This window comes from Streptomyces sp. NPDC000345, from assembly GCF_042898825.1.
GTDB lineage: Bacteria > Actinomycetota > Actinomycetes > Streptomycetales > Streptomycetaceae > Streptomyces.
This window is the reverse complement of sequence record NZ_JBIAZE010000001.1, coordinates 620,143-677,813: the sequence shown is the minus strand read 5'-3', so window position 1 is coordinate 677,813 and position 57,671 is coordinate 620,143. Positions and strand designations below refer to the sequence as shown.

The 57,671-nt window shown below is 73.0% G+C and carries 42 protein-coding genes and 1 riboswitch (2 of these 43 only partly in view); of the genes, 25 read left to right on the top strand and 17 right to left on the bottom strand.

Annotated elements, in window-relative coordinates; all coding sequences use genetic code 11:
* Window positions 1-511: the 5' portion of an SDR family NAD(P)-dependent oxidoreductase gene (locus ACFY30_RS03120; protein ID WP_390658194.1), read on the bottom strand. It extends 263 nt beyond the left edge of the window; 511 of the gene's 774 nt are visible here — the first part of the coding sequence; the start codon lies at window positions 509-511; its stop codon lies off the left edge, out of view.
* 96 nt (window positions 512-607) lie between these two features.
* Entirely contained in the window at window positions 608-1,276 is a 669-nt protein-coding gene (locus ACFY30_RS03115) for an MOSC domain-containing protein (RefSeq protein ID WP_390843435.1), read from the bottom strand.
* Between the two features lie 80 nt (window positions 1,277-1,356).
* Between ACFY30_RS03115 and ACFY30_RS03110 the strand changes: the two genes are divergently transcribed.
* Window positions 1,357-2,265 (top strand): LysR family transcriptional regulator, encoded by a 909-nt coding sequence (locus ACFY30_RS03110; RefSeq protein WP_390843434.1) that lies wholly within the window; start codon window positions 1,357-1,359, stop codon window positions 2,263-2,265.
* Window positions 2,266-2,331: 66 nt separating this feature from the next.
* On the opposite strand, the gene ACFY30_RS03105 is transcribed toward ACFY30_RS03110, so the two are convergent.
* Window positions 2,332-2,661 (bottom strand): WhiB family transcriptional regulator, encoded by a 330-nt coding sequence (locus tag ACFY30_RS03105; RefSeq protein ID WP_355705315.1) that lies wholly within the window; start codon window positions 2,659-2,661, stop codon window positions 2,332-2,334.
* Window positions 2,662-3,041: 380 nt separating this feature from the next.
* On the opposite strand from ACFY30_RS03105, the gene ACFY30_RS03100 reads away from it, so the two are divergent.
* The 4 genes from ACFY30_RS03100 to ACFY30_RS03085 all read left to right on the top strand — a co-directional run bounded on the left by ACFY30_RS03100 (window position 3,042) and on the right by ACFY30_RS03085 (window position 7,957).
* A complete protein-coding gene (locus tag ACFY30_RS03100; RefSeq protein ID WP_003948568.1) occupies window positions 3,042-3,653 on the top strand; it encodes a response regulator transcription factor in 612 nt (203 codons plus the stop codon).
* A gap of 817 nt (window positions 3,654-4,470) precedes the next feature.
* Window positions 4,471-5,058: a sigma-70 family RNA polymerase sigma factor gene (locus tag ACFY30_RS03095; protein ID WP_189718553.1), complete on the top strand. Its 588-nt coding sequence runs from the start codon at window positions 4,471-4,473 to the stop codon at window positions 5,056-5,058.
* 165 nt (window positions 5,059-5,223) lie between these two features.
* Window positions 5,224-6,726, top strand: a complete 1,503-nt coding sequence (guaB, locus tag ACFY30_RS03090; RefSeq protein WP_390658198.1) for an IMP dehydrogenase — start codon at window positions 5,224-5,226, stop codon at window positions 6,724-6,726.
* 106 nt (window positions 6,727-6,832) lie between these two features.
* The gene (locus tag ACFY30_RS03085) at window positions 6,833-7,957 is read left to right on the top strand and encodes a GuaB3 family IMP dehydrogenase-related protein (RefSeq protein ID WP_390658199.1); all 1,125 of its coding nucleotides are present in this window, start codon (window positions 6,833-6,835) and stop codon (window positions 7,955-7,957) included.
* Window positions 7,958-8,495: 538 nt separating this feature from the next.
* On the opposite strand, the gene ACFY30_RS03080 is transcribed toward ACFY30_RS03085, so the two are convergent.
* Entirely contained in the window at window positions 8,496-9,704 is a 1,209-nt protein-coding gene (locus ACFY30_RS03080; protein WP_390843433.1) for a nucleotide sugar dehydrogenase, read from the bottom strand.
* A 350-nt stretch (window positions 9,705-10,054) separates the two neighbouring features.
* On the opposite strand from ACFY30_RS03080, the gene ACFY30_RS03075 reads away from it, so the two are divergent.
* The 9 genes from ACFY30_RS03075 to ACFY30_RS03035 all read left to right on the top strand — a co-directional run bounded on the left by ACFY30_RS03075 (window position 10,055) and on the right by ACFY30_RS03035 (window position 28,062).
* Window positions 10,055-11,761, top strand: a complete 1,707-nt coding sequence (locus ACFY30_RS03075) for a glycerol-3-phosphate dehydrogenase/oxidase (protein ID WP_390843432.1) — start codon at window positions 10,055-10,057, stop codon at window positions 11,759-11,761.
* A gap of 326 nt (window positions 11,762-12,087) precedes the next feature.
* A complete protein-coding gene (locus ACFY30_RS03070) occupies window positions 12,088-14,235 on the top strand; it encodes a serine/threonine-protein kinase (RefSeq protein ID WP_390843686.1) in 2,148 nt (715 codons plus the stop codon).
* Window positions 14,236-14,436: 201 nt separating this feature from the next.
* Entirely contained in the window at window positions 14,437-17,445 is a 3,009-nt protein-coding gene (locus ACFY30_RS03065; protein WP_390843431.1) for a protein kinase, read from the top strand.
* Window positions 17,446-17,613: 168 nt separating this feature from the next.
* Entirely contained in the window at window positions 17,614-19,344 is a 1,731-nt protein-coding gene (locus tag ACFY30_RS03060) for a serine/threonine-protein kinase (protein ID WP_390843685.1), read from the top strand.
* A 59-nt stretch (window positions 19,345-19,403) separates the two neighbouring features.
* Complete coding sequence (locus tag ACFY30_RS03055; protein WP_390843430.1) at window positions 19,404-21,056, top strand: protein kinase; 1,653 nt, start codon at window positions 19,404-19,406, stop codon at window positions 21,054-21,056.
* Between the two features lie 51 nt (window positions 21,057-21,107).
* Complete coding sequence (locus tag ACFY30_RS03050) at window positions 21,108-22,742, top strand: serine/threonine-protein kinase (protein ID WP_390843429.1); 1,635 nt, start codon at window positions 21,108-21,110, stop codon at window positions 22,740-22,742.
* Window positions 22,743-22,761: 19 nt separating this feature from the next.
* Window positions 22,762-24,441 carry a serine/threonine-protein kinase gene (locus tag ACFY30_RS03045; protein ID WP_390843428.1) on the top strand — a complete coding sequence of 560 codons (1,680 nt, stop codon included), beginning with the start codon at window positions 22,762-22,764 and terminating at the stop codon, window positions 24,439-24,441.
* A 142-nt stretch (window positions 24,442-24,583) separates the two neighbouring features.
* Complete coding sequence (locus tag ACFY30_RS03040; RefSeq protein ID WP_390843427.1) at window positions 24,584-26,215, top strand: succinic semialdehyde dehydrogenase; 1,632 nt, start codon at window positions 24,584-24,586, stop codon at window positions 26,213-26,215.
* 68 nt (window positions 26,216-26,283) lie between these two features.
* Window positions 26,284-28,062 carry a GMC family oxidoreductase N-terminal domain-containing protein gene (locus ACFY30_RS03035; RefSeq protein WP_390843426.1) on the top strand — a complete coding sequence of 593 codons (1,779 nt, stop codon included), beginning with the start codon at window positions 26,284-26,286 and terminating at the stop codon, window positions 28,060-28,062.
* A 70-nt stretch (window positions 28,063-28,132) separates the two neighbouring features.
* On the opposite strand, the gene ACFY30_RS03030 is transcribed toward ACFY30_RS03035, so the two are convergent.
* Both ACFY30_RS03030 and ACFY30_RS03025 read right to left on the bottom strand, forming a co-directional pair.
* Window positions 28,133-29,194 carry an LPXTG cell wall anchor domain-containing protein gene (locus ACFY30_RS03030; RefSeq protein WP_390843425.1) on the bottom strand — a complete coding sequence of 354 codons (1,062 nt, stop codon included), beginning with the start codon at window positions 29,192-29,194 and terminating at the stop codon, window positions 28,133-28,135.
* A gap of 712 nt (window positions 29,195-29,906) precedes the next feature.
* Window positions 29,907-30,188: a chorismate mutase gene (locus tag ACFY30_RS03025; protein ID WP_390658210.1), complete on the bottom strand. Its 282-nt coding sequence runs from the start codon at window positions 30,186-30,188 to the stop codon at window positions 29,907-29,909.
* 283 nt (window positions 30,189-30,471) lie between these two features.
* Between ACFY30_RS03025 and guaA the strand changes: the two genes are divergently transcribed.
* Window positions 30,472-32,046: a glutamine-hydrolyzing GMP synthase gene (gene guaA / locus ACFY30_RS03020; protein WP_390843424.1), complete on the top strand. Its 1,575-nt coding sequence runs from the start codon at window positions 30,472-30,474 to the stop codon at window positions 32,044-32,046.
* 3 nt (window positions 32,047-32,049) lie between these two features.
* On the opposite strand, the gene ACFY30_RS03015 is transcribed toward guaA, so the two are convergent.
* Window positions 32,050-32,523 (bottom strand): pyridoxamine 5'-phosphate oxidase family protein, encoded by a 474-nt coding sequence (locus tag ACFY30_RS03015; RefSeq protein ID WP_390843423.1) that lies wholly within the window; start codon window positions 32,521-32,523, stop codon window positions 32,050-32,052.
* A 148-nt stretch (window positions 32,524-32,671) separates the two neighbouring features.
* On the opposite strand from ACFY30_RS03015, the gene ACFY30_RS03010 reads away from it, so the two are divergent.
* Entirely contained in the window at window positions 32,672-33,466 is a 795-nt protein-coding gene (locus tag ACFY30_RS03010; protein WP_390843422.1) for a class II aldolase/adducin family protein, read from the top strand.
* A gap of 24 nt (window positions 33,467-33,490) precedes the next feature.
* Here ACFY30_RS03010 and ACFY30_RS03005 read toward each other — a convergent pair whose 3' ends face one another.
* Window positions 33,491-34,372 carry a DUF4429 domain-containing protein gene (locus ACFY30_RS03005; protein WP_390843421.1) on the bottom strand — a complete coding sequence of 294 codons (882 nt, stop codon included), beginning with the start codon at window positions 34,370-34,372 and terminating at the stop codon, window positions 33,491-33,493.
* A gap of 202 nt (window positions 34,373-34,574) precedes the next feature.
* Between ACFY30_RS03005 and ACFY30_RS03000 the strand changes: the two genes are divergently transcribed.
* A complete protein-coding gene (locus ACFY30_RS03000; protein WP_390843420.1) occupies window positions 34,575-35,864 on the top strand; it encodes a hypothetical protein in 1,290 nt (429 codons plus the stop codon).
* 123 nt (window positions 35,865-35,987) lie between these two features.
* The gene (locus tag ACFY30_RS02995; RefSeq protein ID WP_390843419.1) at window positions 35,988-36,518 is read left to right on the top strand and encodes a DoxX family protein; all 531 of its coding nucleotides are present in this window, start codon (window positions 35,988-35,990) and stop codon (window positions 36,516-36,518) included.
* Window positions 36,519-36,524: 6 nt separating this feature from the next.
* Here the strand turns inward: ACFY30_RS02995 and ACFY30_RS02990 are convergent, their stop codons facing one another.
* The gene (locus ACFY30_RS02990; RefSeq protein ID WP_390843418.1) at window positions 36,525-36,770 is read right to left on the bottom strand and encodes a hypothetical protein; all 246 of its coding nucleotides are present in this window, start codon (window positions 36,768-36,770) and stop codon (window positions 36,525-36,527) included.
* The gene (locus tag ACFY30_RS02985) at window positions 36,757-38,376 is read right to left on the bottom strand and encodes a PspC domain-containing protein (protein WP_390843417.1); all 1,620 of its coding nucleotides are present in this window, start codon (window positions 38,374-38,376) and stop codon (window positions 36,757-36,759) included. The genes ACFY30_RS02990 and ACFY30_RS02985 overlap by 14 nt, the downstream gene beginning before the upstream one ends.
* Window positions 38,377-38,519: 143 nt before the next feature.
* Here ACFY30_RS02985 and ACFY30_RS02980 point away from each other — a divergent pair, with 143 nt between their 5' ends.
* Both ACFY30_RS02980 and ACFY30_RS02975 read left to right on the top strand, forming a co-directional pair.
* The gene (locus ACFY30_RS02980; protein WP_390843416.1) at window positions 38,520-39,845 is read left to right on the top strand and encodes a PspC domain-containing protein; all 1,326 of its coding nucleotides are present in this window, start codon (window positions 38,520-38,522) and stop codon (window positions 39,843-39,845) included.
* A complete protein-coding gene (locus ACFY30_RS02975) occupies window positions 39,845-40,591 on the top strand; it encodes a LuxR C-terminal-related transcriptional regulator (protein ID WP_390843415.1) in 747 nt (248 codons plus the stop codon). The genes ACFY30_RS02980 and ACFY30_RS02975 overlap by 1 nt, the downstream gene beginning before the upstream one ends.
* 25 nt (window positions 40,592-40,616) lie before the next feature.
* Here the strand turns inward: ACFY30_RS02975 and ACFY30_RS02970 are convergent, their stop codons facing one another.
* Complete coding sequence (locus tag ACFY30_RS02970) at window positions 40,617-41,690, bottom strand: NlpC/P60 family protein (RefSeq protein ID WP_390843414.1); 1,074 nt, start codon at window positions 41,688-41,690, stop codon at window positions 40,617-40,619.
* A gap of 498 nt (window positions 41,691-42,188) precedes the next feature.
* On the opposite strand from ACFY30_RS02970, the gene ACFY30_RS02965 reads away from it, so the two are divergent.
* On the top strand, window positions 42,189-42,542 hold the full coding sequence (locus tag ACFY30_RS02965; protein ID WP_390843413.1) for a hypothetical protein: 354 nt from the start codon (window positions 42,189-42,191) through the stop codon (window positions 42,540-42,542).
* Here the strand turns inward: ACFY30_RS02965 and ACFY30_RS02960 are convergent.
* Together ACFY30_RS02960 and ACFY30_RS02955 are read right to left on the bottom strand one after the other, a co-directional pair.
* On the bottom strand, window positions 42,520-43,575 hold the full coding sequence (locus ACFY30_RS02960) for a tellurite resistance/C4-dicarboxylate transporter family protein (protein WP_390843412.1): 1,056 nt from the start codon (window positions 43,573-43,575) through the stop codon (window positions 42,520-42,522). The two genes, ACFY30_RS02965 and ACFY30_RS02960, sit on opposite strands and share 23 nt — an antisense overlap.
* A gap of 158 nt (window positions 43,576-43,733) precedes the next feature.
* Window positions 43,734-44,882 (bottom strand): NlpC/P60 family protein, encoded by a 1,149-nt coding sequence (locus tag ACFY30_RS02955; protein ID WP_390843410.1) that lies wholly within the window; start codon window positions 44,880-44,882, stop codon window positions 43,734-43,736.
* Between the two features lie 7 nt (window positions 44,883-44,889).
* Window positions 44,890-45,050, bottom strand: a riboswitch (cyclic di-AMP (ydaO/yuaA leader).
* A gap of 277 nt (window positions 45,051-45,327) precedes the next feature.
* Here ACFY30_RS02955 and pcrA point away from each other — a divergent pair.
* On the top strand, window positions 45,328-47,820 hold the full coding sequence (gene pcrA, locus ACFY30_RS02950; RefSeq protein WP_390843408.1) for a DNA helicase PcrA: 2,493 nt from the start codon (window positions 45,328-45,330) through the stop codon (window positions 47,818-47,820).
* Window positions 47,821-47,873: 53 nt separating this feature from the next.
* Here the strand turns inward: pcrA and ACFY30_RS02945 are convergent, their stop codons facing one another.
* Both ACFY30_RS02945 and ACFY30_RS02940 read right to left on the bottom strand, forming a co-directional pair.
* Window positions 47,874-49,406, bottom strand: coding sequence for a M23 family metallopeptidase (locus tag ACFY30_RS02945; protein ID WP_390843407.1), 1,533 nt, complete (start codon window positions 49,404-49,406; stop codon window positions 47,874-47,876).
* A gap of 255 nt (window positions 49,407-49,661) precedes the next feature.
* Complete coding sequence (locus tag ACFY30_RS02940; protein WP_390843406.1) at window positions 49,662-50,570, bottom strand: lipase family alpha/beta hydrolase; 909 nt, start codon at window positions 50,568-50,570, stop codon at window positions 49,662-49,664.
* Between the two features lie 345 nt (window positions 50,571-50,915).
* Here ACFY30_RS02940 and ACFY30_RS02935 point away from each other — a divergent pair, with 345 nt between their 5' ends.
* Window positions 50,916-51,332, top strand: coding sequence for a cobalamin B12-binding domain-containing protein (locus tag ACFY30_RS02935; RefSeq protein WP_390658228.1), 417 nt, complete (start codon window positions 50,916-50,918; stop codon window positions 51,330-51,332).
* Here the strand turns inward: ACFY30_RS02935 and ACFY30_RS02930 are convergent.
* Window positions 51,329-53,008, bottom strand: coding sequence for a DUF5691 domain-containing protein (locus ACFY30_RS02930; protein WP_390843405.1), 1,680 nt, complete (start codon window positions 53,006-53,008; stop codon window positions 51,329-51,331). The genes ACFY30_RS02935 and ACFY30_RS02930 overlap by 4 nt on opposite strands.
* Before the next feature lie 20 nt (window positions 53,009-53,028).
* Window positions 53,029-54,390: an SWIM zinc finger family protein gene (locus ACFY30_RS02925; protein WP_390843404.1), complete on the bottom strand. Its 1,362-nt coding sequence runs from the start codon at window positions 54,388-54,390 to the stop codon at window positions 53,029-53,031.
* A gap of 156 nt (window positions 54,391-54,546) precedes the next feature.
* On the opposite strand from ACFY30_RS02925, the gene ACFY30_RS02920 reads away from it, so the two are divergent.
* Together ACFY30_RS02920 and ACFY30_RS02915 are read left to right on the top strand one after the other, a co-directional pair.
* The gene (locus tag ACFY30_RS02920; protein WP_390843403.1) at window positions 54,547-55,677 is read left to right on the top strand and encodes an AAA family ATPase; all 1,131 of its coding nucleotides are present in this window, start codon (window positions 54,547-54,549) and stop codon (window positions 55,675-55,677) included.
* A gap of 135 nt (window positions 55,678-55,812) precedes the next feature.
* Window positions 55,813-57,671 carry the 5' portion of a DUF5682 family protein gene (locus tag ACFY30_RS02915; protein WP_390843402.1) on the top strand. The gene runs 646 nt beyond the window's last position, so 1,859 of the gene's 2,505 nt are visible here — the first part of the coding sequence; its start codon is at window positions 55,813-55,815; the stop codon falls past the right edge of the window.

Sequence of the window (57,671 nt, the reverse complement as noted above, 5' to 3'; positions counted from 1 at the left end):
CCCCGCTGCCCGCCAGGTCCCTGGCCGCGCCCTGCGTGAACTGCACGACCCACGCCTTCGACGCCCCGTACGTCCCGCGCGGCACGAACGCCGCCACGGACGCGACGTTGACGACCCCGCCGCGGCCCCGCTCCCGCATGGTCGCCGTCGCCGCCGAGGTCAGCCGCAGCACCGCCTCGCAGTGCACCTTGAGCATCCGCAGCTCGTCGGCCATCGAGACGTCGAGATAGCGCCCCTTGTTGCCGAAGCCCGCGTTGTTGATCAGCAGGTCGACGGGGTTCTTGCGGTCGCCGAGCCGGGCGGCCACCGCCTCGATGCCGGTGTCCGTGGCGAGGTCGGCGGTCAGCACCTCCGCCTCGATGCCGTGCCGGTCGTGCAGTTCGGTCGCCTGCTCGCGCAGCCGTTTGGTGTCGCGTGCGACGAGGACGAGATCATGCCCGTCCGCCGCCAGTCTGCGGGCGAACGCGGCACCGATGCCCGCGGTCGAACCCGTGATGAGAGCCGTTGTCATGGCAGAAGCGTAGTGACCCGGAGTCCAGGGGTCCGTTCTCTGCACGGGGCCTGCCGAACGTGAAGGCGCCGTGCGCTTCCTTCCCGTGACAGCGGTTCAGCCGCCGTGCCGCTCCACGTACGCGCGGGCCGCCGCCAGCGCCTCCGGGTGCAGGGCCTCGCCCGCCGCGAGCAGCCGGGGCAGCAGCTCCCGGTGCGTGGTGCTCGCCTGGAACGCCATCCGGGCCGTCACCTCGTGCTCCGGGATGTGGACGATCTCGATCGCGTCCCCCGCGCGGACCTCACCCGGCTCGATCACCCGCAGATAGGCGCCGGTCGCCGCCTTCGCCGTGAACCGCTTGACCCACCTGCGCTCACCCACGTGGCCCTGGAAGGTGCGGCAGGGTATCCGGCCCGTGGTCACCTCCAGCACCACGTCGAGGCCGATCCGCCAGCGCTCGCCGATCCGCGCGTCCGAGACGTCGAGGCCGGTGGTGGTGAGGTTCTCGCCGAACATGCCGTCGGCCAGCGTGCGCCCCAGCTCGCGCTCCCAGTCGTCGAGGTCCTCGCGTGCGACGGCGTACACCGCCTGGTCGTTGCCGCCGTGGTGGATCAGGGAGCACACCGTGTCCCCGGCCAGCCCGCTGCCTCCGACGCCCTTGGGTCCCGGCGCCGAGATCCGCACCGGCCCCTCCACCGGGCGCTTGTCGATGCCGGTCAGCCCCTGCGGGTGGTCGGAGTAGGGGACGGCCTTCGCACGGCCCACATTGACGGAGAGAAGCCTCATGGACGCACGGTAGGCGACCCGGGCTCAAAGTGTCGACGCATTTTTCGACGCCGGACCCAAGGTGCGCTTATGCTCGGAGGGTGATCGAGGCCCGTCATCTCCGTGTGCTGCGCGCCGTCGCCGCCACCGGCTCCTTCTCGGCGGCCGGGCGCGAGCTCGGCTGCACCCAGCCGGCGGTCAGCCAGCAGATGAAGGCCCTGGAGGCGTCCGTGGGCACGCCCCTGCTGGTCCGCAGCGGTCGGGAGATGCGCCTGACGCAGGCGGGCGAGGCCCTCGTGCGGCACGCGGCCGGGATCCTCTCCGGCCTCACCGCCGCCGAGGAGGAGGTCGCCGCCATCGCGGGCCTGCGGGCCGGCCGGGTCCGCCTGGTCTCCTTCCCCAGCGGCAGCTCCGCGCTCGTCCCCACCGCCCTCGCCGCCCTGCGCGCCGACCACCCCGGCACCCGTGTCTCCCTGGAGGAGGCCGAACCGCCCGAGTCGGTGGAGGCGCTGCGCAACGGTGACTGCGACGTCGCGCTCGCGTTCCGCTACGCGCGCGTGCCGGGCGCGGATCAGACCGAGGAGTGGGGCGACCTGGTCGTACGGCCCCTGCTGACGGACCGGCTGGTCGCCCTCGTGCCGGAGCGGCACCGGCTCGCCCACGCGTCGGCCGTCGCCATCGGCGAACTGGCCGCCGAGCCGTGGATCGCGGGCTGTCCGCGCTGCCGGGGCCAGCTGGTGGAGGTGTGCGAGCGGGCGGGCTTCACGCCCCGCATCGACTTCGCGACCGACGACTACCCGGCGGTCGTCGGGCTGGTCGGCGCCGGTCTGGGCGTGGCCGTCCTGCCTCAGCTCGCGATCGAGTCCGTACGGCCCCGTGGGGCGCGCGCGGTGACGTTGGAGCCGGCGGTGCGGCGGGAGATCGTCGCGCTCACGCTGCCCGATCTGGCACAGGTGCCGGCCGTGGCGGCGACGCTGGAGCAGCTGGGACGCGCGGCGCGGGCCAAGTGAGGACCCCGGTCACGTGAGAGAGGCGGGCACGCATGCGTGTCCGCCGTGATGTGCAAAAACGTTCCTTCATGTGTTCGACGACGCGTCTCTCGCGCCCGGCGACGCCGACACCAGGCGGTTGCGCGCCCGGCCCATCAGTTCCTCGCGCTCGTCCTCGGTCAACCCGCCCCACACGCCGTACGGCTCGCGTACGGCCAGTGCGTGCGCCGCGCACTGCGCGCGGACCGGGCACCTCATGCAGACCTCCTTGGCCGAGTTCTCTCGAGCGCTCCGAGCCGCCCCGCGTTCACCCTCCGGATGGAAGAAGAGCGAACTGTCCACCCCGCGGCAGGCGGCGAGCAGCTGCCAGTCCCACAGGTCCGCGTTCGGTCCGGGAAGGCGGGAGAAATCTGCCATTGCGTGACCCCTTGTAGCCGTTCTGAGCGGATACGGTGCCCACGACCGTACAACTACGATCTAAGGAGATGAAAATATGACCCATTGCGAATCTAGCCTCAGACACCAGCTAAAGGGAAGAAATAGGGCTGAATGGGGCATGGGTTGTGATGAAAGGTTGAGGGTCCGCGCGGCTCCCTCCACCGTGTCCGCCCCCTCACGTAGAGTGCCGAAGACTGCACACGGCCCCGTAACTCTTTCGAGTGACCATCGTTGAGAGTGCGGAGGCGGTTGAAAACACAAACGCTCGGGCAGGCGTCCGAGGCGGTCGACCGCACAGGTGACGATTTCGTACCAGCCTGGAGGCACAAGGTGACGCGCATCAGCTGCGGAGGGCGGCCATGACATCCGTCCTCGTCTGCGACGACTCCCCGCTTGCCCGAGAGGCGCTCCGCCGCGCGGTCGCGACCGTGCCCGGCGTCGAGCGCGTGACGACGGCGGCCAACGGCGAGGAAGTCCTCCGCCGCTGGGGCGCCGACCGCTCGGACCTCATTCTGATGGACGTGCGCATGCCCGGACTGGGCGGCGTCGAGACCGTGCGGCGGCTGCTGTCCGCCGACCCGGGCGCCCGCATCATCATGCTCACCGTCGCCGAGGACCTGGACGGCGTCGCCCTCGCGGTCGCCGCCGGTGCCCGCGGCTATCTGCACAAGGACGCCTCGCGGGCCGAGCTGCGCGCGACCGTCACCCAGGCGCTCGCCGACCCGACCTGGCGGCTGGCCCCGCGCCGGCTGCGCTCCGCCGAGATGGGCGCCGCGCCCACGCTCACCGCGCGTGAGATCCAGGTCCTCGAAGGCATGAGCCACGGCCGCTCCAACGCGGAGATCGGGCGCGAGCTGTTCCTCTCCGAGGACACCGTCAAGACGCACGCCCGCCGTCTCTTCAAGAAGCTCGGCGCCTCGGACCGCGCCCACGCGGTGGCGCTCGGCTTCCGGTGGGGGCTGGTCCGCTAGGGCCGGCGGGAGGGCCACCAGGAGGACCAGCCGGAGGACGCCAGGCGGATCGGCCCCGAGGGCCACCTGGCGGACAGCCCGGTGGTTCGTACCGGCGGGGCAGTCCGGCGGTTCGGTCCGCAGGACACTCCGGTGGTTCGTACCGGTGGGACAGTCCGGAGGTTCGGCCCGGTGGGACACTCCGGCCGTCCGGTCCGGTGGGACACTCCGGCCGTTCGGTCCGGTGGGACCGCGCCTGCGTGGTGCCGAAGAAGGAACATCGGTGCCTGCGGTCAGGCGGTTCGGTCCGGCGGGTCAGCCGGGCGGGTCAGCCGGAAGGAACGCACCGGCATCGATGCGCCGGGCAGGCCCCCGGAACCGGCCCCGGTTCCGGCGGGGGCAGCCCGTCGGGGTCGGCCCGTCGGAGTCGGCCCGCGCCGGCCTGCGCCGGGTTCCGTGACCCGGGTCCGTCCGGGTGCGGCTTCCGGTCCGGTCGGCGGACGCGGCCGGTTTCGCCGGGTGCCGGTCGGTCCGGCGCCCGGTCAGTGACGAGGAGCGGGCATGAGGGAACCTCCCTGCTCAGGCGGGGTCGAGCGGCCGGGCGCGCACCCCGTCCTCAGCGCGGTCGGCGGGGGTGGCACGGGGCCCGGCCGGGTGCCCGCTGCTCGTTTCGCCGCGGATGCCGCATCCTTGAGATGTGGAGTCTCTCGGGGACGAGTCGGTCGAGCGGAAGGGGAGGGCGCAGGGGATGAGTTCCGGCGCACCTGCTCATAACGCTTCGGTGCACAACGACGGGCACGGTGCCGCGGACCGTTCGGCCGCAGTGCACCATGGACCGATGCGCGACGACGAGGCGGTCACTGCCGTGGGGACGATCGGAGCACTCGTCCACCGCGCCGTCGACGGCGACGAGCAGGCGACGCACGACCTGCTCGCCCACGTCCACCCCCTGGCGCTGCGCTACTGCCGCACCCGGCTGTCCCGGCTGCCAGGCGACGCGCGCCACTTCGTGGAGGACCTCGCCCAGGAGGTCTGCGTGGCGGTCCTGCTCGCCCTCCCCCGCTACCGGGACACGGGCAGGCCCTTCGAGGCCTTCGTCTTCGCCATCGCCGCCCACAAGGTCGCCGACCTGCAGCGGGCCGCCATGCGCCACCCCGGCTCGACGGCGGTCCCGTCCGACGAGATGCCCGAGCGGCCGGACGACTCGCTCGGCCCCGAGGAGCGCGCCCTGCTCAGCAGCGATGCCGAGTGGGCCAAGAAGCTGCTGGCCAACCTGCCCGAGAACCAGCGGGAGCTGCTCCTGCTGCGCATCGCGGTGGGCCTCACCGCGGAGGAGACCGGCCAGATGTTGGGAATGTCACCCGGGGCGGTCCGTGTGGCCCAGCACCGGGCGCTGAGCAGGCTGCGGGCCCTCGCCGAGCAGTGACTGCCCCCGGTGACCGGCCCCTTGGACGCCTTGGGTGAACAGGCCGGCCACCGATTCCGTACGAACATACGAAGCCCGGAGTGACGTCGGACCGTGGAATTCGGGAGCTCCGCTTCCCGTTAGCATGGACATCCGCACCGATCAAGGCCATTTGGGGAAGGTGTCATGACTGCCAACGTCGACGGAGTGCCCGCCAAATTCGCGACCCTCGGGCTCACCTACGACGACGTGCTGCTGCTGCCGGGCGCATCCGAGGTGCTCCCCAACGCGGTCGACACCTCGTCCCGCATCTCCCGGAACGTCCGGGTGAACATCCCGCTGCTCTCGGCGGCGATGGACAAGGTCACCGAGTCCCGCATGGCCATCGCGATGGCCCGGCAGGGCGGCGTGGGCGTGCTGCACCGCAACCTCTCCATCGAGGACCAGGTCAACCAGGTCGACCTGGTGAAGCGCTCGGAGTCGGGCATGGTCACCGACCCCATCACGGTGCACCCGGATGCCACGCTGGCCGAGGCCGACGCGCTGTGCGCCAAGTTCCGCATCAGCGGTGTCCCGGTCACCGACGGCGACAAGAAGCTGCTCGGCATCGTCACCAACCGCGACATGGCGTTCGAGAGCGACCGCTCCCGCCGGGTGCGCGAGGTCATGACCCCGATGCCGCTGGTCACCGGCCATGTCGGCATCTCCGGCACGGAAGCCATGGAGCTGCTGCGCCGCCACAAGATCGAGAAGCTTCCCCTGGTCGACGAGGCGGGCGTCCTCAAGGGCCTGATCACGGTCAAGGACTTCGTCAAGGCCGAGCAGTACCCCCGGGCCGCGAAGGACGCCGAGGGCCGGCTGCTCGTCGGTGCCGCCGTCGGCGCCAGCCCCGAGGCGCTGGAGCGTGCCCAGGCCCTGACCGAGGCCGGGGTCGACTTCCTGGTCGTCGACACCTCGCACGGCCACAACAGCAACGCCCTCAGCTGGATGTCGAAGATCAAGTCCAGCGTCGGCGTCGACGTCATCGGCGGCAACGTCGCCACCCGCGACGGCGCCCAGGCCCTGATCGACGCCGGTGTCGACGGCATCAAGGTCGGTGTCGGACCCGGCTCGATCTGCACCACCCGCGTCGTCGCCGGCATCGGCGTCCCGCAGGTCACCGCGATCTACGAGGCCTCCCTCGCCGCCCGCCCGGCGGGCATCCCGCTGATCGGCGACGGCGGTCTGCAGTACTCCGGCGACATCGGCAAGGCCCTCGCGGCCGGCGCCGACTCGGTGATGCTCGGCAGCCTCCTGGCGGGCTGCGAGGAGTCCCCGGGCGAGCTGCAGTTCATCAACGGCAAGCAGTTCAAGTCCTACCGCGGCATGGGCTCCCTCGGCGCCATGCAGTCCCGCGGCCAGGGCAAGTCGTACTCCAAGGACCGCTACTTCCAGGCCGAGGTCGCCGCAGACGACAAGCTCGTCCCGGAGGGCATCGAGGGCCAGGTGCCCTACCGCGGCCCCCTCGGCAACGTGCTGCACCAGCTCGTCGGCGGCCTCCGCCAGACCATGGGCTATGTCGGCGCCGCCACCATCGAGGAGATGGAGACCAAGGGCCGCTTCGTCCGGATCACCTCCGCGGGCCTCAAGGAGAGCCACCCGCACGACATCCAGATGACGGTCGAGGCGCCCAACTACAGCAGCAAGTAGGCGCACGGGCTTCCCGAGGGCGGTCCCGGAAACTCCGGGGCCGCCCTCGTCGTGCCCGTCGGCGATACTGGAAGACGCTGAAACGCATCAGGGAAAGGCCACAGACGTGACTGAGATCGAGATCGGGCGCGGCAAGCGCGGCCGCCGGGCGTACGCCTTCGACGACATCGCCGTCGTCCCCAGCCGCCGTACGCGGGACCCGAAGGAGGTCTCGATCGCCTGGCAGATCGACGCCTACCGCTTCGAGCTGCCCTTCCTGGCCGCTCCCATGGACTCGGTCGTCTCCCCGGCCACCGCCATCCGCATCGGCGAGCTCGGCGGCCTCGGCGTGCTGAACCTCGAGGGTCTGTGGACGCGGTACGAGGACCCGCAGCCGCTGCTCGACGAGATCGCCGAGCTGCCGGCCGAGGCCGCGACCCGCCGGCTGCAGGAGATCTACTCCGCCCCCATCAAGGAGGAGCTGATCGGCGCGCGCATCAAGGAGGTGCGCGACTCCGGCGTGGTCACGGCCGCCGCGCTCTCCCCGCAGCGCACGGCCCAGTTCTCCAAGGCCGTGGTGGACGCGGGCGTGGACATCTTCGTCATCCGCGGTACGACGGTCTCGGCGGAGCACGTCTCGGGCTCGCACGAGCCGCTGAACCTGAAGCAGTTCATCTACGAACTCGACGTCCCGGTGATCGTCGGCGGCTGCGCCACCTACACGGCCGCCCTGCACCTGATGCGCACCGGCGCGGCGGGCGTCCTGGTCGGCTTCGGCGGCGGCGCGGCGCACACCACGCGCAACGTGCTGGGCATCCAGGTGCCCATGGCGACCGCGGTGGCCGATGTCGCCGCCGCCCGCCGGGACTACATGGACGAGTCCGGCGGCCGGTACGTGCACGTCATCGCGGACGGCGGGGTCGGCTGGTCCGGCGACCTGCCCAAGGCGATCGCCTGCGGCGCCGACTCGGTGATGATGGGCTCCCCGCTCGCCCGCGCGACCGACGCGCCGGGCCGGGGCCACCACTGGGGCATGGAGGCGGTCAACGAGGAGCTGCCGCGCGGCAAGAAGGTCGACCTGGGCACGGTCGGCACCATCGAGGAGGTCCTCACGGGCCCGTCCCACACCCCGGACGGCTCGATGAACTTCTTCGGCGCCCTCCGCCGCGCCATGGCCACGACCGGCTACAGCGAGCTGAAGGAGTTCCAGCGCGTCGAGGTGACGGTGGCGGACTCGGTGCACCGGCGGTAGGCCGCAGGACACGGGAAGGGGCCGGTCACTCACTCGGGTGAGTGACCGGCCCCTTCCGCATGCCCGGGCGGGCCTGGGGCGTGTGAAGTGGGGCGGGGGCGCGCGGTTGCGTTCGCGGCGGATATGGGCTGGTCAGGAGGGTCGCAGGCGATAGCGTCCTGATCGGCGCCCCAGTTGTGTGGGGTGCCCCCTTCCAAGGACATGGTTCCGGTCCCCGGCCCTCGGGGCCCGGCCCGAGTTCCGACGAGTCGTCCACCGGGCCAATGGGCGGCGTCGTGGGCGCCCGTGGGACGCCATCGCAAGCCCAGCCGCTGGGACCGGATCCGTCTTCGGATGGTCCAGTTCAAGAGGAGGTGGATCTTGCGACTTTTCGGATGGTGAGCGGCCGCCCCCACACACAGTAGGGGCGGACACTCCGTGATCCATCCAGGAGCCTGCCGCAGTGCCCCCTGCGGTGGGCTCCACCTGGTTCCACCGTACTGGGGCAGAGGGGCGAGTGCCACCAACCGCCGAGGTCGGCGACCCCGCGCGCCCCCCTTCACAACCGATGCGCCGCCCCCGTGGGCGTGGCCCCCCGGGTGTCCAGCAGCAGCTGGGCCTTCACCGACAGGCCCTGCAGGTCGTAGGTGCGGTGCTGCTGGAGGAGGATCGTGAGGTCGGCGTCGGCGGCGGCCTCGTAGAGGGAGTCGGCGCGGGGGACCGGGCGGTCCAGGACGCTCCAGGACGGGACGTGGGGGTCGTGGTAGCTGACGGCGGCGCCCAGCTCCATCAGGCGGATCGCGATCTCGCGTGCGGGGGTGTTCTGCAGGTCGGCGAGGTCGGGTTTGTAGGTGACGCCGAGGAGCAGGACGCGGGCGCCGCGGGCGGACTTGCCGTGCTCGTTGAGAAGGGCGGCGGCGCGCTGCACGACGTAACGCGGCATACGGCTGTTGACCTGCTGGGCGAGTTCCACCATGCGCAGGGGGCTGCCGGGCCGGCCCGCGCGGTCGAGGGGGACGGAGTGGCCGCCGACGCCGGGGCCGGGGCGGAAGGCATGGAAGCCGAACGGCTTGGTCTCGGCGCAGCGGACGACGTCCCACAGGTCCACGCCCAGGTCGTGGCAGAGGACCGCCATCTCGTTGACCAGGGCCATGTTCACGTGCCGGAAGTTGGTCTCCAGGAGCTGCACGGTCTCGGCCTCCCGCAGGCCACGCGCGCGTACCACCTTGTCGGTGAGACGGCCGTAGAAGGCCGCGGCCGATTCCGTGCACGCGGGCGTGAGGCCGCCGATGACCTTCGGCGTGTCGGCCGGGGAGAAGGAGCGGCTGCCGGGGTCGACCCGGCTGGGGGAGTACGCGAGGTGGAAGTCGCGGCCCGCGCGCAGGCCGGACATCTCCTCCAGGAGCGGCCGCAGGAATTCCTCCGTCGTGCCCGGGTACACGGGCGACTCCAGGATGACGGTGGTGTGCGGGCGCAACTGCCCGGCCAGGGTGCGGGCCGCCGCCTCCACCTGGCCGAGGTCCAGGCCGCCGTCCGCGTCGCGCGGGGTCGGGGCGCAGATGACGGCGGTGCGCACCCGGCTCAGGGCGGCGGGGTCGGTGGCGGGCCGGAAGCCCCCCGAGAGCATCCTGCGCAGTTCGGCGGGGGTGAGGGACCCCGCCTCGGGGCCGGTCCGGTAGCCGAGGGTGGAGATGCCTGCGGCCACGGCGGCCTGGGCCAGGGGCAGGCCGAGCGGGCCGAGTCCGATGACGGCGAGATCTGCGGGCATGGCGTGGGCCGTCCTTCCCAATAACCGAAGCGGGACAGGTGCGCAAGCCCTGTGGACAGGACGGGCGAGCGCAATGTCAGACTAGGAGTAAATATGACCGTTATGTGGGATTGATCGGCTGTGTTGATCGGCTGTTTCGTGAGTCCGTGCCGGTCGCCGGGAATGCGGGCGGGCCGGGTGGGGCAGCCGTGTTTTCCGGGAAGCCCGCTCCGGTTCCGTGAGAGTTGTCCACAGGCTGGGGGTGCGTGGTGGCTGAAGTCGGGCGGGCCGGTCAGAATTTTGGGCAGGGGGACACCGAGCGGGCTCCGCCCCGAGGGCGCGGCCGGCGCGACGGACAGCGGGAGGCAGTGGTGAGGACAGCGACACTGGGGCCGGCGCAGCGAGCCGAGTCACTGGCGGCCATGGCCGAGCGCGAGCTGGACGTGCTGGTCGTGGGAGGCGGCGTGGTCGGCGCGGGCACCGCCCTCGACGCCGTGACCCGCGGTCTGTCCACGGGCCTGGTCGAGGCGCGTGACTGGGCGTCGGGCACGTCGAGCAGGTCCAGCAAACTGATCCACGGCGGTCTGCGCTATCTGGAGATGCTCGACTTCGCCCTCGTCCGTGAGGCGCTGAAGGAACGCGGGCTGCTGCTGGAGCGGCTCGCCCCCCACCTGGTGAAGCCCGTTCCGTTCCTGTACCCGCTCCAGCACAAGGGCTGGGAGCGCCTGTACGCCGGTTCGGGCGTCGCGCTCTACGACTCGATGTCCATGGCCCGCGGACACGGCCGCGGACTGCCGATGCACCGTCACCTGAGCCGCCGTCACGCCCTGCGCGTCGCCCCCGCCTTGAGGAAGGACGCGCTGGTCGGCGCGTTGCAGTACTACGACGCCCAGATGGACGACGCCCGCTTCGTCGCCACCCTCGTGCGCACGGCGGTGTCCTACGGCGCGAAGGCGGCCAACCGTGCGCGGGTGACCGCCTTCCTGCGCGAGGGCGAGCGGGTCGTCGGCGCCCGGGTGCAGGACGTCGAGGGCGGCGGCGAGTACGAGATCCACGCCCGGCAGATCGTCAACGCCACCGGGGTGTGGACCGACGACACCCAGGCGATGGTCGGCGAGCGCGGCCAGTTCCACGTCCGCGCCTCCAAGGGCGTCCACCTCGTCGTGCCCCGGGACCGCATCAGCTCCTCCAGCGGCCTGATCCTGCGCACGGAGAAGTCCGTGCTGTTCGTCATCCCCTGGGGCCGGCACTGGATCGTCGGCACCACCGACACCGACTGGGACCTCGACAAGGCCCACCCGGCCGCCTCCAGCGCGGACATCGACTACGTGCTGGAGCATGTGAACTCGGTCCTGCGGGTGCCGCTGACCCGGGACGACGTCGAGGGCGTGTACGCGGGACTGCGTCCGCTGCTGGCCGGCGAGTCGGACGCCACCAGCAAGCTGTCGCGGGAGCACACCGTCGCCCATCCCGTGCCCGGCCTGGTGGTCGTGGCGGGCGGCAAGTACACGACCTACCGGGTGATGGCCAAGGACGCGGTCGACGAGGCCGTGCACGGGCTCGACATGCGGGTCGCCGAGTGCGTCACCGAGGACGTGCCGCTGCTCGGCGCGGAGGGCTACCGGGCGTTGTGGAACGCGCGGGCGCGCATCGCCGCGCGCAGCGGGCTGCACGTGGTGCGGGTGGAGCATCTGCTGAACCGCTACGGGACGATGGCCGAGGAAGTCCTCGACCTCATCGCCTCGGACCCCTCGCTGGGGGAGCCGCTGCAGGCTGCCGACGACTATCTGCGGGCCGAGATCGTGTACGCCGCCTCCCACGAGGGAGCGCGCCACCTGGACGACGCGCTGACCCGGCGTACCCGCATCTCGATCGAGACCTTCGACCGCGGCTCGCGCAGCGCCCGGGAGGCGGCCGGGCTGATGGCGCCGGTGCTGGGCTGGGACAAGGACCAGATCGAGCGCGAGGTCGAGCACTACGAGAAGCGGGTGGAGGCCGAACGCGAGTCCCAACTGCAGCCTGACGACCTGACGGCTGACGCGGCGCGGCTCGGGGCACCGGACATCGTGCCGCTGTGAGGGCGGGGCGGAACCCGACCGTGCGCAAGGCCGTCCAGGGGCCGGGATCCGCGAGCGCCGTCGTGCCCACGCCCTCGTGTTTGCGCCGTTCTCCTCGCGCCGGCCGAGGGGCGCGGTGGAAGACGGATCCGGCCCGCCGCGCCCGCTGTTGAGGGGGTCCAGCAGCCGCGATTGCGGTTTCTGGCCGGACTTTGCTGCACCTTCTGGCCGGAAAGCTCCCGTCCCGGGGTGCATCGCGGAGGCGGGGAGGGGCACCCTGGGCGTCGGGCACTTGTCGGGTGAGGGACAATGGAGGCTCTGTCAGGGCGGGTTGCATGAGGGGACGCATGTCGGAGGCGGAGCGGGCGGGCACACCCCGTCAGGACAAGAGCGCACGTCTCCTCGCCGGGCGGTACCGGCTGGGGGGCGTACTCGGCCGCGGCGGCATGGGGACGGTGTGGCGCGCCGAGGACGAGACCCTCGGGCGCACGGTCGCCGTCAAGGAGCTGCGGTTCCCGTCGAACATCGACGAGGACGAGAAGCGCCGGCTGATCACACGGACGCTGCGCGAGGCCAAGGCCATCGCGCGGATCCGCAACAACAGCGCGGTGACGGTCTTCGACGTGGTCGAGGAGGACGACCGGCCGTGGATCGTGATGGAGCTCGTCGAGGGCAAGTCGCTCGCCGAGGTCATCCGTGAGGACGGCGTGCTGGAGCCGAGGCGTGCCGCCGAGGTCGGTCTCGCGATCCTCGACGTGCTCCGCTCGGCGCACCGCGAGGGCATCCTGCACCGTGACGTGAAGCCGTCCAACGTGCTGATCGCCGAGGACGGCCGGGTCGTGCTCACCGACTTCGGCATCGCCCAGGTCGAGGGCGACCCGTCCATCACCTCCACCGGCATGCTCGTCGGCGCCCCCTCCTACATCTCCCCGGAGCGGGCCCGCGGGCACAAGCCGGGGCCGGCGGCCGACCTGTGGTCGCTCGGCGGTCTGCTGTACGCGTCGGTCGAGGGCTCGCCCCCGTACGACAAGGGGTCCGCCATCGCCACGCTCACCGCGGTGATGACCGAGCCGCTGGAGGAGCCCAAGAACGCGGGGCCGCTGAGGGACGTCATCTACGGGCTCCTCACCAAGGATCCCGAGCGCCGGCTCGACGACGCCGGTGCGCGGTCCATGCTCAACGCCGTGATCCACGCGCCCGACCCCAAGGAGACCGAACCGGCGGACGCCACCAGGCTGGTGCCGCTGCCGGTCCAGCCCGACCGCGAGGGCGGGAAGGGGAGTTCGGCCGGGGAGGCGGGCGAGAAGCTGCGCGGGGCGCTGCGTTCCGTGCGCAAGAAGGCGGCCGTCGCGGCCGGGGCGGCCACCACGGCGGCCGCGTCCCGCACCAGGCCGGGGAGCGGTGCGGCGGCTTCCGGGTCCACCGCGTCGTCCACCGCGGCTTCCGCGTCCGTGGGGACGGACGAGGCGCGCAGGACCTCGGCGACGACCGCGGCCGCACCGGCCGGCCGGGCGACGACGGCCCCGGCGTCCGCCGGCACCACGTCCGTGTCGTCCTTCGGCTCCCTGGGAAGCGGCGGCCGGGGCGGCCAGGGTGCGCAGGGCCCCACCGGTGCGGGCACCGGGCCGAGCGGCGGGGCGAGCGCCGGTACGAACTCCGGGACGAACGCCGGTACGGGCGGCCGGAGTTCCGGGTGGCCCGTGATGACTCCGCCGGACCTGCCGCCCCGGCCGGTGCCCAGGGCGCCGCTGACCGACGTGGTGCCGAAGCGGACGCTGGTGATCATCGCCGTCGTCGTGGCGCTCGCGGTGCTCGGCACCGTGCTGGCCCTCACGCTCGGCGGCGGTGACGACGACAAGGCCGGCGGCGCACAGAGCGGCGGCGGCACCGGGACCGTCGCGAGCGGGAGCGCGAGCGCCTCCACCAAGGAGGACAAGGACAGCGGCACCCGCGCGGACGGGTCGGCCTCGCAGTCCCCGGGCTCCACCGCCTCCGGTGCCACCCCGGGCAACACCTCCGCGGCCGGCGGCAGCGGGTCCGACGTCTCCGCCACCGAGGAGAGCCAGGCGGCGACGACCTACAAGGGCGGCCAGGGCTACTCGATCGGACTGCCCACCGGGTGGAAGTTCCAGTCGGCGAGCTCCGCGGGCGACCGGTTCACCGGGCCCGACGGACAGCGGCTGCTGGTCGCCTGGACGAGTACGCCCAAGGACGACCCCGTCGCCGACTGGAAGAACCAGGAGCGCTACATGACGCGCTCTCAGTACAAGAAAATCCGCATAGCGGCGGTGGAATACCGCGGCTGGAACACGGCCGACTGGGAGTTCACCTACGCGGAGGGCGGCACCAAGTACCGCGTCATAGACCGCGGGTTCGTCGTGAGCGACAGCCAGGGATACGCGCTGATGTACACGGCGAAGGCCGCCAAGTGGTCCACCGGACTGCGCAAGAGCACCTGGCAGACACTGACGGACACCTTCACCCCCAAGAAGTAGCGACCCGGCGCACAGGGGGGTCACGCACCGTGTTCGGAGCGTGTTCGGGGCCCGAGATATGGGATCCCCTCTTTGCAGGTTGCCTCCGGCACGTATCGTGAGTGCTTGCGGACCGTACGCATCCAGCTCCATGGCCGGATACGGCGGGAACGGCCCGCGAGACGAACGGAATTGACCGACCGGGCGGCCGGGGGAGGCACCGTGGACGACTATGCGGGACGGGTACTCGCCGACCGCTACCGCCTGCCGCTGCCGCCCTCCGACGAGTACGAACTCACCGAGACCCGGGCCTTCGACACCTACAGCGGGCAGGAAGTCCTGGTCCGGCAGGTGCCGTTGCCCGAGGTCGTCGAGGCGGAGGTGCTCGACGCGGACGGGCTGCCCGAGGGGTTCACGGCGCGTGAGCGCAGGGGCGCCGGGCGGGTTTCCGGTGCGCGGGCGGCCGCGAGTACACGGCGGCCCGCCGATCCCGTCGTACGGCGCGCGGTGGAGGCGGCGCAGGCGGCGGCGAGCATTCCCGACCATCCACGGCTCGACCAGGTCTTCGACGTGTTCGCCGAGGGCGGCTCGCTGTGGATAGTGAGTGAACTGGTGGCCGCGCGGCCGCTCGCCGCGCTGCTCGCCGAACAGCCGCTGACGCCGTACCGGGCGGCCGAGGTCGCCTCCGACGTGCTCATGGCCCTGCGGGTGCTGCACGCGCACGGCTGGGTGCACCGCAACATCACCGCGCGCACCGTCCTCGTCTGCGACGACGGGCGGGTCATGCTGACCGGGCTGGCCGTCGGAGCGGCGGAAGAGGCGCTGTGCGGCTACGACCCGGTGCCGCCGCAGGACACGGAACCCGGGACGCCGGGCGCGCCTCCCGACCCTCACCGTCCGACGGCCCCCGGCGCCGTCCCCGGACCGGGCCCCGGCCCGGCCGCTGGTGGCCGGGCGCTCGGCCCGGCGCCGGGCGCCGCCGGCCGCGGCCCGGGGCCGGGTGCCGCCGGCCGCGGATCGGATGCAGGCGTTCTCGGCTCCGGCACCGGCGGTCTCGTGCCGGGTTCCGGAGGCAGCGCTCACGGGCCGGGTGCCGGTGGGTACGACTCGGGCGTTGCCGGCCGCGGGCCGGGTGTTGGCGGGCAGGGACCGGCTGCCGGTGGGCCTGGGCCGGGTGTTGGCGGATATGGGCCCGGTGCGGTCGGGCCTGGCTCGGGGGCCGTTGGCCAAGGGGTGGGTGTTGTCGGCGATGGGCCGGGTGCCGGCGGTCACGGGCCGGGGGCCGGTGGGCATGGCCCGGGACAGGGCGGCCAGGGGCGAGGTGTTGTCGGGGCCGGGCCGGGTGCCGGTGGCCATGGGCCGGGTGCCGGTGGGCACGGGCCGGGTGCCGGTGGGCACGGTGCGGGGGGCGGTGGTGTCGGGGGTTCCGGGGGTGTCGATCCCGAGGCTGCTCGGCGGGCCGCCATCGAGGCACGGGCGGCCGGTGGGCTGCCGGGTGAGCCGGTGGGCGCAGGCGGCGCGTCGGGCGCGGGGGCCGACGGGGCGGCCGTGGAGACCGGCGGGGACATCCGTGCCGCGCGCGCCGGGGCGATCGCCGCTTACCGTGCGGGCGCGCGGGCGGCGGCCCGGGTCCAGGAGGCCCAGCAGAACGGCCGCGCGGCGCTTCCGGGCACCCGCACCCCGGCCGAGAACGCCAACGGAGCCGTGACGGCCTCGCCGTACGGCGCGCCCGGGAGCGGTGCGGTCGACCCGCCGTCCGCAGCGGCGGGCCGGATCGCCGACCCGTACGGGGTACGGGGCGCCCCCGCGCCGAGTCCGGCAGCGGGCTCCGTCCCCCTGCCGTCCGGCGGTGTCCCGCACCCGCCCGTGCCGCTGCCCGTGCAGGCGGGCGCGGATCCCGGCGACGGGCGTGCCCCGGCGCGTTGGGACGACCTCGTGGCCGCCGGGGTGCCCGGCGCACCCGTCCGGCGGGGTCCCGCGACCGCGCCGGCCGCCGAGCGGGCACGGCAGGCGCGGATGGCGGTCGTCGGGCCCGTCACCGAGCGGTGGGCGCCCGAGCAGGCCGGACCGGTGCACGAGAACTGGCAGCTGGCCGCGCCGATCGGTCCCGCGACCGACCTGTGGGCGCTCGGCGCGCTGCTCTTCCGGGCCGTACAGGGACATGCGCCCTACCCGGAGGAGTCGACGGCGGAGCTGGTGCAGATGGTGTGCGCCGAGCCGCCCGCCTTCGCCGAGGAGTGCGGGCCGCTCAGGCCGGTGGTCGAGTCGCTGCTGCGCCAGGACCCCACCGAGCGCCTCGGCTTCGAGGAACTGCGCGGCTGGCTGCGCTCGCTGGTGCGGTCCGCGCCGGAGCCGGAGGCGGGCACGTACGTCGTCGCCGCGCCGCCCGTCGACCCGCACCGCCTGCCGATCGTGCGCCGCAAGGGCGAACTGGTGCGCAGACGGCGCGCCGGGCTGCCCGCGACCCACGGCCGGCACAAGCGGGCCCGGCAGGACACGGGCCGTTCCCCGCGCAGCCTGGGCCGCGTCCTGCTGGTGCTGATCCTGCTGTTGCTGGCCGGGGCCGTCGCGTACGCGATGCTGTTCATGCCCAAGGCCGGCGAGCAGGACGCGGCCGCCGGCACCGGCGGCGACCGGCAGCCCGGCGCGACCGCCTCCGCCACCGCACCGGCCGGACAGGCGCCCGAGGCGAGCAGTGAGCCCCGGCCCGACCAGACCTCGCCGGGCGCCACCACCGGAGCGGAGACCACCGGGACCCAGACCGGCTCCGGCGCGGACGCCGCCGACGGATTCACCGTCCGCGAGGACGCCGCCGGTTTCCGGGTGGCCGTCGCCAACGGCTGGGACCGCACCGGGAAGAACGGACGCGGTCAGGTCGTCTACTCCCACGGAGACTTCGAGCTGATCGTCGTACCGGGACGGGACAGCGCGTCCGCCAACGGCAGCGACCCGATGGTCTACCAGCGGGAGAAGGAGGCCGAGCTGCAGCCGTACCGCGACTCCAGCTGGGCGACGGCCTCCGGGCTGCGCACGACGACGGTCGGGGCGCGGACCATGGCCGAGGGCCAGTTCACCTGGTCCGACGGCGGGCGCGAGCTGTACGTCCGCAACATGGCGGTCCTCATCGACGGCCGGTACCACATCGTTCAGGTCAGGGGGCCGGAGGCGGAGCGGGACGAGGTCACGCGGCTGTACGGACAGGCGGCGGCCACCTACCAGTACACCGGTTAGTACGCACGCCGGCGCGCCGGCCGGTCCCATCCGGCGCTCCGGTTCCCGTACAGCCCCCGAAGCGACAACCGTCACAGTGCTGTCTCCTTGCCGCCCCGCTGGTTCCCCGGACGCGGCCCGGTCTTTACGCTGACCCTGTCAAGACCATTGCGGGGCAACGTGAATCAGATGCAGGGCCTGCTCCTCGCGGGCCGCTACCGGCTTGCCGACTCCATCGGCAGCGGCGGCATGGGCCGGGTGTGGCGCGCCCACGACGAGCTGCTGCACCGGGCCGTCGCCATCAAGGAACTGACCGCCGCGCTCTACGTCGCCGAGAGCGACCAGGCGGTCCTCCTCGCGCGCACCCGGGCGGAGGCGCGCGCGGCCGCGCGGATCAACCACTCCGCCGTCGTCACCGTGCACGACGTGCTCGAACACGACGGCCGGCCGTGGATCGTGATGGAGCTGGTCGAGGGCCGTTCGCTGGCCGACGCGGTCAAGGAGGACGGCCGGGTCGAGCCCGCCGAGGCGGCCCGGATCGGCCTGTGGGTGCTGCGCGCCCTGCGTGCCGCGCACTCCGCCGGAGTCCTGCACCGTGACGTCAAGCCCGGCAACGTGCTCCTCTCGCACGACGGCCGGGTCCTCCTCACCGACTTCGGCATCGCCCAGATCGACGGCGACACGACGATCACCCGCACCGGAGAGGTCGTCGGCTCCGTCGACTACCTCGCCCCCGAGCGGGTGCGCGGCCACGACCCCGGCCCGTCCTCCGACCTGTGGGCACTCGGCGCGACGCTCTACACGGCGGTGGAGGGGCGCTCGCCGTTCCGGCGCACCTCGCCGCTGACCACCCTGCAGGCCGTCGTCGAGGAGGAGGCCGCCGAACCGCGGCACGCCGGCCCGCTCGGCCCCGTCATCACCGCCCTGCTCCGCAAGGATCCGGCCACCCGCCCCGGTACCGCCGAGGCCGAACAGCTCCTCGCCGAGGCGGCCGAGGGACGCCGCCCGAGCGGGGCGCAGGCGTTCGTGCCCACGCAGTACGGCGGGCCGGGCGGGTACGGCGCACCCGACCGGACGACGAGCGGCGCGGGCTCGCCGTACGCGCCGACGGGCCCCGTCGGACCGCCCGGCGGACCTGGCGTGCCGGCGGCCCCGGAGGCGTCGACGCCCGTTCCCGGCACCACCGGCCCGACCGCCGCCGGCGCCCCGTACCCCTCCACCCCGCACTCCGGCCCCGTGCACCTCGGCACCGGCTCCGCCCCGCTCCCGCGCCGGCGGCGGCTGCGCACGCTCGCGCTCGTGGTCGTGCTCGCCGCGCTGGTCGGCGGGGGCACGGCGGTCGCCTTCCAGAAGTGGGACGAGGGCCGGCAGGAGACCGGCGGTTCCACGACCTCCGCCTCCGGCACGCCGAGCCCCACGGCCACCGGCGACCAGGGCGCCGTACCCGACTCCTGGACGGAGGTCACCGACCCGCTGGGCTTCGCGCTCGCGCTGCCCGACAAGACCTGGGCCCGAACGGTGTACCAGGACGAAGGCGACCTCCAGCAGATCGACTACTCGCCCGACGGCGGCGAGCACCTCGTCCGCATCGCCCTCGACAGGTCGCCCGACTACGACGACCCGTACGCGCACCAGAAGGACCTCGAACAGCAGCTCCAGCGGCTGGTCGACTACGAGACGGTCTCACTGGAGAAGAACGTCTACCGCGACCGCGACGGCTCCGAATGGGACTACACGTGGACCGCGCTGGCCAAGGACACCGAGTTCCCCGGGCCGCGCCGGGCGATCGAGGAGACGTACATCGCCCGTGACGGCACGGAGTACGCGATCTTCATGTCCTCCCCGGCGAAGGACTGGGCGACGACGGCCGAGCAGTTCACATCGATCCTGCGGAGCTGGCGGGAACCCAGCGCCTCCTGACGGGGGGTTGGCCGGTCGGCCACCCGGAGCCGGGACGTCCGGTGGGGCATGATGGGCGCATGGGGACCGAGGGGGACGCCGTCCGGGTCATCGCGGGCCGCTACCGGCTGGAGGCGAGGCTCGGCCGGGGCGGCATGGGCGTCGTGTGGCGCGCCACGGACGAGCTGTTGGGACGGCGTGTCGCGGTCAAGGAGCTGGCGCAGGACGACACGCTCTCCAGCGAGGAGGCGCGCGGCCGTCGCGACCGGACGCTGCGCGAGGCACGCGCGGTCGCCCAGCTGAGCCACCCGCACATCATCGTCGTGCACGACGTCGTCGAGGACGGCGAACGCCCGTACATCGTCATGGAACTGATCGACGGCGGCTCGCTCGCCGACCGGATCGCCGAGCACGGCCCGCTCGCCCCGGACGAGGCGGCGCGGATCGGCCTCGCCCTCCTCGGCGCCCTGCGCGCCGCACACGCGGCCGGGGTGCTGCACCGCGACATCAAACCGGCGAACGTGCTGCTCGAACGCGACAGCGACCGGGTCGTCCTCACCGACTTCGGCATCGCGCAGGTCGCGGGCGCCACCACACTCACCGAGACGGGTTCCTTCGTCGGCTCGCCCGAGTACACCGCGCCGGAACGGATGTCGGGCGCGCACACCGGACCCGAGTCCGACCTGTGGTCGCTGGGCGCGCTGCTGTGCACCGCGCTGAGCGGCGAGTCGCCCTTCCGGCGCGACTCGCTGGGCGGCATCCTGCACGCCGTCGTCTTCGCCGAGATCCGGACGCCCCCGCAGGCCGCGCCGCTGCTGCCCGTCGTACGGGGCCTCCTCGAGCGGGACCCCGGGCGGCGGCTCGGCGCGGCGGAGGCGGAACGGCTGCTGCGCGCCTTCCGCGACACCGGGCGTACGCCCCCGGCGGCGTCGTCCGGCTACACCCCGACCCGGGCCGACCTGCCCCAACAGGGCCTGGCCCAGCAGGGACTGTCCCCGTCGCGTCTCGGCCAGTCCGCCCAGGAGCGCTCCACGCGCGGCGTGCTGATCGCCGCGCTGCTGGTCGCCGCGATGGCGGGCGCGGGCGTGTCGGCGGCGGCGCTGCTGGTGAACCGGGACGGCGAGGGAGGAGGTTCCCCCACGAGTTCGGCGCCCCGGGAGACCACGAGCGCGGCGCCGGGGCCGACCGCCAGCGGCTCGACCGGCCCTACGGCCGCCTCGCCCTCGCCGACCGGCCGCCCCTCCACCACGGCCTCGCACGCCGCGAGCCGCGCCTCCGACGACCGCCCGACGGCCCCCTCCGGCTACCACGTGGCCGACGACCCCGCCGGGTTCTCGCTCGCCGTGCCGGAAGGCTTCACGCGCGTGCCGCAGGGCGAGCGCGTCTTCTACATGTCCCCGGGGCAGACCTTCCGCCTCGGCATCAGGATCGCCGAGCCGGAGCCGGGCGGCCCGCTGGCCGTGCTGCGGCGCGCGCACGCCGGTGGACCGGACGCCAACCCCGGTTACCACGACGGCAAGGTCACCGAGACCACGCACGGGGCGCGTCCCGCAGCCCTCTGGGAGTTCACCTGGGACGGCTTCAGCGCGGCGGAGGGCCCCCGGCACACCTACGACCTGTGCTGGGAGGAGGACGGGCGGTTGTACGACGTGTGGGTGTCGGCGCCGGTCGGGAAGGTGCGCGAGGCCCGGGAGTACTTCGACGTCGCCGTTGACACCTTCGTGACAGGGTAGTTGCACTTCACCGATGGATACCGGCCTGTGCGGCGCGATATGGATGGACACATGAGTCACAACGGGGGCGTGGGCCACGAGTCCGACGAGACGACGAGTTTTGTTCTGCAACCGCCCAACCCGCAGTACGCCGCCGTGCCCGCCCCGGCGCCGGCGCCCCCGCGGGCCGGGGTGCCGCAGGAACCGGGCGTCGGGCGGCTCATCAACGGGCGCTACCGGCTGCTCGCCAAGCTCGGGCACGGCGGCATGGGCACGGTGTGGCGGGCCAAGGACGAGACCGTGGACCGTGAGGTGGCCGTCAAGGAACCCCGCGTGCCGGACCATCTTCCCGAACGCGAACGGGCCAACGCGTTCGAGCGGATGCGGCGCGAGGCGCGGGCGGCGGCCCGGCTCGACCACCCCGCCGTGGTCAACGTGCACGATGTCGCCGTCGTCGACGGACAGCCGTGGATCGTGATGGAGCTGGTCCACGGCCGCTCCCTCGGCAGCGCCCTCCAGGAGGGCACACTCAGCGCCCGCGAGGCCGCCCGGATCGGACTGGAGGTGCTGGGCGCGCTGGAGGCCGCGCACGCGGCGGGCATCCTGCACCGGGACGTGAAGCCGGACAACATCCTGCTCGGCCGCCACGACCGGATCGTGCTCACGGACTTCGGCATCGCCCAGATCGAGGGCGAGACCAGTCTGACCGACACCGGCGGCTTCGTCGGCTCTCCCGAGTACATCGCGCCCGAGCGGGTGCTCGGCCAGCGTCCCGGGCCGGCGTCCGACCTGTGGTCCCTCGGCGTGGTGCTCTACGCGGCGACGGAGGGCGTGTCGCCGTTCCGCCGCAGCAACACGCCGGCCACCCTCCAGTCCGTCCTCAACGCCGTGCCCGCCCCGCCCGCCGCCGCCCGCGGCCCGCTCGCCGAGGCCGTCAACGGGCTGCTGGACAAGGACCCGGCCCGCCGCCCCGGCCCCGCGCGGGTGCGGGCCCTGCTGGAGGCCGCCGCGCATCCGCCCGCGCCGCAACCGCCGCAGCCCTCGCCGCCCACGCAGGCCGTGGGACAGGCCGGCATGCCCGCCCGGCGCCGGTCGCGCCGGGCGGCGTGGACCGGGCTCGGGGTCGCGGTCGTCGCGGCGGCGGTGACGGCGTACCTGGTGCTCGCCGACCCGTTCGCCGGACCGCTGCCGGACGGCTGGAAGACGCACCACGAGAAGGACGTCACCGCGACGCTGGCGGTGCCCGGCACCTATGTGCGCGGCGAGCCGGAGAAGGACGCCGACGACGAACACTGGGTCAGCTACACCGACCCCAGCGGAGCCGTCTCGGTCGTCCTGGAGGTGGCCCGCAGGGCGGAGGACACGGGCAAGGCGATCAAGGCCTCCGCGGCGGCCGAGATGTACGCCGACGACGGGGACTTCAAGGAGTCCGGCAGCTACGAGCTCGACATGCCGAAGGCGCCGCGCACCAGGACCGACGACAACGCGGAGTACCAGGGCCGCCCCGCCGCCGGGAACACCGTGGTCTACATCACCGACGACAGCCAGGACCCGCTCCCGCGCGAGCTGAGGATCTTCTACTACAAGTCCCGCGCCGGGGACATGTACAAGCTGCTCATCGGGTACCCGGGCAAGGGTGACTTCACCGATCGGGGCCGCGAGGTGGCGCGGACGGCGATCGCGAACCTGGACGTCGACAAGCTGTAGGTCGTGGTAGGCATGGGGCATGAGCAACGACGGTGACCCCGTAGGCGCCAACGACCGTACCGTGGGCGGGCGTTACCGGCTGCTCGAACGGATCGGCTCCGGCGGCGCGGGCACCGTCTGGCGCGCCCACGACGTGCTCGTGGACCGCGAAGTCGCCGTCAAGCAGCCCCGGTTGCCCGGCACACCCGAGGACGAGACCTACCGCCGGGCCGCCCACCGCCTCTACCGGGAGGCCCGCGCCGCCGCCCGCGTCGACCATCCGTCCGCCGTCTCCATCCTGGACGTGGTGGTGGAGGAGGGGCAGACCGAGGGCGGGGACGGACTGCCCTGGATCGTCATGGAGCTGATCCGCGGCGAGTCCCTGCACGAGGCGCTGGCGCGCGGTCCCCTCGACCCCGCCGAGGCCGCCCGTATCGGCCTCGCCGTCCTGGGCGCGCTGCGCGCGGCGCACGCCGTCGGCATCGTCCACCGCGACGTGAAGCCCGCCAACGTCCTGCTCGGACCGCACGGCCGGGTCGTCCTCACCGACTTCGGCATCGCCCATGTCCACGGCGAGGAATCCCTCACCGGCACCGGCGAGTTCGTCGGCTCCCCGGAGTTCGTCGCCCCCGAGGGCGTGTCCGGGCGCGGCGCCGGCCCCGCCTCCGACCTGTGGTCGCTCGGCGTCCTCCTCCACGCCGCCGTCGAGGGCCGTTCCCCGTTCCGCCGCACGACCCCCGAGGCCACCCTCGCCGCCGTCCTCGCCGCGGCCCCGCCCGAGCCGGTCCACGCCGGTCCGCTCGGCCCCCTCGTCACCCGTCTCCTCGCCCGGGACCCGGAACAGCGGCCGGACGCGGAGGAGGCCGCGGCCGCACTGAAGGCGGCGGCGGGGGAGCGGAGCACGGCGGCGGAGGAGGGCCGGGAGGCGACGGCGAAGGGTTCGGGCGCACCGGCCGGGGACCAGGGGACCGAGGCGTTCGCACCCGTCTCTGCCGCTGCCGCCGGCGGAAGGCCGCACCCCGCGGCGCCCCCCGAGCCCGAGACCCGGGACGAGGCACACCGGACCACCGGCCCCACCCGAACACGTCGCCCGCTGCGCTTCTTCGCGCTCCGCCCGCTCCCGATCGCTCTTCTCGCGGTGCTGCTCGCCGCTGGGGTGTGGCTGGCCGGGACGGGCGGGGGGCAGTCGGACGCCGGGGCGGTCACGGAGTGGACCGGGACCTACACCACGGCTCCGGCGCAGCCCACGGAGTATGCGTCGCCCTCCGTCTGGGTCGCCCACGACGTACTCACCCTGGACGCCGTCCTCTCGGTCCCGTCCGGCTACGAGATGTCCGCGCGACGCGGCGCCGCCGACGCGCAGCCCCGGCTGGTGGTCTACTCGGCCGGCTCCGTCGACGTACGCCTCGCCCTGTGGGACCGGGCCCCCGCCGCCCCGATGGCCCGGGCGGCCGAGGCGCACAGGGCATGGCTCGGCCACGACGAGGACGCGCGCACCCGGACCGCCCGCACCACCTTCCACGGCTACGAGGCCGCCCTCGCCGACACCACCTACGGCCTGGACGAGAACCCCACCCGGGTCATGGAACTGTTCGTCCGCACCGACGACGGCCGCATGTACGAGCTGCGCGTCGACATGCCGAAGGGGACGCCACAGGAGAAACAGGGCACGGCGGTGTTCAAGGGAGCCCGCGACCGCCTGGAGCTCGAGAGCCGCTGATCCGGCCCGACGTGCGAGAGGACCGGCACAACGGCCTGATCAGCGGGTTCGTTGCCAGTGGTCACTGGCGCCTTGTGAGCGGTCCGTGAATCCCGTTACCGGCGGGTACCCAAAGCGCTTCGCGCGGCATACCCTGCGCGTCATGACGGACTCGCAGGCCCCGGAAAAGACCGGCACGAAGACCACGGCCGCTACGAACCCCCTCGCCCCCGCCCCCGCCGGCGTCCGCACCGCCGCCGACGTGGTCACCCCCCAGCTCGTCGCCCAGCTGACCAAGGGCGTCGTCGGCTCCGGCCGTACCGCGAACCACACGCCGTTCACCGGCGAGAAGCTCGCCGACCTGCCCGAGTCCACCCCCGAGGACGTGCTCAAGGCCTTCGAGGCGGCCCGCGCCGCGCAGGCGGTGTGGGCGCGAACGCCCGTACGGGAGCGCGCCGCCGTCCTGCTGCGCTTCCACGACCTGGTCCTGGAGCGCCAGGCCGAGGTCCTCGACCTGATCCAGCTGGAGACCGGCAAGGCACGGCTGCACGCCCACGAGGAGGTGCAGGCCGTCGCCGTGGCGGCCCGTCACTACGGCCGCAGGGCGGCGGCGTATCTGAAGCCGAAGCGGCACGCCGGCGCCATGCCGACCCTCACGAAGGTCACCGAACTGCGCCACCCGCGCGGTGTGGTCGGCCAGATCGCCCCCTGGAACTACCCCCTGGAGCTGTCCGTCGGCGACGCGCTCCCCGCGTTCGTCGCGGGCAACGCGGTCGTCATGAAGCCCGACACGGAGACCTGCCTGACCGCCCTGTGGGCGCGGGACCTGCTGATCGAGGCCGGCCTGCCCGCCGACGTCTTCCAGGTCGTCCTCGGCGAGGGCCCCGTGATCGGCCCCGAGGTCGTCCGGCACGCCGACTACGTCTCCTTCACCGGCTCCACCCGCACCGGCCGCGAGGTCGCCCAGGGCGCCGCCGCCCGCCTGATAGGCGCCTCCCTCGAACTCGGCGGCAAGAACGCCATGCTGGTGCTGGACGACGCCGACATCGAGAAGGCGGCCGCGGGCGCGGTCCGCGCCTGCTTCTCCTCCGCCGGCCAGCTCTGCGTCTCCATCGAGCGGCTCTACGTCCACGAGTCGGTCGCCGACGCCTTCGTCGAGCGCTTCGCCACCCGCACCAAGGCCATGCGTCTCGGCAACTCCCTCGCCTACGGCGCCGACATGGGCTCCCTGGTCGGCGAGCGGCAGCTGGAGAACGTCACCCGCCATGTCGAGGAAGCGGTGGCCAAGGGCGCCACGGTCGTCGCCGGAGGTGTCGCCCGCCCGGACATCGGCCCCTACTTCTTCGAGCCGACCATCCTCGACGGCGTCACCGAGCCCATGGCGGTGTGCGCGGAGGAGACCTTCGGCCCGGTCGTCTCCCTCTACCGCTTCAAGACCGACGACGAGGCGATCGAGCTCGCCAACTCCACGCCGTACGGCCTGAACTCCTCGGTCTGGACGAAGGACGCCCGCCGCGGCCGCGAGGTCGCCGCCCGGCTGCGCACCGGCACGGTCAACGTCAACGACGGCTACGCCCCCGCCTACGGCAGCGTCCAGTCCCCGATGGGCGGCATGAAGGACTCCGGCCTCGGCCGCCGCCACGGCTCCGAGGGCATCCTCAAGTACACGGAGGCCCAGACGGTGGCCCAGCAGCGACTGCTGCCGATGGCGCCGGCGCTGGGCATGAACGACGAGCAGTACGCGGAGTTCATGAGCAGGAGCCTGCGGCTCATGAAGGCCTTCCGTTTCCGCTAGACCGGTTCCGCAAGACGGGTTCCGCCCGACGGGTTCGACCCCGCACGAACGCTCAACGAGGAGAGAACGTGCCCCAGGACGCCTACGACTACGACGTCATCGTCGTCGGATCGGGCTTCGGCGGCTCGGTGACCGCACTGCGCCTGACCGAGAAGGGTTACAAGGTAGGCGTCCTGGAGGCCGGCCGCCGCTTCACCCGGGAGACCCTGCCCAGGAACTCCTGGGACCTGAAGAACTATCTGTGGGCGCCGAAACTCGGCCTGTACGGCATCCAGCGCATCCATCTGCTGGGCAACGTCATGGTCCTCGCCGGCGCGGGCGTCGGCGGCGGCTCCCTCAACTACGCCAACACGCTCTACGTCCCGCCGAAGGCCTTCTTCGACGACCCCCAGTGGCGTGACATCACCGACTGGCAGGAGGAACTGAAGCCGTACTACGACCAGGCGCGCCGCATGCTCGGTGTCCGGCTCAACCCGACGATGACCCCCTCCGACGAGCACCTGAAGGCGGCGGCCGACCGGATGGGCGTCGGCGACACCTTCCACATGGCGCCGGTCGGTGTGTTCTTCGGCGACGGCGAGGACGCCGACGGCCAGGCACGGGCCAGGCCCGGGGAGCCGGTGGCCGACCCCTACTTCGGCGGCGCGGGCCCGGACCGCAAGGCGTGCACCGAGTGCGGCGAGTGCATGACCGGCTGCCGTCACGGCGCGAAGAACACCCTCAACGAGAACTACCTCTACCTCGCCGAGAAGGCGGGCGCGGTCGTGCACCCCCTGACGACGGTCGTGTCGGTCACCGACGACTCGCAGGGCGGCTACGCGGTGGCGACCCTGCCGACCGACGACCGCCGCCCGTCGAAGGGACGGACCTACAAGGCCCGCCGGGTCGTCCTCGCCGCCGGCACCTACGGCACCCAGACCCTGCTGCACCGCATGAAGGCGAACGGCCAACTGCCCTACCTGTCGGACCGGCTGGGCGAGCTGACCCGCACCAACTCCGAAGCGCTGGTCGGCGCCCAGACCAACGACCGCCGCTACCGCAGGGCGACCGGCCGGGCGAAGGCCGACTTCACCCGCGGAGTCGCCATCACCTCCTCGATCCACCCGGACGAGAACACCCACATCGAACCCGTCCGCTACGGCAAGGGCTCCAACTCCATGGGCGGCCTGTCCATCCTCCAGGTCCCCTACGCGGAGGGCTCGTCGAGGGTGGCCGGCTGGCTGGCCAACGCCGTCCGGCACCCCCTCCTCGTGCTGCGCTCGCTCTCCAACCGGCGCTGGTCGGAGCGGACCATCATCGGCCTGGTGATGCAGTCGCTGGACAACTCGCTGACCACGTACCTGAAGCCGGCGGGCGTCGGCAAGGGCCTGCTGACGGCACGCCAGGGTCACGGCGCGCCCAACCCCAAGCAGATCAGGGCCGCCTCCGAGGCCGCCTCGGCGATCGCCGCCGACATCAACGGCTTCGCCGGCTCCAACGTGGGCGAGCTGATGGGCACTCCCCTCACCGCCCACTTCCTCGGCGGCTGTCCGATCGGCGACTCCCGCGAGAGCGGCGTCATCGACCCGTACCACCGGCTCTACGGCCACCCCGGCATCTCCGTCGTCGACGGCGCCGCCGTCTCCGCGAACCTGGGCGTCAACCCCTCGCTGACGATCACGGCCCAGGCCGAGCGGGCGATGTCGTACTGGCCGAACAAGGGCGAGGCGGACCCGCGTCCGGCGCAGGGGGCGGCGTACGAGCGGCTGAAGCCGGTGGAGCCGCGGGAGCCGGCGGTCCCGGCGGACGCGTTCGGCGCGCTGCGGCTGCCGTTCCTCGGGATGCCGGCGGTGCCGCCGAAGAAGTGAGCGCCGCGGGCAAGCGAAAGGGACCTGCACCCCCCTCCGAGCGCAGGTCCCTTCGCTGGTCCGTGGCGCGTTACGCGTGCGCGCCGGACTTGCGCCGACGCACCGCGACGACCGCACCGGCGCCGGCGACGACGGCGATGCCGCCGACGAGACCGATGACCGGGAGCGCGGAGTCGGCGCCGGTGGAGGCGAGGCTGCCGCTGATCTCCTTGGCCTCGCCCTGGGCACGGGTGCCGTCGGTCGCGTCGGGCTTCTGGCCGTTCGGCTCGGCGTCGTCGACGTCGCCCGCGTCGCTGCCCGCGGCGAGGATCTCCACGTCGTAGAAGTCACCGTTGCCGTAGCAGGCGGAGTCCTTGCCGGCGTAGATGGCCTCGCTGAGCGCGAACGACGACCCGGCCGGGGCCGAGGCCTTGACCTTCACCCGAAGGTCGAGGGTGGCGGAGCTGTTCTTCTCCAGGGAGTCGAGCAGCGCCACGAAGGAGCCCGTGACGTTGACCGTCTTGCCGTCCTCGTCCTCGTAGGAGTCCTGGAAGCCGTCGGTCCACTTCCCGTCCTCCTTCACCTGGATGACGGCGAGGCCCTCGGACAGCCAGGCGTCCGTGTCGTCGCCGTACTCGAGGAACGCGTCGATGTAGACGTTCGTCAGGTCCTGGTCGGAGTCGTTGTCGACCTTGAACTCGAAGTCGTGCCAGCCGGAGCCCGCGACGATCTTGTTCGGCAGGCCGGTGATCCGGGCGGTGAGATTCTCGTCCAGCGAGAAGGACTTGCAGTCCGTGAACGGGTCGAACGGCTCTTCGTCGTCGCTCGCCGACGAGCTCGCGGAGACCGAGGAGGACGCGGTGGACGAGGAGGAGGAAGAGGCTGAGGAGGACTGCGAGGCGCCGTCGGACGGCGAGCCGGAGGCACTGCCGGTCTGCGACTGGGACGCCGAGGCGGTCGTGGTGTCCGACGAGGAGGCGGAGGCCTCCGACGTCTGCGACTCGGAGGCCGAGGCGGACGCGCTCTCCGACGAGGACTCGCCTGCCGACGGCGTGCTGCTCTCCTGCGCGGACACGGCGGGCGCGGAGAGCAGGGCGAGCGGCACCAGCGCGGCCGTCGCGGCCGCGGTGACGAGAGTCCGGCGAAGCTTCATGAAGACCTCGAAAGATCGTGTCGGGGGAGGTCTTCCGCGAATGTGGGGCGCGGGCGTGACCCTTGTGTCGGTAGGTGTGACCCGTGAACCCTGTGAACAGTTGTCCCCGCCTCACGGGAACTTTATGTGACCCGCGTCACCTCGGCGGCGCCCGTGGTCTCTGCCGTCCGGGCGTGACGACGGGGCATGGTCTCTGTCGTCCGGGCATGACGAAGGGCCCCGCAGGGCGGAGCTGCGGGGCCCTTCTCATCGTCAGCACCGACGTCAGGGCAGCGCCGGTGCCGGGGGAGCGGCGCCGGGGGGTTGCGCCGCTGGTTGGTCTGGACCTCTGGCGGTCACCCAGGACAATGCACGCAATACGGTTGTCCTGGACGGGACTTGGAGCTGTGGGGGCTTTCTGCGCATCGTGCTGGATGAACACGGCGCCCGCAACCGTCTGAGCCGGCTCTTGTGCGTTTTTGCCATGTCCGCCGGCCGGCCCCGGGCGTCCCCGGGGCCGGCCGTTCTCTTGGGTGACCGGGCTGCTGTCCCCTGCCGTCCGGTCACTTTCCCGGAGCGAGGTCCCACGACGCACGGCACGATCCGTCCGTCTCATCGCTCCAGTGAGCCACGCGTGGTTCTTCCGGGCCCGCCCCTGGCTGGAACGGACACCGGGACCAACGAGACGCGCCGAGGGCGGTCACGCGCCGTACGGGTGAGAGGGAGTCCGAACTCAGATGCGACCCCGGCACAGCTCCAGCAGCGTCATCGCGAGCGCGGTGCCCGGCTTGCCCAGGGCGTCCCGGTAGTGACCGAGGACCTCCATCTCGCGCGAGAGGTTCACGCGCCGGCCGCCGGAGGTCATCCGGGCCTCCTGGATGACGGCGGACACGGCCATCCGCTCCTGGATCAGCCCGATGATCCGGTCGTCGAGGGCGTCGATGCGCTCACGGGCACCGCTGATCACGTCGGCGGCCTCGGGGGTACGGGCGCCGGTCACATCGAGGGCGGTCATGGGGGCTCCTCATCGGTGAGTGAGGTGCCCCGGAGCGGCAGGGTCCGCAGAAACGCCAGGCGCCCCGGACCTTGTCGGCCCGGGGCGCCTGGGGAAGTCGCTTGTCAGTTGCTCAAGCAGCACGACCATGGCAGCCGGTGGGCCGGGTGCCATAGGTAAAGAGGAAGGCCGAGTGCGTGAGCATGGGGCCAGTATGCCATCCCGGGACGACGGCGAGGTCACCCGCGACCACCCCGTTAGACTCGGTACCACAGCCCCTCGCCCAACCGCCGGAAGGCACCCCGTGTCATCAGCGACCCCCGCCGCCCCCGACACCGTCCTGGTCGTCGACTTCGGCGCGCAGTACGCCCAGCTCATCGCCCGTCGGGTCCGCGAGGCCCGGGTCTACAGCGAGATCGTGCCGAGCACCATGCCGGTCGCGGAGATGCTCGCCAGGAACCCCGCGGCGATCATCCTGTCCGGCGGCCCCTCGTCCGTGTACGAGGAGGGTGCCCCGCGCCTGGACCGCGCGATCTTCGAGGCGGGCGTCCCCGTCTTCGGCATGTGCTACGGCTTCCAGCTGATGGCGCAGACCCTCGGCGGCACGGTCGACAACACCGGCGCCCGCGAGTACGGCCGCACCGACCTGCACGTCTCCCGGGCGTCCTCCACCCTCTTCGAGGGCACCCCCGCCGAGCAGCACGTGTGGATGTCGCACGGCGACGCCTGCTCCGCCGCCCCCGAGGGCTTCTTGGTCACCGCGTCCACGGACGTCGTCCCGGTCGCCGCCTTCGAGAACGACGAGAAGAAGCTCTACGGCGTCCAGTACCACCCCGAGGTCATGCACTCCACGCACGGCCAGCAGGTCCTGGAGCACTTCCTCTACCGCGGCGCGGGCCTGACCCCGTCCTGGACGACCGGCAACGTCATCGAGGAGCAGGTCACCGCGATCCGCGAGCTGGTCGGCGACAAGCGCGCCATCTGCGGTCTGTCCGGCGGCGTCGACTCCGCCGTGGCCGCCGCCCTCGTCCAGAAGGCCATCGGCTCCCAGCTCACCTGCGTCTACGTCGACCACGGCCTGATGCGCAAGGGTGAGACCGAGCAGGTCGAGAAGGACTTCGTGGCCGCGACCGGCGTGCAGCTGAAGGTCGTCGACGCCGAGGAGCGGTTCCTCAAGGCGCTCGCCGGGGTCTCCGACCCCGAGGAGAAGCGGAAGATCATCGGCCGCGAGTTCATCCGCGTCTTCGAGCAGGCCCAGGCCGAGATCATCGCGGACGAGGGCCCGGCGGTGGAGTTCCTGGTCCAGGGCACGCTCTACCCGGACGTCGTCGAGTCCGGCGGCGGCACCGGCACGGCCAACATCAAGTCCCACCACAACGTGGGCGGCCTGCCCGAGGACCTCGAGTTCAAGCTGATCGAGCCGCTGCGCAAGCTCTTCAAGGACGAGGTCCGCATGGTCGGCCAGGAGCTCGGCCTGCCGGAGGAGATCGTCCAGCGCCAGCCGTTCCCGGGCCCGGGTCTGGGCATCCGTATCGTCGGCGAGGTCACCAAGGACCGGCTGGACCTGCTCCGCGACGCCGACGCGATCGCCCGCGAGGAGCTCACGGCCGCCGGTCTCGACCGCGAGATCTGGCAGTGCCCGGTGGTCCTGCTCGCCGACGTCCGCAGCGTCGGCGTCCAGGGCGACGGCCGCACCTACGGCCACCCGATCGTGCTGCGCCCGGTCTCCTCCGAGGACGCCATGACCGCCGACTGGTCGCGGCTGCCGTACGACGTCCTGGCGAAGATCTCCACCCGCATCACCAACGAGGTGCGCGACGTCAACCGCGTGGTCGTCGACGTCACCTCCAAGCCGCCGGGCACCATCGAGTGGGAGTAGGGACTACCGGCGCCTGACGACGCGCAGGGCCTGACCGGGCTTCCAGACCTGGACGACGAGATACGTGTCGTCCTCGACACGGGTCCTCACGACCTCCGTCAGCTCGGTGCGGAAGAGGTGGAACGGCTCCGGCGGTTCCACCTCTTTCACGTACCCGCCCTTGATCCGCGGGTCGTCGACCTCGACCGCCCGCCCGGCGACCCTTACGTCCCCGCCGCCCATCCCGGTGCCCTCGCCCGGGTTGGCCTGGAGGGCGAAGCGGGGGTCGCGGCGCAGATCGAGCGCCTTGACCGAGCCCGGCATCATGCCGAGCCACAGCTCGCCGTCCCAGAAGCGGACCTCGAGCCCGGTCGTCCGCGGGGAGCCGTCCTTGCGCAGGGTCGCCAGAACGTGGTGGGTGAAGGCGGAGAAGCGCTCCTCGACGGTCTTCGCGAGGTCCGGCTCCGCCGCGGCGAACGCCGCCCAGTTCGATGTCATACCTGGAGTGTGACTCCGAAACAGGACATCTTCTGTCGTAGTTCTGTCGCGTCCTGACGCCGCACGTCATCTTTACATAACAGGCCTGTTCTCCTGCGCTGACCGACGGTAACTTCCGCCCGTACACCCACCCAGTGCTGGAGGACCGATGCACGGGCCCACGCCGCCTGCCCCGCTGCCCACCGACCGGCTGCAGTTCGCCATGCCGCCGATGCACGACTCGGTGGAGGACGAGCGACGGCACCGCAAGGAACGCCTGGCCGGCGCCGTGCGCCTTTTCGGGCGGTTCGGCTTCGAGGACGGCGTCTCCGGACACATCACGGCCCGCGACCCCGAGTTCAGCGACTGCTTCTGGGTCAACCCCTTCGGGATGTCGTTCAAGCACGTCACCGTCAGCGACCTGGTCCTCGCCAACTCCGACGGCCAGGTCATCGAGGGCCGATACCACGTCAACCAGGCCGCCTTCACCGTCCACTCCCAGGTCCACGCGGCCCGCCCGGACGTCGTCGCCGTCGCCCACTGCCACTCGGTGCACGGCCGCGCCCTCGCCGCCCTCGGCGAACTCCTCGACCCCCTCACTCAGGAGAGCTGCGCCTTCTACGAGGACCACGCCCTCTACGACGCCTACACCGGCGTCGCCGTCGACGCCGAGGAGGGGCGGCGCATCGCGACCGCGCTCGGCTCCCGCAAGGCCCTCGTACTGCGCAACCACGGGCTGCTGACCGTCGGCGACTCCGTCGACGCGGCGGCCTGGTGGTTCCTGTCCATGGAACGCTCCAGCCAGGTCCAGCTCACCGCCCGCGCCGCCGGCCGGCCCCTCCTGATCGACCACCGGGCAGCGGTGGCCACCCGGGAACAGCTCGGCGGCGACCTGGTCGCGTGGATCAACTACCAGCCCCTGTGGCAGGACATCAGCCGCAGCGAACCGGACCTGCTGAGCTGAGCCGCCGGCCGATCGGGCGGGCGCTCAGAAACCACGCAGTATCACGGCCTTCGTCGACGTGAACTCCTCGTCCGTGAGCACCCCGTCCCGGTGCAGCTCACCCAACTCGCGCAGCCGGCGCAGCAGCACGTCGTGGTGGTCACCGCGGGCCGGGACCCGCGGCGGGACCGCGACCTCGGCGTTCCCGGCCTCCGCCTGCGACGACGGGTGCGGCAGCCGGGCCGTGACCGCGGTGGCCACCAGCGCGGTCAGCAGATCCCGGCGCACGCTGCCCCACAGATCCAGCGCATACGGATCCTTCTCCGCCGGCAGCTTCGAGAACACCGTCTCGCGGGTCACGAACCGCAGAAAACCGTCCTCGTAGCCGGAGTTGGGCAGCCACTCGACCTGTACGAGATCCCCCACCGCGATGATGCGCGGCCCCGTCGCCCGCTTCACCCGGTCCGAGGTGTCCGCCCAGTCGATCCGCACATGGGTGCCGTCGAAGGAGACCGTGCCGTCGGACGAACGCACCGACACCGGCACCGGCGGCCCCGGCAGCAGATACGCCCGGGTGGGCTCCTTGGGAACCTGGTCGAGCAGCAGCGCGTGCCGGATCTCCTCCGCGACGTACTCGGCCACCCCCGAACGGTCCACGTCCACCGCCAGCCGGTACGGATCCGCCGCCTCGGGCAGCCGCCCGCCCGTCGCCTGCAGCAAGGGATCCGCGCCCTCCCGCAACCGCATCCGCAGCCGTCCCCGCCGGCGCTCGGGCTCGTAGACGATCCCGGCGACGGCCTCCAGCGGCACGGCGATCTCCCCGTACGTCTGCCGGAACAGCGGCACGGAACGGTGCAGCCCCGGCGTGATCCGGACCGTCGTGCCGTCAAAGGCCCAGCTGCCGTCACGCTGGATGATCTCGGCCATACGCAAATTCTCGCAGCCAGGTCAACACGGCCACCGCCTTCTTCACCCGTATGGACCAGGCCTGCCGGGTGGACACGGTAGGTCGTAGGGCACAATTCGCTGTCATCACGGGCGAGTTGTCAGCAGGGCGGCGGCCGGGAACCTCACCGGTTTCCCCAAGGGCCTCCGCTCGTACGGGTCACGGGGAAGGCGGGCGTAGGACGTGGCGGTGCAGGAGGCTAGACAGGGTGCGAACCCGGGCACGGGTACGGCCCCCCACGACGGCGGCTGCACCTGCGGGGACTGCCCGCACGGCGCCCGCGAGGGACACCGGCGCGCGGTCGCCGCGTTCCTGATCAAACGCGACGAGTTCGCCGCCGGACAGGGCCTGCCGGCCGCCGTCGCCCACTCCGCCTCGGCCTCCCGCCAGTGGGTCTCCGAGGAACTCACCCAGTCCGCGAACCTCGTCGCCGAACGCGGCCGCGTCGAGGGAGAGGCCTGGCTGTCCCGCCTCTGGCTGCGCACCGCGCTCACGGTCTGGGCGGCGGTCGTGACGCTGTTGCTGGTCCAGGCCCTGACGGCGATCGGCGCCGGCTGGACCTCGGCCCGCACCGCCGGACTCCTCGCCGCCCTCGTCGTGGCCGGCGCCCTCACCGCCGCCTCCTGGTTCCACCGGGCCCGCGGCGGCGCCCTCGCCCCCGTCGTCGGCGAGGACAACCGCCTCTCCACCTCCCGCGCGGTCGCCGCCGCCTGGGTCCTCCTCGTCGCCTACGCCGTGCTCGTCCTGGTCGGCCGCCTCGCCGCCGCCTCCGGCCACACCGAACGCGACGCCCTCATCGCCGGGCTCGGCTTCGCCCGAGGCGCCGGGGCGGTGACCGTCCTCGCCGTGGTCTGCGGCATCGCCGTGCTGGTCCGCCGCGTGGTCGGGCTGCGGGTGCTGGGACAGCGGCTCCAGAAGGTGCGCGCGCACCGGCCGAGGGCCGCCGACCTCCTCACCGACGACTCCGGCCGCGGCACCTTCGCCGACATCCAGTACGTCGTGATCAACGCCGCCGCCCTGGTCTTCGCCGCGGTCCGCCTCGCCCGCCGCCCCGACCAGCTCCCCGACCTGCCCTGGGGCCTCGCGGTCGTGGTCCTGGTCTCGGCCGCCACCTATCTCGCCGGCAAGTACGCCGAGGGCGGCCGCCCCGTGATCCTCTCCGTCGTCCGCTCCCGCGAGGCCGGCGACCTCGACGCCCCCATCCGCACCGGCGACGACATCGAGATCCGCGGCGCCGGCTTCGTCCCGCCCGGCGCCCAGACCGCCGACCGCCTCTCCCGCATGGTCGTCCGCATCGGCCCGGTCCACGTCCACGTCCCCCTCGTCCCCGTCACCGGCGGCTTCGACAACCCCACCGACGCCGTCCTCACCGTCCCGGTCCCGGCGGACGTGGAACCCGGCCGGGTGGAGGTACAGGTGGTCACCGCGGCGGGTGTGGAGACCAACCGGTACGCGATCGACGTCACCGAGTGAACGGGCGGGCGGTGTGAACCCGCGGAGCGCACAGCCCTTGCCAACAGTTGAGCGCACCCCCTATGTCGTACGTATGGTCTGTTGAGGGGTCCTACCACTCGGCGCGAGAGGCGGCTGCGGACGATGACTCACGGCATGCGGACGGACACCCACGCCCCTTACCTCGGCGGCGGCCAGGGCTGGCGGGACACCGCCACCCGGTACGCCCTGCTTCCACTCCGTGTCTTCCTCGGCGTCACCTTCATCTACGCCGGCCTCGACAAACTCACCGACAGTGCCTTCATGAAGGACGGCGGTGCGGGCTCGATCGGTGACACCATGCGCGCCGTCCGCGACTCCTCGGCCATCCCCGCCCTGGTCGACCTGGCCCTGAAGAACCCGGTCGGCTTCGGCTACGCCATCGCCCTCGGCGAACTCGCCGTCGGCATCGGCCTGCTGATCGGCCTCCTCGCCCGTCTCGCCGCCCTCGGCGGCGCGCTGATCTCCCTCTCTCTCTGGCTGACGGTGAGCTGGGCCTCCGACCCGTACTACTACGGCAACGACCTCATCTACCTCATGGCCTGGCTCCCCTTCGTCCTCGCCGGCGCCCCCTACCTCTCCCTCGACGCGGCCTGGCGCAACCGGCGCCGACACCGGGCGGGCGGTTTCGACTGACTCCGTTCAGATGGGGCTGTCCGTGCCGGCGGCCCCGGCCCGGGCGCCCCTGCCCGCTCGGCGCCGTCTGCGGAGGGAGCGGGCCACCACGCCCGTCGCACCGGCCAGGCAGAGACCGGCCACGACCAGCGGGACGACCGCGAACCACGGCGTCTCCCACAGCCCGCCCGCGTCCCCCGCGTACAGGACACCCGCCAGGGTGAAGAACGCGCCGACGACCAGCCTGCCGGGCTGGAACTCATGACGTAGCACGGGTCACCTCCGCCTGTCCGACTCCGACCTGGATGTCGAGGTCGATCGTCCCGGCGTTCTCGGCGTCCGACACCGGCGACAGCGTCACCGTCCTGTGCTTGCCCGGCTCCACGTCCACGTCCTCCTTGTCCTCGCCGGGCAGTTGTACGTCGCCCAGTCCCACGTCGATGCTCACCCTCACCGTCACGTCCGGCGGCACGATCACCCGCAGCCGGCCCACCCCCACCTCCGCGTCGGTGCTCACCGTCCGCCCCGCGGCCACATCCAGCCGGGACAGGTCCAGCGTCCCGTCACCGGTGCCGAGGTCGTAGGCCTCCCGCACGTCCGCCACCGTCGCGGGCCGCCAGGTCCTGTCGGCCCAGTGCGTGCTCACGTCCTGGGGCAGGACCGCCGAACCGGCCAGCAGGCCCGCGGTGACGATCGCCATGAACACCGATCCCGCGCCCGTGCGCCCCAGGAACGAGCTGACCGCGATGCCCGCGCCGAACACGATGAGCGCGGCGGCCAGACCAGCCTGAAGACTGGTGCCCAGCGGGTGGTCGTCCCAGGTGAGCCGGGTGACGAGGCCGCCCACGAGCACGGCCAGCAGGAACACCCACCCGCCCGTCCAGCGGGGTCCGCGCGGAGCGGGGGAACGGCCGGGCGGGACGCGTATGTCCTCCCGGTCGCCCGCGTGGCCGATGAGACTGACGTTGATGGCCGCCGCGATGTCCCGGTCGCGCGGATCCCGGGGGCCCCACAGATAGCCGGTGCCGCCGTCGTGGGTGCCGTCCTTGACGATGGGGTCGCGCCACCAGGAGGGGTAGGCGGCGGGGACGGGCGGTGCCTGGGCCTCCGGCGGGGCGTCGGCGACGGCCTGTGCGGCCAGCGGATCGGGGTCGGAGGAGTCCCGGTGCCGCGACCAGTACCCGGCTCCCGCGAGAAGGAGGGAGAGGACGACGGCGAAGGTCAGGACGCTCCCGTTGTTCAGCATCGTCAGGAACACGCCGCAGCCGACCAGCGCGAACAGCACGGCCGCGAGGGCCTGGCCGTCGACCCGGCCCGTCAGCAGCTTGCGCACCTCGTTCTGGTCGTCGTCGGCGTACGGGACGAACAGCCAGGCGAAACCGTAGAAGATGAGGCCGATGCCGCCGGTCGCGGAGAGCACGGCGAGCGTGATCCGGAAGATCACCGGGTCCATGTCGCACTGCCGGCCCAGCCCCGCGCACACCCCGGCGAGCATCTTGTGCCGCCGGTCCCGACGGAACCCGGCGGGCCGCGCGGCCGCCTCGGCTCCCTCGTCCGCGCCCCGGGCCGCGGCCTCCGCGGCTGCCGCAGCCATCGCCGCGGCGACCGCCGCCTCGGCCGCGGTGAGGGAGTCGTCGTCCGGTCCGTCCTGCACCGCCCCTCCCGCGTCCGCCTCCTCGCTCGCGGTCCCCTTCCCGGCCCGGCCCGCCCCCTCGGTCATGCCGCGTGCTCCCTGTTCTCCGTGCGCGGGCGCGCCCGTCTGACCGGGCGCGCGAGGCTTCTCACCTGCGGCGCCCCGGGCGCCGGTGGACGGGGCGGCCGCGTCGGGCGCGGTGCCCCCGTCGGGCACGGCGTCCGCGGCGTGCTGGTGATTTTCCATGACTCCATGGTGGCGGCCCGGCGGCCCCGGCGGCAGTCGGAACGACCCTGGTCGGACCCTGATATCGGCCCTGAGCCAGAGCCGGGGAGGCGTTCGACCAGCGGGGGCGCCGAAGATCAGGGGCGTCTCGGGGACGAACCCTGATGCCCGGCCCCGCCCGACGTGTGACCATCGTTGGCATGCCGGAAGCCGCAGCAGCGCCACTCGTCGAACCGCGGCCGCCGCGCAAGCTCTACCGCAGCAGCGACGGTCGCTGGCTGGGTGGCGTGGCGCGGGGGCTCGCCGGGCATCTCGGGCTGCCCGTCGTCTGGGTGCGGCTCGTCTTCGTCGGTCTGTTCCTGGCGGACGGACTCGGCGCCCTGCTCTACGCGGCCTTCTGGTTCTTCGTCCCGCTCGGCGTCGGGGGCGTCGGCGACCAGAAGCCCCCGTCCCTCGTCGGCACCGAGACCGCGCCCGACGGCCGCCGCAGACTCGTCGCCCGCAGACCGGACCGGGGCCAGATCGTCGCCCTGCTCCTCATGGTCGTCGTCGCCCTGGTCTTCGTCGGCAATGTGAACCTGGGCAACGGCGCCAAGGCGTATCTCCTGCCCGCCGTCCTGGTCGGCGCGGGTGTCGCCCTCGTCTGGCGCCAGGCGGACAACGCCCGCCGGGCCCGCTGGGTCGAGGTCGGCCGCAGACGCCGTACGCTCACGCTGCTGCGCGCCGGTGCCGGCGTCCTCCTCGTGACCGCCGGTGTCTCCGGCATCTTCGTCCTGCAGGGCTCCGCCGCCCACCTCGACTCGGTGCTGCAGGCGGCGCTCGCCGTCCTCGTCGGCATCACGCTCCTCGCCGGGCCCTACCTGGTCCGGATGACCCAGGACCTCTCCGAGGAGCGTCTGATGCGCATCCGGGCGCAGGAGCGCGCCGAGGTCGCCGCCCATGTCCACGACTCCGTGCTGCACACCCTGACCCTGATCCAGCGCAACGCGGAGAACGCGAGCGAGGTGCGCCGTCTCGCCCGTGCGCAGGAGCGGGACCTGCGCACCTGGCTGTACAAGCCGGAGGGCACGGGCAAGGACGAGGCGGACGAGCCGGCCACGGTCGCCGACGCGGTCCGGCGCAACGCCGCCGAGGTCGAGGACAAGCACGGCGTCCCTCTCGAAGTCGTGGTGGTGGGGGACTGCCCGCTCGACGAGCGGGTCGGCGCGCAGATGCAGGCCGCGCGCGAGGCGATGGTGAACGCCGCCAAGTACGGTGGCGAGGGCGGAGCCGTGCAGGTCTACGCCGAAGTCGAGGGCAGGACGGTCTTCGTGTCCGTCCGGGACCGCGGCCCCGGCTTCGACCTGGACTCCATACCCGCCGACCGCATGGGCGTCAGAGAATCGATCATCGGCCGCATGGAGCGCCACGGCGGCACGGCGCGGCTGCGGGCCGTCCCGGGCGGCGGCACGGAGGTCGAGCTGGAGATGGAGAGGGCGGAGAACACGTGATGAGCGACCCGACCGAGACGAACACGACGGCGGGAGCGGGGGAGGCGGCCGAGCCGGCGCGGACCCCCGGCGAGAGCACGGGAGGGCGCCGCGTGCGGGTGGTCCTCGTCGACGACCACCGTATGTTCCGCACCGGTGTACAGGCCGAGATCGGCCAGACCGAGCAGACCGGGGTCGAGGTCGTCGGCGAGGCCGCGGACGTCGACCAGGCGGTCACCGTCATCACCGCGACCCGGCCCGAGGTGGTTCTCCTCGACGTCCATCTGCCCGGTGGCGGCGGGGTCGAAGTGCTGCGGCGCTGTGCCCCGTTGATGGCCGACGCCGAGCAGCCGGTGCGCTTCCTCGCCCTGTCCGTCTCGGACGCGGCGGAGGACGTGATCGGGGTGATCCGCGGAGGCGCCCGTGGCTATGTCACCAAGACGATCACCGGCACGGACCTGGTCGGCTCCATCTTCCGGGTGCAGGAGGGCGACGCGGTCTTCTCGCCCCGCCTGGCCGGGTTCGTCCTGGACGCCTTCGCCTCCACCGACGCCCCGCCGGTCGACGAGGACCTCGACCGGCTCACCCAGCGCGAGCGCGAGGTACTGCGCCTCATCGCCCGTGGCTATGCCTACAAGGAGATCGCCAAGCAGCTGTTCATCTCGGTGAAGACGGTCGAGTCCCATGTCTCCGCGGTGCTCCGCAAACTCCAGCTGTCCAACCGGCACGAGCTGACGCGGTGGGCGACGGCCCGACGGCTGGTGTGACGGCGCGGCCGCCGGCAGTCGCGTCTCACACCACCCGTGTCGCCCCCGCGAACGGCATCTCGTCGATCGGGGCGATGCGGACCGGCGCCGACGGGTTCGGGGCGTGGATCATCCGGCCGTTGCCGATGTAGAGACCGACGTGGGTGATGCCGGAGTAGAAGAACACCAGGTCGCCGGGGAGGAGTTCGGAGCGGGAGACGCGCCGGCCGGCGCCGATCTGGGCGTATGTCGTGCGGGGCAGGGAGATTCCGGCCGAGCGGTACGCGGCCAGGACGAGGCCCGAGCAGTCGAAGGCGTCGGGGCCGGTGGCGCCCCAGACGTAGGGGCTGCCGAGCTTGGTGTAGGCGAAGGATACGGCGGCGGCCGCACGGGAGTTGGGGGCGGTGCTCGTGCCGGGTGCCTGGAGGCTGTAGCGGGCGCCGGAGGAAGCGCGGGAGGCCCGGTCGCTCACGCCGGTGCCGCCGGCGTCCGCTCCGATCCGGGCGCGTTCCGCCGCCGTCAGCCGGGAGAGCAGACCACGGGCCGCGGCCAGCTTGTCGGTGATCGTCTTCTTGTGTTTCCTCAGCTCGGTCTGACGGGCCTTGAGGGAGGTCAGCTCGACGCGTGCGGAGCCGCGCAACTGCTCGATCTCGCGCAGCTGGTGGCGGGCGCGGGCGACGGCGGCCGACTGCCGGTCGCCGGCCCGTTCGGCGAACGCGGCGCCGTCGAGGTACTGGTCGGGGTCGTCGGAGAGCGCCAGTTGCACGGCCGGGTCGAGACCGGCGCTGCGGTACTGCGCCGCCGCCATCGAACCCAGTGCCTCGCGCGCCGAGTTGAGCTTCTCCTCCTTGCGTGCGGCCTGGTCCTGCAGCGTCGCCAGGTGCTGCTGGGCGGCGGTGGCCTTCTCCCGCGCGCCGTTGTACTTCTCGGTGGCCGCCTCCGCCTCCTGGTACAGCTTCGCCACCTTGGCCTTGATCTGCGCGGCGGTCAGCTGCGGCTCGGCCTGTCCGGTCCCGTCGAAGGCCGTGGCCGTCGCCGCGCCGGCAAGGGCGAGGGTGAACGCCGTACGGGCCGTCCGGCCGCCGAGCGAGCGCTGTCGGGGCTTGCGGTGCGCTGCCACGTGGGACTGCACGTCCTTTCGTACGACCGCCTCGGCCGGGCGGTCGTCGGACGGTCGTCGGACGGACCCCGGCTGTCAGGCGACCCGTCGGCCGTCCGGGGGAGCGGACGGACGACCGAGGGAAGCGGCTGACCTGTCCGACGGCGGCCCGCACAGGGGGAGCGGGGCGCGCCGCCGGACCTTCTCGGCGGTGGTGGCCGACTGCCGCCCCTGGCCCGGGCGGCGGTGGGGAGCCGGTCACCTGGGGGAGGACGCTAGGCCCGACGGTGACAGGTCGGTAACGCGATGTACGGAAAAGGCGGGAGCGGACCGCAGGACGACGGTTTCTGCCCGGGAGGCCGGACCAGGGGTGTCGGGTTCGCGCGGCACGGTGACCGATGCGGCGATTCCGGCATACCTCGGTACGGCAGGGTGCTATGGGGCGCACGGAGGCAACCGGGGCCACCAGGGGAGGGCCGGTGTGAGCGGCGCCCGCACGGCTGATTAGCATCCGGCCTCATGGACGTACTCATCCATCTTTTCGTCGGCCTGCACATCATCGGCATCGCCGCGCTCCTCGGCGGCTTCCTCACGCAGATGAAGGCGATGGGCCAGGGCACGGCCCGCTTCGTCCCCGCGATGCTGCACGGCGCGGCGACGATGCTGATCACGGGCGTGATCCTGGTCGGCCTGAACCAGGCGGACGACGAGCCCGTCAACAACGTCAAGATCGGTGTGAAGCTGGCGCTGCTGGTCGTGATCCTGGGCCTGGTCTACGTGAAGCGGGACGACGAGAAGGTGGACAAGTGCCTGTTCGGGCTGGTCGGCCTGCTGACCGTCGCGAACATCTTCATCGCGGTCCTCTGGACCTGAGGGACCCGCCGGACCCGCCGGACTCGTCAACCCCGCCGGACCCCCCGGACGGGCCGGAGCCGGTGGATCCGGTGAAGGCCAGGGCCGCGACCGCCACGACCAGCCACGCCCCCACCGCGACCCACAGCAGTACCTCCCCGGGCCCCTTCAGACCGGGGACGCGGACTGCGGTGGCGACGGACAGCATCGCCACCGCAGTCATCCCCATCGGGAACACCGTCGCCCACCGCCGCGTGTCGTAGCGCGGCCGGGGCCAGAGCACCTCGGCGGCGAGCAGGGCGCCGTACCAGCACAGCGAGAGCACGAGCAGCGCGACGGTCAGCACGCGCAGGACGCCCCGGTCGTCGGCGTTCCACAGGTACTCCGCGCGGTCGGCGGTGATGAGCCTCGCCCCCGCCAGCGCGGAGATCGCCAGCGCCCCGCCCGCCACCCACTGGTCCCCCGCACCCTGGGCCACCTGACGCCAGTCGAACAGGGCCAGCATCGGCGCGTAGAGCACCAGCCCCAGCCAGAACAGCGCGAGCGCGGTGTACGCCGGCCAGGTCGTGGCCTCCGCCCTGGCGAGCGTGGCGGCCAGCACCGCGAGCCCCTGGGTGGCCACACAGCACAGGAACACGTCCCCGGGCAGCCGCCGTTCCCGGTGCCCCGCGACATGCCGGAGGACGTGCCGCGCGACCCCCGCCAGCAGGAGCGGCCACAGCACCGCCGACAGGGCCAGCAGCGCCCAGGCGAGGGTCTGCCAGCCGAGCGCCGAGACGCGGGTGCCGAGGACGGTCGTGGCGGCCACGGCGGTCAGTCCGTCCGGCGTGCCGGCCTCCGCCCGCCACCGTTCGCGCTGCCGCACCAGCCGTACGGCGAAGTCCGCGCCCAGGGCCACCCACGCGGCGCCGGCCAGCGCCAGCGCGACACGGGACAGCACCTCGGATCCCGCCAGGTGCAGTCCGACCGACAGGACGCCGGTGGCCAGAACGGCGGCCCCGGCCGCCGGCGGACGCCGCGCCCACCAGGCGCGCAGGGAGGAGGAGCCGGACATGGGGCCGATGCTAGGGAGTGCGGAGCGGCCTGTGCGGGGGCACACGCGCGGGGGGCCGCAAACACGCGCGGGTGGCCGCACCCGACACGGACGCGCGCGTGGCCGCGGAAAACGGTCCACGCGCGCGTGGATCGGGCCGGGCGGCCCGTGGGCGTGTCTCAGGCCGGGCGCACCACGCTGTGGATGGCCGACTCGCCGTCGTAGTAGATCGACTCCTCGCGGACGTACGCGCCGGGCTTCGGGGCGTGGATCATCATGCCGTTGCCGATGTAGAGGCCGACGTGGCTGATGTCGTCGTAGAAGAAGACCAGGTCGCCGGGCTGGGCGTCGGCGAGGGAGACGGTGGTGCCGGCGTTCACCTGGTCGTAGGTGGTGCGGGGGAGGGTGACGCCCGCGGCCTTCCAGGCGGCCTGGGTGAGGCCGGAGCAGTCGTAGGAGTCGGGGCCGGTGGCACCCCACACGTACGGCTTGCCTATCTGCGCACGGGCGAAGGCGAGCGCCTTCTCGGCCTTGGTGGCGTACGACGAGTCCGTGGTGGACGTCGAGGAGCCGGCCGTCCCGGTGGTGTCGGCGCTCTGCTGCTGGGCGGCCTGTTCGGCGGCCTGCTGCCGGGCGAGCTCCGCCGCCTTGCGCGCGGCCTCCTCCTGCTTCTGCTTCTCGATCGCCGCCAGCCGCGCCTTCTCCTGGGCCGTCAGCTGCGACAGCAGCTCGCGCGCGTCGCCGAGCTTCTTCTGGACCGTGGCCTTGGCGGTCTTCAGGTCGCCCTGTGTGTCGGTGAGCGTCGCGAGGCTCTCGGTGGCCTCCTGGCGCTTCCTCATCGTCGCCGACTGCTCGGTGAAGTAGTCGTCGACCGCGCCCTTCTGGCGGTCGGTCAGCCGGCTCATCAGCTGCGTCTGGTCGAAGTAGTCCTGCGGCGAGTCCGCGAGCAGGAAGGTCGCCGTGTCGGGCGCGGAGGCGCCGGTGCGGTACTGGGCCGCGGCGAAGGAGCCCAGCTCCTCCCGCGCCTCGTTGAGCTTCTGGGTGCGCTGGGCGACGTCGTCGAGGAGGGTGTCGACCCTTTTGCGCTGCTTGGTCGTCTTCTCCTTGGCGGCGTTGTACTTCTCGGTCGCCGACTCCGCCTGGCGGTAGAGGTCGTCGACCTTCTTCTCGACCTCCTCCAGGCTCGGCTTGCCGTCGTCGGACGGCGCGGCGTTCGCCGTCTGGGAGAGCAGGGCCACGGAGGTGAGGGCGGCTGTGGCGAGGGCGGGCGTGCGGATGCCCGCCACGCGCGAACCCGCGGAACGCGGCTTGCGGTGCTGCGACGCCAAGGGAGGCGACTCCTTCCAACGGTCCGCCTACCGGGTTAGCTGTCGGGTTCGGGCGGGTGGTTCGGAAGGGTTGCCCTACGGCCTGCTCCGAAGGGGAGTCGGGCCGATTCACCCCAAGGTCTCGGTGGGTCCCCGGCTCCGGCTGCCGCGAGGGGGCGCGCCGGACTCGGCGGAGGCCGCGCGGCCCGGCGGGGTTCGCCGGTGGGGGTCGTGCGGCCTGCCCGGCACGGTAGCCAACTCGTGTGGTCCCTGTGAAGGTTGATGGGTGATATGCCCGATACATTTTCGTGACATCGGGCAAAGTCCGGGCGAGGGTCGCGGACCGTGCACCCCCCGCTCCGGGGAGTGAGTGAAGGCCGCGTTCCGGTTCCCCGGGGGCGGGCCGCCGGGCATGTTCCCGGGACGGGTCCGCGTTGTCGGTGGGGCACCCTAGACTCGGAGAGCGATGAGCAGCCTCTTTGACGACAGCTTCCTGGCGGACCTCCAGGGCCCACGCGGCCCCGAGGAGGAACCCCCGCCGCCGCCCGAGGACGATCACACTCCGGAACCGGTTCCGGACGATCTGTTCGGCGGGAAGTTCGACGTGCCCCCGGACCGCGACGCCTACTACCGTGACGGCGCCCCGCGCCCGGCGCTCGACGCGGCGGCGCTCCTGGAGGGGCTCAACGACAACCAGCGCGCGGCCGTCGTCCACGCCGGCACCCCCCTGCTCATCGTCGCCGGCGCCGGCTCCGGCAAGACCCGTGTGCTCACCCACCGCATCGCCCACCTCCTCGCCGAGCGGGACGTCCACCCGGGCCAGATCCTCGCGATCACCTTCACCAACAAGGCCGCGGGCGAGATGAAGGAGCGGGTCGAGCAGCTCGTCGGCCCGCGCGCGAACGCGATGTGGGTGATGACCTTCCACAGCGCGTGCGTGCGCATCCTGCGCCGCGAGAGCAAGAAGCTCGGCTTCACGTCGTCGTTCTCGATCTACGATGCCGCCGACTCCAAGCGTCTGATGGCCCTGGTCTGCCGCGACCTGGACCTCGATCCCAAGCGCTTCCCCCCGAAGTCCTTCAGCGCCAAGATCAGCAACCTGAAGAACGAGCTGATCGACGAGGAGGACTTCGCCGCCCAGGCCGCCGACGGCTTCGAGAAGACCCTCGCCCAGGCCTACGCGATGTACCAGTCCCGTCTGCGCGAGGCGAACGCCCTCGACTTCGACGACCTGATCATGACGACGGTCAATCTGCTGCGTGCCTTCCCGGACGTCGCCGAGCACTACCGCCGCCGCTTCCGGCATGTCCTCGTCGACGAGTACCAGGACACCAACCACGCCCAGTACGCGCTGGTCAGGGAGCTGGTCGGCACCTTTGAGCACCCGGTCGACGTACCGCCCGGCGCGTACGACGTGCCGCCCGCCGAGCTGTGCGTCGTGGGTGACGCCGACCAGTCGATCTATGCCTTCCGGGGCGCGACGATCCGCAACATCCTCCAGTTCGAGGAGGACTACCCGGACGCGACGACGATCCTCCTGGAGCAGAACTACCGCTCCACGCAGACGATCCTCTCCGCGGCCAACGCAGTCATCGAGCGCAACGAGTCCCGCCGCCCCAAGAACCTGTGGACCAACGCGGGCGCGGGCGCGCGCATCACCGGCTATGTCGCCGACACCGAGCACGACGAGGCGCAGTTCGTCGCCGACGAGATAGACCGGCTGACGGACGCGGGCGACGCGAAGGCCGGCGACGTCGCCGTCTTCTACCGCACCAACGCCCAGTCCCGTGTCTTCGAAGAGGTCTTCATCCGCGTCGGCCTGCCGTACAAGGTCGTCGGCGGGGTCCGCTTCTACGAGCGCAAGGAGGTCCGGGACGTCCTGGCCTACCTGCGGGTTCTCGCCAACCCGGAGGACTCCGTCCCGCTGCGCCGCATCCTCAACGTCCCCAAGCGCGGCATCGGCGACCGCGCGGAGGCGATGATCGACGCCCTCTCCCAGCGGGAGAAGATCAGCTTCCCGCAGGCACTGAAGCGGGTCGACGAGGCGTACGGCATGGCCGCGCGGTCGACGAAGGCGGTGAAGCGGTTCAACGCCCTGATGGAGGAGCTGCGGACGATCGTCGAGTCCGGCGCGGGCCCCGCGACCGTCCTGGAGGCGGTGCTGGAACGCACCGGCTACCTCGCCGAGTTGCAGGCCTCCACCGACCCGCAGGACGAGACCCGCATCGAGAACCTCCAGGAACTCGCCGCCGTGGCACTGGAGTTCGAGCAGGAGTCCGGCGAGGGCGAGACCTCCGGCTCCCTCGCCGAATTCCTGGAGCGGGTCGCGCTCGTCGCCGACTCCGACCAGATCCCCGACGAGGACGAGGACGGCTCCGGCGTCATCACCCTGATGACCCTGCACACCGCCAAGGGCCTGGAGTTCCCGGTCGTCTTCCTCACCGGCATGGAGGACGGCGTCTTCCCGCACATGCGCGCCCTCGGCCAGAACAAGGAGCTGGAGGAGGAGCGGCGCCTGGCCTACGTCGGCATCACCCGCGCGCGCGAGCGGCTCTACCTCACGCGGTCCGCGATGCGCAGCGCCTGGGGGCAGCCGTCGTACAACCCGCCGTCCCGGTTCCTGGAGGAGATCCCGGCCACGCACGTGGACTGGAAGCGGACGGGAGCCACCGCGCCCGTGTCCTCCGGTCCGGTCTCCGGGGTGGCGTCGTCGCTGGCCTCGTCCTCCCGCTCGCGTTCCTCGGCCGCCGGCGCCTCCGGCTTCGCGACGCGCAGGGCGGGGGCGGAGAAGCCGGTGGTCGCGCTGGCCGTCGGCGACCGCGTCACCCACGACCAGTTCGGGCTGGGCACGGTGGTCGGCGTGAAGGGCACGGGCGCGAACGCGGAGGCGACGATCGACTTCGGCGACAGCAAGCCCAAGCGGCTGCTGCTGCGGTACGCCCCGGTGGAGAAGCTGTAGCCGCGTGACGTGAGCCCCCGCTGTGGCGACGGGGGCTCGCAGCGGCGTGGGGACTACGTCGGGTCGAGCCCGTGGCTGCGCAGCCACGGCAGGGGGTCTATCGCGGAACCGCCCGCCGGCCGGACCTCGAAGTGCAGGTGCGGGCCGGTGGAGTTGCCGGAGTTGCCGGAGTAGGCGATCGGGTCGCCGGCCTTCACCGTCGTACCGGAGGCGACGCGGTAGCTGGAGAGGTGGCAGTACCAGGTCTCCGTGCCGTCCTTCGCCGTCACTATCATCATGTTGCCGTAGGCGCTGTTCCACTGCGTCCGTACGGTGCCGTCGGTCGCCGCCATCACGGTCGTGCCGTAGGAGACCGGGAAGTCGATGCCGGTGTGCTGGGACATCCAGTTGACGCCGGCCTGGCCGAAGTAGGCGCTGAGCCCGCGCTGGCCGACGGGGAGGGCGTACTTCGGGCGCAGCCGCTCCTTGCGGGCCGCCTCGGCCGCCGCCTTCTTCAGCTCGGCCGCCTGCTGTGCCTTGAGGTCGATGCGCTCCTGGGTGCGGCTGGCCCGGTCGGCGAAAGCGTCGGCCTCGGCGGTGAGGGTCTCGAGCTGGGTGTCCAGCTTGTTGTTGGCGGCGGACGGCTTCACGGCCTGGGCGTCCGACGCGGACGCCGTCGTGTTCGTGTCGTCGCCGCCGGTCAGGGTGCCGACGGAGGCGGCGGCGATCCCGGCGACGCCCATCACGCAGGCCGAGGGCACGGCCACGGTCAGCAGCGCGGAGCGCTTCGCGGGCGTACGACGGCGGGAACGGCCCGCGTTGCGGGCGGCGGCGCGGGTGAGGGGCGCCGGGACGGTCTCCTCCTGGTCGTCCAGGAGGGGGAGTTCGACGGCGGGGAGCTCACCGGTGGAGGCCGACTCGCCGCCGTCCGGGCCCTGTTCGTCGTAGCCGATCGTCTCGAAGGTGGCGGTGGCCTGCTGGTCGAAGGGGACTTCGGCCGGCTCCTCGTACACGTCGGAGGCCGGGTCGGTGGTGGCGCCCCCGTCGGAGTTCCACTGCGTGGCGTCGTAGGCGCCGGTGTCGAAGGCCTGAGTGCCCCATTCCCAGTGCTGGGTCTGCTCGACCGGACTGCCGGCCGGCCCGGCCTGCAGCCAGGTGTTCGCGTCCCAATGACCGCTGGTGTCGGAGGTGGTGGCCTGCGCCGGGACGACCGGCTGCTGCTGGTGGTCGGTGGGCCAGCCGGTCGTGTCGTACGCGCCCGAGTCGTAGGCGGCGTGGTGCTGGGCCGCGTACGGGTCGTAGTTCAGGGTGTGGTGGCCGCCCGTGTCGTGGAGCTGGTGGCCGCCGGTGTCCACCATCGTCGGGTGGGCGCCGATGGTCCACTGCCCGTCGCCGTAGGTGGTGCCCGAGCCGTCGCCGGGAAGGCTGCCGAAGAGGGGGTCGGCCGTGAAGTGGCCGGTGTCGTGGGCGCCCGTGTCGTAGCCGTGGTACGAGGTGAAGCCGTCGTACTGGGCTTCCTGGGTGCCGTACGACGCGTAGGGCGTGGAGTCGGCGTCGGAAGCCGGAGCCGGGGTGGTCGTGATCCCCGACGGGTGACGGTCGTTCACCAACTTCTCTCTCGCCTCGACAACAGGGGCTGCCAGAGCAGTGCGGCGACTGTACCCGGCGGTACGCGGGCGCGACAATCTTCCGCAGGTTTCGTGCTCGCAGGAAACGGGCAATCGGCCGTGTTTCGGGGGACTGTGGGCGCGGGTTTGGCTCTATGTTCGAAGAGTGTTCGATGCCCGGGCGGGTGGTGACCAGCGCGCTGTACGGGTGACGGGCCGCCGGCGGTGTCAGGCACCGCCGACTCGCCGGCTGTGTCAGGCCACCGTCAGCCCGCCGGTGTGCGCGTCGGCCGCGGCCGACGGCTCGGGCGTGTCGAGGGCCTCCCGTATGCCGGTCGCGACCGCCGGGTGGACGGGCAGGGCGAGATGCCCGATCCCGGTCACGCGGACGTTCTGCACGCTCAGGTCGGGGTGGTCGATACAGGCGGTCTCCAGCGGGACCATCAGATGGTCGAGATCGCTCCAGAAGCTGACGAAGTGCGTACGGCAGCCGGGAGCGGGCCGGGACAGTTCCTCGATGACCTGCGAGCCGGGGCGCATCTGGCGCACGATCGGGTGCGCGTTCGCCAGGGGCGCCACCCGGGTGCCGGAGTGCGGGGTGCCGAGCGTCACCAGCGTACGGACCCGGACGTCACCGCCCAGCCGCTGGACGTAGTAGCGGGCTATCAGACCGCCGAGGCTGTGCCCCACCACGTCGACCCGGACGCTGCCGGTGCGTGCGCAGATCTCCTCGATGTGGCGCCCGAGCAGCTCGGCCGCGGTGCGGATGTCGCAGGTCAGAGGGGAGTAGTTGAGCGACTCGACACGGTGCCTGCCGTGCTGGGCGAGGCTGCGGCGCAGCAGGACGAAGACGGAGCGGTTGTCGATGAATCCGTGCAGCAGGACGACGGGGAGCGGGGCCGGGGTGCGCAGCTGTGCCGGGCACTCGGTGCCAATTTCGTCGGTCTCGCCGTTCGGCGCCGCCGGGAGCACGGGGCGGCAGCGCTCCTGGGCGATGCCGGAGGGGTAGAGCAGGAGGTGTCCCGCGAGGATCGCGAGGTCCAGCACGGTGGCCTTGAGCAGAGCCGTGGAGAGCCCCGCCAGCCTGCCCGTCAGGCTCGGCAGGTCGGGCAGCAGACGCCGGCACAACGGAAAAAGGGGCTGCAGCACCCTGCTGACCTGCATCGCCGACCTCCTGTCGGCACACCGAGGACATCCCTGTCCCCCGTGTGCCCTCGTGGAAGTCGCGGCGAAGGCGGTCGGCCGGGCGGCGGCGGGGCTCTCGGCCCCGGGCGCCCGTCGCGGCTACGCCGATGCGCCGTACCACCGCGCCGCGCGGCCTGCGGCGCGGTGGTACGGCGACCTCGTTGCGGCTCCCGTTTCTGTCCCATTGTGTGATTTCCCCCTCGGCTCGTGCCGCGAAACGGCCGGTTGCGGGATGCTGGCGATAACGGTCGTTCACTTCCCGGGTGGGTGGCACGGGGTGCCCGGACCCTCGAGGATGGACGCAGTCGCTTCAGGGAGGCAGTGATGGGTGTGGCAGGCGGTCCGATCCGCGTGGTGGTGGCCAAGCCGGGACTCGACGGCCACGACCGCGGCGCCAAGGTGATCGCCCGGGCGCTGCGCGACGCCGGCATGGAGGTCATCTACACCGGCCTGCACCAGACCCCCGAGCAGATCGTCGGCACGGCGATCCAGGAGGACGCGGACGCGATCGGCCTGTCCATCCTGTCCGGGGCGCACAACACGCTCTTCGCCGCGGTGATCGAACTGCTGAAGGAGCGGGACGCGGCGGACATCCTCGTCTTCGGCGGCGGGATCATCCCCGAGGCGGACATCGCGCCGCTGAAGGAGAAGGGGGTCGCGGAGATCTTCACCCCAGGGGCGACCATGGCCTCGATCGTGCAGTGGGTGCGGGAGAACGTCAGGCAACCGGCCGGAGCCTAGACCCTGTCGTCGTCTTCCCGTCTGCCGTGCGGCGACCGGGCCCAGGGTCCGCTCACTTCGGCCGCTCCCCTCAGTTCCTGCGCCATCACCGCCCTCAGGCGCAGTGTCGTGCCCAGCCGCTGGAAGGCTTCCGCCCAGTAGCCCCCGGCCCCGGGTGAGGCGTCCTCCGGTTCGTCGGGCACGGCCAGCAGGGCGTCCAGGCGGGAGGCCTCCGACGGGTCCAGGCAGCGTTCGGCCAGGCCCATCACCCCGCTGAAGCTCCAGGGGTAACTGCCCGCGTCGCGTGCGATGTTGAGAGCGTCGACCACCGCGCGGCCGAGCGGGGCCGCCCAGGGCACCGCGCACACGCCGAGCAGCTGGAACGCCTCCGACAGGCCGTGGGCCGCGATGAACCCGGCGACCCACTCGGCCCGTTCGCCCACCGGCAGGGTGCTCAGGAGCTTGGCCCGCTCGGCGAGGGAGACCGCGCCCGGTCCGCCCGCCCCGGGCGCCGACGGCGGCCCCAGCAGCGCCCGCGACCAGGCCGCGTCCCGCTGGCGTACGGCGGCCCGGCACCAGGCCCCGTGCAGCTCGCTCAGCCAGTCGTCGGCCACCGGGAGCGCGACGATCTGCTCCGGAGTACGGCCGCCCAGTCGCGCCGGCCAGGCGGCCAGCGGGGCCGCCTCCACCAACTGGCCGAACCACCAGGACCGTTCGCCCCGGCCGGACGGCGCCTTGGGGGAGACGCCGTCGCGTTCCATGGCCGCGTCGCACTCGTGGGGCGCCTCCACGACAAGCGTCGGGGTGTCCCGCGTGTGGTCGACGGCCACGCACGCGCCGGCCCGCACCGCCATCCGTGCCGCGAGCGCCGAACCCGGCAGCGCCGACAGCAACTCGGCCGCCGTCGCCCGTACGTTGCGGCTGCGGTCGGCCAACGCCGTTTCCAGGAAGGGCTCGTCGCGTGCGCCGAGGCCGGAGCGCAGCGAGTCCAGGAACATCAGGCGGTCCTCGGCGCGCTCCGTCGGCCAGGTCGATTCCAGCAGCTCACGCGCGGTGTCGGGGACCCGGGACCGCAGCGACGCGAGGAGGGCGACGCGCTCGGCGAACAGCCCCTCCTGCCAGAGCTTCTCGATGCGGCCGGTCTCCTCCGGGCGCGGCAGCGAGGCGTCGCCGCCCGGTGCCGCGCGGCGCGCGAACCGCCAGTCCCGGTTCAGCCCGGCCAGCCACAGGGCCCGCGGGCCCGCGAACCGCAGCGCCGCCGGGCGCAGATCCGTACGCCCGCGTGCCGCGTCGAGCAGCGCGGGCAGGGCCTCGGCGGGCGGGGCGTACCCGTGGGCGTTCGCCGCCGCCAGCCACTGGGGCAGCAGCTCCATCAGGTCCGGTGCGGTGCCTCTGCGGCCGGCTCCGCCAGCGCCGGGGCGGTCGGCGAGCAGCAGCGCGAGCCGGCGGGCGGCCGCCGCCGGCAGTGCGGGGCGCGGGTCGGCGGGGGCCGGTTCCGGACGGGGCGCGGCACGGCCCGGACGCAGCCCGGCCCGACGGCGTACGGTCTCGGCGGCCGCGGCGTCCAGCAGGGCGGCCGGCGCCGACCGCCCGGGGACGGCTCCCGGGGGTGTACGGCGGTCCGTGCCCAGAAGGGCCGCGGCGACCAGGTCGTCCCAGGTGGTGGCGGGAGCGGTGGGCGCCGGGGTGGTGTCCATGCGTGTCCCCTCGGTCGTGGTCACAGGCGGACCGCCCCTCCCTCGCCGGCCGGCCAGGCGGTCAGGGGAGTGAAACCCCGGTGGCCGCACTCGCCGAACACCTTGACGGGGGCGCCGCCCGACAGGGCGACCAGGCGCCACAGGCCGGGGCGGGCGGCAGCGGCGGGGGTGAGCGGCAGTGCCGTGTCGCCGTCGGCGTCGGCGAGTTGCCAGGAGGTGCCGTCCGGCGTCGGTACGACGTCGTCCAGCGTCACCGGGACGGACTCCTGCCAGGGGTCCTCGCGCAGCGCCTCGCCGTAGCGGGCGGCCGCCTCGGTCGTCGTCATGCCCGGCGGGCGGGCCGTGGTCGCCACGGGGGACCCGAACCGCTCTCCCAGGGCGCCCCGTCGGCGCCCGCCGCCCGCGTAGGCGGACAGTTCGGCGTCCAGCGCCAGACCGACCGGCAGGGTGAGGCCGGGGGCGCGGCCGGCGGCGCCGTAGGACAGGACGAGGGCCGTGCGGCCGGAGGCGGTGCCGTGGAGCCAGATGCGGCGGGTGGTCAGTTTCGGGTCGTGCGTGTCGTGCTGGGTGAGGACCAGCCAGTGGTCGCGCAGGGGCGGGCCGGCCGGTGGGGCGGTCAGGCCGACGCGGGTGCGGACCGTGGCCGCGAGGGCCTGCGGGAGCCGGTCACGGTACAGCCAGCCCCGGTCGAGGAGATGGAGCAGGGCGCACTCCTCCAGCAGCCGCACCGGCCAGTCGGGGCCGGAGCCCGGGATCGTCCCCAACTCCCTCACCCGCGCCGCCAGTCCGGGCGCCTGGGCGTCGACCATGCGGGCGGCCGTCTCCTCCCACAGCCCGTGACCCGCCTGCTCCGCCGTGGCGAGACCGGCGCGCAGGAGATCGGCCAGGCGCTGCTCCAGCTCCGTCGCCCCCGTGGTGATCCGCTCGGCGCGCCGCTCCGCTCTCCGGCGCGCCGCCTCCGGGTCGGCGGATCCGGAACCGGCACCCGCCGTGCCCGCCTGCCCTGTCTCCGGGGCGCGGCCCCGCCGCCCCTCGCTCCACTCCTCGGCCCAGTCGGGCGCCCGCCCCGCCGGAACGGACGCCTCCCCGGCCGTCCAGAGCAGCAGCAGCCCGAGCGCGTGCTTGCACGGCGACTTGCGGCTGGGGCAGGTGCAGTCGTACGCCGGGCCCAAGGCGGTGAGGGGGGCCGCGGTGTCGACGACCGTCCGGTACGACGCGCCGCCGCCGCCCCCGCAGACTCCCCACACCGTCCCCTCCCGCGAACTGCCCGTGCCGGACCACGGACCGGCCACGCCGAGTTTGCTCCCCGCTTTGCGCGACGCGGCGTCAGGTGCCAGTGCCAGCACCTGGTCCGCGGTCCAGCGCACCCCCTGCTGAGTCATGCCACCGACAGTAGGTCCTCCCACTGACAATCGGTCCCGCGCTCATCGGACCAGCGCCCGCACCATGGCGCTTTCGCAGGTCAGATCGCATTGTCAGTGGCGTGGTGCACGGTGGACACCAGATCCGAACCGGCCGAGCTGGAGGGGACCTCAGCCATGTCCGTGTCCGCAGACCCGACGTTCGCGCAACCCGGTCCGCAGCAGCCCGCGGAGGCGTTGCGGCCGCATGCCGAGCACGCCTTCGCCGGCGAACTCGCCGCCCTCGCCGCCCACGACGACCGCCCGCGCCCGGCCCGCTGGAAGCTGTCACCGTGGGCCGTCGCCACCTACCTCCTCGGCGGCACCCTGCCCGACGGCACGGAGATCACCCCGAAGTACGTGGGCCCGCGCCGCATCGTCGAGGTGGCCGTCTCCACGCTGGCCACCGACCGCGCCCTGCTGCTGCTCGGCGTGCCGGGCACCGCCAAGACCTGGGTCTCCGAGCACCTGGCCGCAGCGGTCAGCGGCGACTCGACCCTGCTGGTGCAGGGCACGGCGGGCACCCCGGAGGAGGCGATCCGCTACGGCTGGAACTACGCGCAGCTGCTGGCGCACGGACCGAGCCGGGACGCCCTCGTCCCCAGCCCGGTCATGCGGGCCATGGCGGAGGGGACGACCGTCCGCGTCGAGGAATTGACTCGCGTTCCGGCCGATGTCCAGGACACACTCATCACCATCCTGTCGGAGAAGACGCTGCCGATACCTGAGCTGGGGCAGGAGGTTCAGGCGGTTCGCGGCTTCAACCTGATCGCCACTGCCAACGATCGGGACCGCGGGGTCAACGAACTGTCCAGCGCCTTGCGCCGCCGCTTCAACACGGTGGTGCTGCCGCTGCCGGCGAGCGTCGACGCAGAGGTCGACATCGTCGCGCGGCGCGTCGACCAGATCGGCCGCTCCCTCGAGCTGCCGGCCGTGCCTCACGGGGTCGACGAGATCCGCCGCGTGGTGACCGTCTTCCGTGAACTGCGCGACGGGATCACCGCCGACGGCCGCACCAGGCTGAAGTCTCCGAGCGGCACGTTGTCCACGGCCGAAGCCATCTCCGTCGTCACCAGCGGCCTTGCGCTGGCCGCGCACTTCGGCGACGGCGTGCTCAGGCCTGGGGACGTCGCCGCCGGAATCCTCGGCGCCGTCGTCCGTGATCCGGCCGCCGACCGGGTCGTCTGGCAGGAGTACCTGGAGACGGTGCTCCGCGAACGCGACGGCTGGACCGATTTCTACCGCGCCTGCAGGGAGGTGAGTGCGTGAACGGGAACGAAGAGGACTCGAGGTGGCCCAGGCTCCGACCGGGACCGAAGGGGGGTGCGTACGTGAACGAGGACGAGGACTCGCGGTGGCCGCGCCGCTGAGGACGCACAGGTGAGGAGATGACGGGGGGATGCGATGACGGGGATCCAGCGGGCCGGCCGGCCCGCCGACGACTCCAGGTGGCCGTTGCTGCTCGGGGTCCGGCATCACGGGCCGGGGTCGGCGCGGGCGGTGCGGGCGGCCCTGGAGGCCGCCCGGCCGCGGACCGTGCTGATCGAGGGACCGCCCGAGGCCGACGCGCTGCTTCCCCTGGCCGCCGACCGGGAGATGCGGCCGCCGGTCGCGCTGCTGGCCCATGCCGTCGACGAGCCCGGCCGCTCGGCGTTCTGGCCGATGGCCGAGTTCTCCCCCGAGTGGGTGGCCCTGCGCTGGGCCCTGGAGCACGGCGTGCCCGCCCGCTTCATCGACCTCCCGGCCGCCCACACCCTGGCCTGGCACAGCGGGGCGGACGCCGAGGACGCCGAGGAGGACGGGGGAGGGGCGCCGGGCGACGGGCTGCGGGTCGATCCGCTCGGCGCCCTCGCCGAAGCCGCCGGGTACGACGACGCCGAACGCTGGTGGGAGGACGTCGTCGAACACCGGGGCGTGGGCGAGGGCGACCCGTACACGCCCTTCACCGCCGTCGAGGAGGCCATGACGGCGGTGCGGGAGACGCACGCGGGCGCAGGACGGGACCGGGATCTCGTGCGGGAGGCCCATATGCGGCTCCAACTGCGCGTCGCCCAGCGCGAGTTCGGTGCGGACGGGGTGGCCGTGGTGTGCGGCGCCTGGCATGTGCCCGCACTGCGGCGCAAGGCCGCCGTCGCCGCCGACCGGGCGCTGCTGAAAGGACTGGCCAAGGTCAGGACGGACCTGACCTGGGTGCCGTGGACGTATCGCAGGCTGGCGCGGGACGGGGGATACGGAGCGGGGATCGACTCGCCCGGCTGGTACGCGCATCTGTTCCGGGTGCCGGACCGGCCGGTCGAGCGGTGGCTGACCAAGGTGGCCGGGCTGCTCCGCGAGGAGGACCGGGTCGTGTCCCCGGCGCATGTCATCGAGGCGGTCCGGCTCGCGGGGGCGCTCGCCGCGCTGCGCGGCCGTCCGCTGGCCGGCCTGAGCGAGACGACCGACGCGGTGCGGGCTGTGCTGTGCGAGGGGTCGGACGTACCGCTGGCCCTGGTGCGCGACCGCCTGGTGGTCGGGGACGTGCTGGGGGAGGTGCCGCCCGGCGCGCCGGCGGTGCCCTTGCAGCGCGACCTCGACCGGACGCAGCGCCGTCTCCGGCTCAGACCGGAGGCGGCGGACCGGGACATGGAACTCGACCTGCGCAAGGAGACCGACGCCGGGCGCAGCAGGCTGCTGCACCGGCTGAGGCTGCTGGGCGTGGAGTGGGGCGAACCGGTCGCCTCGCGGGGCAGCACGGGAACGTTCCGGGAGACGTGGCGGCTGCGCTGGGAACCGGAACTGGCCGTGCGGGTCGCCGAAGCGGGGGTGTGGGGGACGACCGTCCGCGCCGCGGCCACGGCCAAGGCGGAGGCGGACGCCGTGTCCGCGAGGGGACTCGCCGAGGTGACGGCGCTCGCCGAGCGCTGTCTGCCGGCCGGTCTCCCGGACGCGCTGCCCACGGTGATGCGGGTCCTCGCCGACCGGGCGGCCCTCGACACGGACGTCGGCCACCTCGCGCAGGCGCTGCCCGCCCTCGTCCGCTCCCTGCGCTACGGCGATGTGCGCGGCACCGACACCGGCGCGCTGGCGGACGTCGCCGCGGGCCTCGCCGAACGGATCTTCGTCGGTCTGCCCCCGGCCTGCACCGGCCTGGACGCGGACGCGGCGGACGAGATGCGGCGCCATGTGGACGCGGTGCACGGGGCGGTGGGGCTGCTGGCGGAGACGGCGGCCCTGCGGGACGACACCGCCGGCCCGGCCGACTCGGCGGGTGACGGGGAGGGGGC

Coding starts and splice junctions, on each gene's coding strand:
- ACFY30_RS02920 (WP_390843403.1), top strand. CDS start 54,547: ATGTCCGTGTCCGCAGACCCGACGTTCGCGCAACCCGGTCCGCAGCAG.
- ACFY30_RS03015 (WP_390843423.1), bottom strand. CDS start 32,523: ATGACATCGAACTGGGCGGCGTTCGCCGCGGCGGAGCCGGACCTCGCG.
- ACFY30_RS02995 (WP_390843419.1), top strand. CDS start 35,988: ATGACTCACGGCATGCGGACGGACACCCACGCCCCTTACCTCGGCGGC.
- ACFY30_RS03100 (WP_003948568.1), top strand. CDS start 3,042: ATGACATCCGTCCTCGTCTGCGACGACTCCCCGCTTGCCCGAGAGGCG.
- ACFY30_RS03080 (WP_390843433.1), bottom strand. CDS start 9,704: ATGCCCGCAGATCTCGCCGTCATCGGACTCGGCCCGCTCGGCCTGCCC.
- ACFY30_RS03025 (WP_390658210.1), bottom strand. CDS start 30,188: ATGACCGCCCTCGATGTGACCGGCGCCCGTACCCCCGAGGCCGCCGAC.
- ACFY30_RS03060 (WP_390843685.1), top strand. CDS start 17,614: ATGCAGGGCCTGCTCCTCGCGGGCCGCTACCGGCTTGCCGACTCCATC.
- ACFY30_RS03115 (WP_390843435.1), bottom strand. CDS start 1,276: ATGAGGCTTCTCTCCGTCAATGTGGGCCGTGCGAAGGCCGTCCCCTAC.
- ACFY30_RS02965 (WP_390843413.1), top strand. CDS start 42,189: ATGGACGTACTCATCCATCTTTTCGTCGGCCTGCACATCATCGGCATC.
- ACFY30_RS02960 (WP_390843412.1), bottom strand. CDS start 43,575: ATGTCCGGCTCCTCCTCCCTGCGCGCCTGGTGGGCGCGGCGTCCGCCG.
- guaB (WP_390658198.1), top strand. CDS start 5,224: ATGACTGCCAACGTCGACGGAGTGCCCGCCAAATTCGCGACCCTCGGG.
- pcrA (WP_390843408.1), top strand. CDS start 45,328: ATGAGCAGCCTCTTTGACGACAGCTTCCTGGCGGACCTCCAGGGCCCA.
- ACFY30_RS02940 (WP_390843406.1), bottom strand. CDS start 50,570: ATGCAGGTCAGCAGGGTGCTGCAGCCCCTTTTTCCGTTGTGCCGGCGT.
- ACFY30_RS02925 (WP_390843404.1), bottom strand. CDS start 54,390: ATGACTCAGCAGGGGGTGCGCTGGACCGCGGACCAGGTGCTGGCACTG.
- ACFY30_RS03030 (WP_390843425.1), bottom strand. CDS start 29,194: ATGAAGCTTCGCCGGACTCTCGTCACCGCGGCCGCGACGGCCGCGCTG.
- ACFY30_RS03105 (WP_355705315.1), bottom strand. CDS start 2,661: ATGGCAGATTTCTCCCGCCTTCCCGGACCGAACGCGGACCTGTGGGAC.
- ACFY30_RS02975 (WP_390843415.1), top strand. CDS start 39,845: ATGAGCGACCCGACCGAGACGAACACGACGGCGGGAGCGGGGGAGGCG.
- ACFY30_RS03040 (WP_390843427.1), top strand. CDS start 24,584: ATGACGGACTCGCAGGCCCCGGAAAAGACCGGCACGAAGACCACGGCC.
- ACFY30_RS03070 (WP_390843686.1), top strand. CDS start 12,088: ATGTCGGAGGCGGAGCGGGCGGGCACACCCCGTCAGGACAAGAGCGCA.
- ACFY30_RS02980 (WP_390843416.1), top strand. CDS start 38,520: ATGCCCGGCCCCGCCCGACGTGTGACCATCGTTGGCATGCCGGAAGCC.
- ACFY30_RS02985 (WP_390843417.1), bottom strand. CDS start 38,376: ATGGAAAATCACCAGCACGCCGCGGACGCCGTGCCCGACGGGGGCACC.
- ACFY30_RS03050 (WP_390843429.1), top strand. CDS start 21,108: ATGAGTCACAACGGGGGCGTGGGCCACGAGTCCGACGAGACGACGAGT.
- ACFY30_RS03095 (WP_189718553.1), top strand. CDS start 4,471: ATGCGCGACGACGAGGCGGTCACTGCCGTGGGGACGATCGGAGCACTC.
- ACFY30_RS02930 (WP_390843405.1), bottom strand. CDS start 53,008: ATGGACACCACCCCGGCGCCCACCGCTCCCGCCACCACCTGGGACGAC.
- ACFY30_RS02935 (WP_390658228.1), top strand. CDS start 50,916: ATGGGTGTGGCAGGCGGTCCGATCCGCGTGGTGGTGGCCAAGCCGGGA.
- ACFY30_RS03055 (WP_390843430.1), top strand. CDS start 19,404: ATGGGGACCGAGGGGGACGCCGTCCGGGTCATCGCGGGCCGCTACCGG.
- ACFY30_RS03045 (WP_390843428.1), top strand. CDS start 22,762: ATGAGCAACGACGGTGACCCCGTAGGCGCCAACGACCGTACCGTGGGC.
- ACFY30_RS03010 (WP_390843422.1), top strand. CDS start 32,672: ATGCACGGGCCCACGCCGCCTGCCCCGCTGCCCACCGACCGGCTGCAG.
- ACFY30_RS03005 (WP_390843421.1), bottom strand. CDS start 34,372: ATGGCCGAGATCATCCAGCGTGACGGCAGCTGGGCCTTTGACGGCACG.